The organism is Natronococcus pandeyae (assembly GCF_008122205.1).
GTDB classification, from domain to species: domain Archaea; phylum Halobacteriota; class Halobacteria; order Halobacteriales; family Natrialbaceae; genus Natronococcus; species Natronococcus pandeyae.
This window is the reverse complement of record NZ_PHNJ01000002.1, coordinates 228,886-284,815: the sequence shown is the minus strand read 5'-3', so window position 1 is coordinate 284,815 and position 55,930 is coordinate 228,886. Positions and strand designations below refer to the sequence as shown.

The 55,930-nt window shown below is 64.9% G+C and carries 55 protein-coding genes (1 of these 55 cut by a window edge); 29 read left to right on the top strand and 26 right to left on the bottom strand.

Annotated features, from left to right (window positions below; genetic code table 11):
* Positions 1 to 994: the beginning of a (Fe-S)-binding protein gene (locus CV102_RS04990; protein WP_148856793.1), read on the bottom strand. The gene continues 1,205 nt to the left of window position 1, outside the view; the window shows 994 of its 2,199 coding nt (coding positions 1–994); the start codon lies at positions 992 to 994; the stop codon falls past the left edge of the window.
* 177 nt (positions 995 to 1,171) lie between these two features.
* Here CV102_RS04990 and CV102_RS04985 point away from each other — a divergent pair, with 177 nt between their 5' ends.
* The gene (locus tag CV102_RS04985; RefSeq protein ID WP_148856792.1) at positions 1,172 to 1,762 is read left to right on the top strand and encodes a conditioned medium-induced protein 4; all 591 of its coding nucleotides are present in this window, start codon (positions 1,172 to 1,174) and stop codon (positions 1,760 to 1,762) included.
* A gap of 423 nt (positions 1,763 to 2,185) precedes the next feature.
* Positions 2,186 to 2,869, top strand: coding sequence for a CRISPR-associated protein Cas4 (locus tag CV102_RS04975; RefSeq protein WP_148856791.1), 684 nt, complete (start codon positions 2,186 to 2,188; stop codon positions 2,867 to 2,869).
* Here CV102_RS04975 and CV102_RS04970 read toward each other — a convergent pair.
* From CV102_RS04970 to CV102_RS04960, 3 genes are read right to left on the bottom strand one after another with little or no spacing between them, the layout of a single operon-like run.
* On the bottom strand, positions 2,866 to 3,450 hold the full coding sequence (locus CV102_RS04970; protein WP_148856790.1) for an L-threonylcarbamoyladenylate synthase: 585 nt from the start codon (positions 3,448 to 3,450) through the stop codon (positions 2,866 to 2,868). The genes CV102_RS04975 and CV102_RS04970 overlap by 4 nt on opposite strands.
* Before the next feature lie 39 nt (positions 3,451 to 3,489).
* Positions 3,490 to 3,996 carry a redoxin domain-containing protein gene (locus CV102_RS04965; RefSeq protein ID WP_148856789.1) on the bottom strand — a complete coding sequence of 169 codons (507 nt, stop codon included), beginning with the start codon at positions 3,994 to 3,996 and terminating at the stop codon, positions 3,490 to 3,492.
* Positions 3,996 to 4,325: a glutathione S-transferase N-terminal domain-containing protein gene (locus CV102_RS04960; protein ID WP_148856788.1), complete on the bottom strand. Its 330-nt coding sequence runs from the start codon at positions 4,323 to 4,325 to the stop codon at positions 3,996 to 3,998. The genes CV102_RS04965 and CV102_RS04960 overlap by 1 nt, the downstream gene beginning before the upstream one ends.
* Positions 4,326 to 4,425: 100 nt before the next feature.
* Here CV102_RS04960 and CV102_RS04955 point away from each other — a divergent pair, with 100 nt between their 5' ends.
* On the top strand, positions 4,426 to 5,808 hold the full coding sequence (locus CV102_RS04955; RefSeq protein ID WP_148856787.1) for a hemolysin family protein: 1,383 nt from the start codon (positions 4,426 to 4,428) through the stop codon (positions 5,806 to 5,808).
* Positions 5,809 to 5,825: 17 nt separating this feature from the next.
* Here the strand turns inward: CV102_RS04955 and CV102_RS04950 are convergent, their stop codons facing one another.
* Complete coding sequence (locus CV102_RS04950) at positions 5,826 to 6,530, bottom strand: hypothetical protein (protein WP_148856786.1); 705 nt, start codon at positions 6,528 to 6,530, stop codon at positions 5,826 to 5,828.
* A gap of 52 nt (positions 6,531 to 6,582) precedes the next feature.
* Complete coding sequence (locus tag CV102_RS04945) at positions 6,583 to 7,779, bottom strand: inorganic phosphate transporter (RefSeq protein WP_148856785.1); 1,197 nt, start codon at positions 7,777 to 7,779, stop codon at positions 6,583 to 6,585.
* Between the two features lie 129 nt (positions 7,780 to 7,908).
* Here CV102_RS04945 and CV102_RS04940 point away from each other — a divergent pair, with 129 nt between their 5' ends.
* The 4 genes from CV102_RS04940 to CV102_RS04925 are packed head-to-tail and all read left to right on the top strand — an operon-like array spanning position 7,909 to position 11,431.
* Positions 7,909 to 8,739, top strand: coding sequence for a transporter substrate-binding domain-containing protein (locus CV102_RS04940; protein ID WP_148856784.1), 831 nt, complete (start codon positions 7,909 to 7,911; stop codon positions 8,737 to 8,739).
* 11 nt (positions 8,740 to 8,750) lie between these two features.
* The gene (locus tag CV102_RS04935) at positions 8,751 to 9,584 is read left to right on the top strand and encodes an amino acid ABC transporter permease (protein WP_148856783.1); all 834 of its coding nucleotides are present in this window, start codon (positions 8,751 to 8,753) and stop codon (positions 9,582 to 9,584) included.
* Positions 9,581 to 10,396 (top strand): amino acid ABC transporter ATP-binding protein, encoded by an 816-nt coding sequence (locus tag CV102_RS04930; protein WP_148856782.1) that lies wholly within the window; start codon positions 9,581 to 9,583, stop codon positions 10,394 to 10,396. Before CV102_RS04935 ends, CV102_RS04930 begins: the two co-directional genes overlap by 4 nt.
* A 30-nt stretch (positions 10,397 to 10,426) precedes the next feature.
* Positions 10,427 to 11,431 (top strand): amino acid ABC transporter permease, encoded by a 1,005-nt coding sequence (locus tag CV102_RS04925; protein ID WP_148856781.1) that lies wholly within the window; start codon positions 10,427 to 10,429, stop codon positions 11,429 to 11,431.
* 36 nt (positions 11,432 to 11,467) lie between these two features.
* On the opposite strand, the gene CV102_RS04920 is transcribed toward CV102_RS04925, so the two are convergent.
* Positions 11,468 to 12,184, bottom strand: a complete 717-nt coding sequence (locus CV102_RS04920; RefSeq protein ID WP_148856780.1) for a DUF5828 family protein — start codon at positions 12,182 to 12,184, stop codon at positions 11,468 to 11,470.
* A 156-nt stretch (positions 12,185 to 12,340) separates the two neighbouring features.
* On the opposite strand from CV102_RS04920, the gene upp reads away from it, so the two are divergent.
* The 4 genes from upp (at position 12,341) to CV102_RS04900 (ending at position 15,948) form a co-directional block, all read left to right on the top strand.
* On the top strand, positions 12,341 to 13,018 hold the full coding sequence (upp, locus tag CV102_RS04915) for a uracil phosphoribosyltransferase (RefSeq protein ID WP_148856779.1): 678 nt from the start codon (positions 12,341 to 12,343) through the stop codon (positions 13,016 to 13,018).
* 125 nt (positions 13,019 to 13,143) lie between these two features.
* Positions 13,144 to 13,464, top strand: coding sequence for a hypothetical protein (locus tag CV102_RS04910; protein ID WP_148856778.1), 321 nt, complete (start codon positions 13,144 to 13,146; stop codon positions 13,462 to 13,464).
* A 110-nt stretch (positions 13,465 to 13,574) separates the two neighbouring features.
* A complete protein-coding gene (locus CV102_RS04905) occupies positions 13,575 to 13,889 on the top strand; it encodes a hypothetical protein (RefSeq protein WP_394349477.1) in 315 nt (104 codons plus the stop codon).
* A 214-nt stretch (positions 13,890 to 14,103) separates the two neighbouring features.
* Complete coding sequence (locus CV102_RS04900; protein WP_148856777.1) at positions 14,104 to 15,948, top strand: carbon starvation CstA family protein; 1,845 nt, start codon at positions 14,104 to 14,106, stop codon at positions 15,946 to 15,948.
* Positions 15,949 to 15,966: 18 nt separating this feature from the next.
* On the opposite strand, the gene CV102_RS04895 is transcribed toward CV102_RS04900, so the two are convergent.
* Positions 15,967 to 16,665, bottom strand: a complete 699-nt coding sequence (locus tag CV102_RS04895) for a hypothetical protein (protein WP_233710633.1) — start codon at positions 16,663 to 16,665, stop codon at positions 15,967 to 15,969.
* A 106-nt stretch (positions 16,666 to 16,771) separates the two neighbouring features.
* Between CV102_RS04895 and CV102_RS04890 the strand changes: the two genes are divergently transcribed.
* The gene (locus tag CV102_RS04890) at positions 16,772 to 17,002 is read left to right on the top strand and encodes a hypothetical protein (protein WP_148856776.1); all 231 of its coding nucleotides are present in this window, start codon (positions 16,772 to 16,774) and stop codon (positions 17,000 to 17,002) included.
* A gap of 108 nt (positions 17,003 to 17,110) precedes the next feature.
* On the opposite strand, the gene CV102_RS04885 is transcribed toward CV102_RS04890, so the two are convergent.
* Together CV102_RS04885 and CV102_RS04880 are read right to left on the bottom strand one after the other, a co-directional pair.
* Complete coding sequence (locus CV102_RS04885; protein WP_148856775.1) at positions 17,111 to 17,305, bottom strand: YgaP family membrane protein; 195 nt, start codon at positions 17,303 to 17,305, stop codon at positions 17,111 to 17,113.
* Between the two features lie 123 nt (positions 17,306 to 17,428).
* On the bottom strand, positions 17,429 to 19,543 hold the full coding sequence (locus tag CV102_RS04880) for a S9 family peptidase (protein WP_148856774.1): 2,115 nt from the start codon (positions 19,541 to 19,543) through the stop codon (positions 17,429 to 17,431).
* A 270-nt stretch (positions 19,544 to 19,813) separates the two neighbouring features.
* Here CV102_RS04880 and CV102_RS04875 point away from each other — a divergent pair, with 270 nt between their 5' ends.
* From CV102_RS04875 to CV102_RS04860, 4 genes are all read left to right on the top strand, one after another.
* A complete protein-coding gene (locus tag CV102_RS04875; protein ID WP_148856773.1) occupies positions 19,814 to 20,836 on the top strand; it encodes a TAXI family TRAP transporter solute-binding subunit in 1,023 nt (340 codons plus the stop codon).
* Between the two features lie 63 nt (positions 20,837 to 20,899).
* Positions 20,900 to 21,418 carry a DUF1850 domain-containing protein gene (locus CV102_RS04870; protein WP_233710632.1) on the top strand — a complete coding sequence of 173 codons (519 nt, stop codon included), beginning with the start codon at positions 20,900 to 20,902 and terminating at the stop codon, positions 21,416 to 21,418.
* Positions 21,415 to 24,132: a TRAP transporter permease gene (locus CV102_RS04865; RefSeq protein ID WP_148856771.1), complete on the top strand. Its 2,718-nt coding sequence runs from the start codon at positions 21,415 to 21,417 to the stop codon at positions 24,130 to 24,132. Before CV102_RS04870 ends, CV102_RS04865 begins: the two co-directional genes overlap by 4 nt.
* Before the next feature lie 51 nt (positions 24,133 to 24,183).
* Positions 24,184 to 25,047, top strand: coding sequence for a hypothetical protein (locus CV102_RS04860; protein ID WP_148856770.1), 864 nt, complete (start codon positions 24,184 to 24,186; stop codon positions 25,045 to 25,047).
* 18 nt (positions 25,048 to 25,065) lie between these two features.
* Here CV102_RS04860 and CV102_RS04855 read toward each other — a convergent pair whose 3' ends face one another.
* Positions 25,066 to 25,674, bottom strand: a complete 609-nt coding sequence (locus CV102_RS04855) for an IMPACT family protein (protein ID WP_148856769.1) — start codon at positions 25,672 to 25,674, stop codon at positions 25,066 to 25,068.
* Positions 25,675 to 25,843: 169 nt separating this feature from the next.
* Between CV102_RS04855 and CV102_RS04850 the strand changes: the two genes are divergently transcribed.
* A complete protein-coding gene (locus tag CV102_RS04850) occupies positions 25,844 to 26,236 on the top strand; it encodes a DUF7522 family protein (protein ID WP_148856768.1) in 393 nt (130 codons plus the stop codon).
* Positions 26,237 to 26,263: 27 nt separating this feature from the next.
* Here CV102_RS04850 and CV102_RS04845 read toward each other — a convergent pair whose 3' ends face one another.
* Entirely contained in the window at positions 26,264 to 26,767 is a 504-nt protein-coding gene (locus CV102_RS04845) for an amino acid-binding protein (protein ID WP_148856767.1), read from the bottom strand.
* Between the two features lie 118 nt (positions 26,768 to 26,885).
* Here CV102_RS04845 and CV102_RS04840 point away from each other — a divergent pair, with 118 nt between their 5' ends.
* Positions 26,886 to 27,575, top strand: a complete 690-nt coding sequence (locus CV102_RS04840; protein WP_148856766.1) for a hypothetical protein — start codon at positions 26,886 to 26,888, stop codon at positions 27,573 to 27,575.
* 5 nt (positions 27,576 to 27,580) lie between these two features.
* Here CV102_RS04840 and hisB read toward each other — a convergent pair whose 3' ends face one another.
* On the bottom strand, positions 27,581 to 28,168 hold the full coding sequence (gene hisB, locus CV102_RS04835) for an imidazoleglycerol-phosphate dehydratase HisB (RefSeq protein WP_148856765.1): 588 nt from the start codon (positions 28,166 to 28,168) through the stop codon (positions 27,581 to 27,583).
* Between the two features lie 278 nt (positions 28,169 to 28,446).
* On the opposite strand from hisB, the gene CV102_RS04830 reads away from it, so the two are divergent.
* Positions 28,447 to 28,719 (top strand): hypothetical protein, encoded by a 273-nt coding sequence (locus CV102_RS04830; RefSeq protein ID WP_148856764.1) that lies wholly within the window; start codon positions 28,447 to 28,449, stop codon positions 28,717 to 28,719.
* 128 nt (positions 28,720 to 28,847) lie between these two features.
* On the opposite strand, the gene CV102_RS04825 is transcribed toward CV102_RS04830, so the two are convergent.
* Both CV102_RS04825 and hisA read right to left on the bottom strand, forming a co-directional pair.
* Positions 28,848 to 29,177 carry a hypothetical protein gene (locus CV102_RS04825; RefSeq protein WP_233710631.1) on the bottom strand — a complete coding sequence of 110 codons (330 nt, stop codon included), beginning with the start codon at positions 29,175 to 29,177 and terminating at the stop codon, positions 28,848 to 28,850.
* Positions 29,178 to 29,197: 20 nt separating this feature from the next.
* Entirely contained in the window at positions 29,198 to 29,998 is an 801-nt protein-coding gene (gene hisA, locus CV102_RS04820) for a 1-(5-phosphoribosyl)-5-[(5-phosphoribosylamino)methylideneamino]imidazole-4-carboxamide isomerase (protein ID WP_148856763.1), read from the bottom strand.
* 64 nt (positions 29,999 to 30,062) lie between these two features.
* Between hisA and CV102_RS04815 the strand changes: the two genes are divergently transcribed.
* The 3 genes from CV102_RS04815 (at position 30,063) to CV102_RS04805 (ending at position 33,698) form a co-directional block, all read left to right on the top strand.
* On the top strand, positions 30,063 to 31,919 hold the full coding sequence (locus CV102_RS04815) for an SLC13 family permease (protein ID WP_148856762.1): 1,857 nt from the start codon (positions 30,063 to 30,065) through the stop codon (positions 31,917 to 31,919).
* Positions 31,920 to 32,067: 148 nt separating this feature from the next.
* A complete protein-coding gene (locus CV102_RS04810) occupies positions 32,068 to 33,231 on the top strand; it encodes an inorganic phosphate transporter (RefSeq protein WP_148856761.1) in 1,164 nt (387 codons plus the stop codon).
* Between the two features lie 41 nt (positions 33,232 to 33,272).
* Positions 33,273 to 33,698, top strand: coding sequence for a universal stress protein (locus CV102_RS04805; protein WP_148856760.1), 426 nt, complete (start codon positions 33,273 to 33,275; stop codon positions 33,696 to 33,698).
* Between the two features lie 99 nt (positions 33,699 to 33,797).
* On the opposite strand, the gene CV102_RS04800 is transcribed toward CV102_RS04805, so the two are convergent.
* A complete protein-coding gene (locus CV102_RS04800) occupies positions 33,798 to 34,565 on the bottom strand; it encodes a hypothetical protein (RefSeq protein WP_233710630.1) in 768 nt (255 codons plus the stop codon).
* 539 nt (positions 34,566 to 35,104) lie between these two features.
* On the opposite strand from CV102_RS04800, the gene CV102_RS04795 reads away from it, so the two are divergent.
* From CV102_RS04795 to CV102_RS04785, 3 genes are all read left to right on the top strand, one after another.
* The gene (locus CV102_RS04795; RefSeq protein ID WP_148856759.1) at positions 35,105 to 36,286 is read left to right on the top strand and encodes an inorganic phosphate transporter; all 1,182 of its coding nucleotides are present in this window, start codon (positions 35,105 to 35,107) and stop codon (positions 36,284 to 36,286) included.
* A 174-nt stretch (positions 36,287 to 36,460) separates the two neighbouring features.
* The gene (gene fer / locus CV102_RS04790) at positions 36,461 to 36,850 is read left to right on the top strand and encodes a ferredoxin Fer (protein WP_148856758.1); all 390 of its coding nucleotides are present in this window, start codon (positions 36,461 to 36,463) and stop codon (positions 36,848 to 36,850) included.
* Between the two features lie 153 nt (positions 36,851 to 37,003).
* Positions 37,004 to 38,014: an A24 family peptidase C-terminal domain-containing protein gene (locus CV102_RS04785; RefSeq protein WP_148856757.1), complete on the top strand. Its 1,011-nt coding sequence runs from the start codon at positions 37,004 to 37,006 to the stop codon at positions 38,012 to 38,014.
* Here CV102_RS04785 and CV102_RS04780 read toward each other — a convergent pair.
* Together CV102_RS04780 and CV102_RS04775 are read right to left on the bottom strand one after the other, a co-directional pair.
* Positions 38,009 to 38,242 carry a hypothetical protein gene (locus CV102_RS04780; protein ID WP_148856756.1) on the bottom strand — a complete coding sequence of 78 codons (234 nt, stop codon included), beginning with the start codon at positions 38,240 to 38,242 and terminating at the stop codon, positions 38,009 to 38,011. The genes CV102_RS04785 and CV102_RS04780 overlap by 6 nt on opposite strands.
* Before the next feature lie 67 nt (positions 38,243 to 38,309).
* Complete coding sequence (locus tag CV102_RS04775) at positions 38,310 to 38,729, bottom strand: HIT family protein (RefSeq protein ID WP_148856755.1); 420 nt, start codon at positions 38,727 to 38,729, stop codon at positions 38,310 to 38,312.
* A 438-nt stretch (positions 38,730 to 39,167) separates the two neighbouring features.
* On the opposite strand from CV102_RS04775, the gene CV102_RS04770 reads away from it, so the two are divergent.
* Complete coding sequence (locus CV102_RS04770; protein WP_148856754.1) at positions 39,168 to 41,591, top strand: MEDS domain-containing protein; 2,424 nt, start codon at positions 39,168 to 39,170, stop codon at positions 41,589 to 41,591.
* Positions 41,592 to 41,704: 113 nt separating this feature from the next.
* Here the strand turns inward: CV102_RS04770 and CV102_RS04765 are convergent, their stop codons facing one another.
* Entirely contained in the window at positions 41,705 to 42,139 is a 435-nt protein-coding gene (locus CV102_RS04765) for a Rieske (2Fe-2S) protein (protein WP_148856753.1), read from the bottom strand.
* A gap of 24 nt (positions 42,140 to 42,163) precedes the next feature.
* Positions 42,164 to 42,853, bottom strand: a complete 690-nt coding sequence (locus tag CV102_RS04760) for a uracil-DNA glycosylase (protein ID WP_148856752.1) — start codon at positions 42,851 to 42,853, stop codon at positions 42,164 to 42,166.
* Between the two features lie 104 nt (positions 42,854 to 42,957).
* Between CV102_RS04760 and CV102_RS04755 the strand changes: the two genes are divergently transcribed.
* Positions 42,958 to 43,185, top strand: a complete 228-nt coding sequence (locus CV102_RS04755; RefSeq protein WP_148856751.1) for a hypothetical protein — start codon at positions 42,958 to 42,960, stop codon at positions 43,183 to 43,185.
* On the opposite strand, the gene CV102_RS04750 is transcribed toward CV102_RS04755, so the two are convergent.
* Positions 43,182 to 43,445: a hypothetical protein gene (locus CV102_RS04750; RefSeq protein WP_148856750.1), complete on the bottom strand. Its 264-nt coding sequence runs from the start codon at positions 43,443 to 43,445 to the stop codon at positions 43,182 to 43,184. The genes CV102_RS04755 and CV102_RS04750 overlap by 4 nt on opposite strands.
* A 161-nt stretch (positions 43,446 to 43,606) precedes the next feature.
* On the opposite strand from CV102_RS04750, the gene ileS reads away from it, so the two are divergent.
* Positions 43,607 to 46,807: an isoleucine--tRNA ligase gene (gene ileS / locus CV102_RS04745; RefSeq protein WP_148856749.1), complete on the top strand. Its 3,201-nt coding sequence runs from the start codon at positions 43,607 to 43,609 to the stop codon at positions 46,805 to 46,807.
* A gap of 49 nt (positions 46,808 to 46,856) precedes the next feature.
* Here the strand turns inward: ileS and CV102_RS04740 are convergent, their stop codons facing one another.
* The 3 genes from CV102_RS04740 to CV102_RS04730 form a co-directional block, all read right to left on the bottom strand.
* Positions 46,857 to 47,186: a DUF7344 domain-containing protein gene (locus CV102_RS04740; RefSeq protein WP_148856748.1), complete on the bottom strand. Its 330-nt coding sequence runs from the start codon at positions 47,184 to 47,186 to the stop codon at positions 46,857 to 46,859.
* A gap of 312 nt (positions 47,187 to 47,498) precedes the next feature.
* A complete protein-coding gene (locus CV102_RS04735) occupies positions 47,499 to 47,966 on the bottom strand; it encodes an Lrp/AsnC family transcriptional regulator (RefSeq protein WP_148856747.1) in 468 nt (155 codons plus the stop codon).
* A 129-nt stretch (positions 47,967 to 48,095) separates the two neighbouring features.
* A complete protein-coding gene (locus tag CV102_RS04730) occupies positions 48,096 to 52,106 on the bottom strand; it encodes a glucodextranase DOMON-like domain-containing protein (RefSeq protein ID WP_148856746.1) in 4,011 nt (1,336 codons plus the stop codon).
* Between the two features lie 212 nt (positions 52,107 to 52,318).
* On the opposite strand from CV102_RS04730, the gene CV102_RS04725 reads away from it, so the two are divergent.
* A complete protein-coding gene (locus CV102_RS04725) occupies positions 52,319 to 54,400 on the top strand; it encodes a CARDB domain-containing protein (protein WP_187432859.1) in 2,082 nt (693 codons plus the stop codon).
* Between the two features lie 24 nt (positions 54,401 to 54,424).
* Here the strand turns inward: CV102_RS04725 and CV102_RS04720 are convergent, their stop codons facing one another.
* Positions 54,425 to 54,961 carry a heme NO-binding domain-containing protein gene (locus CV102_RS04720; protein WP_148856745.1) on the bottom strand — a complete coding sequence of 179 codons (537 nt, stop codon included), beginning with the start codon at positions 54,959 to 54,961 and terminating at the stop codon, positions 54,425 to 54,427.
* 22 nt (positions 54,962 to 54,983) lie between these two features.
* Entirely contained in the window at positions 54,984 to 55,847 is an 864-nt protein-coding gene (locus CV102_RS04715) for a ribose-phosphate diphosphokinase (protein WP_148856744.1), read from the bottom strand.
* Between the last annotated feature and the right edge of the window lie 83 nt (positions 55,848 to 55,930).

Genomic DNA, 55,930 nt, shown 5'->3' with positions numbered 1-55,930 from the left:
CGGAGGCCTTCGCGGGACAGACCGACGAACAGCGCCCGCACTTGGTACAGGCGTCCTGGTCGAGCATCTCTTTCCAGGTGAAGTCGTCGATGGATTCGGCGTTGGTCGCGTCCAGGTCCGAGGGGACGTTCGGCAGCCGTTTGCCGGCCTTCTGGTCGCGCGTGACGACGTTCGCGAACGAGGAGAGCATGTGGAACGGCTTCGCGTAGGGGATCCACGCGATGAAGAAGAACGCGATCAGCGAGTGCGACCACCACGCCAGCCAGTGGAACGTCTCGGCGTTGAAGCCGAAGACGCCCAGTGTGACGTGGTTCGGATCGGTCGCCGTCCCCTCGACGACGGGGATGCCGATCGCCTGGAAGATCAGCGCGAGCCCCCAGCCGACGAAGCTGACGATCTCGTGGTCCGGCATCCCGGTCGCGTAGATCCGCAGTCCCTCGAGCAGGAAGCCGCCGACGCCCAGCGCGAACAGCGTCCAGATGAAGATGTCGTCCTCGTTGCTGGTGTGGCGGTCCCAGAGACGCTCGTTGCGGACCCAGTACCGGCGGTACATCGCCATCCCGATGCCGACGACGAACAGCAGCCCCATCGCGTCGACCATGAACTGGTAGGCGAGGTAGAAGTCGCCGACCCAGAACGAGCCCTGGAACGGTTCCCAGAAGTAGCCGTCGATGAAGAGGATCGTCGTCGCGATCAGCAGGGTCAGAAAGCCCCACATGATAAACGAGTGCATCAGTCCGCCGTAGAGATCCCTGTTGAACTGCTTCTCGTTCGAGAGCACGATCTTGGCCCCGCCGACGATTCGACTCGAGAGGTCGTCGAGTCGGTCGAACGGGTCGTCGTCGCCCGCGGCGTAGCGGGCGAACCGCTGGTACACACCGTAGAGGAAGACGAGGATCGTAACGGTCGCGAGGAGATAGAACAGCGCGTACTCCGTGCTGCTGAGTCCCCAGTACGTCTCTCTCGTCACCTCCGTCTGCGCTACAACGTTCATATACAATCAGGTGCGGGGCTGTAACTTAATTCTTGTCACGTCACAAGGTGACGTAACGTGACGCCTTCTTGCGTAAATTGACAAACTATTTTTAGTTCATCATAATTATCGACACGCGATCCGTTCAAGATTATCTGGCAACAGGCTTAAATAGCCACCTGTCGGGAGTGTCTACCCATGAACGACAAAACCGAAGAACTCCGAGACATTTTCACCGACGTCACCGACGGCGAGGAAACCGTTACCGAAGCACAGGAAAACACCCGCGGATCGCTCGAGAAGGACGAGCGAACCGACCGGGAACGTCTCGAGAGCGTCGTCACGCAGATGCAGGAGCGATACGAGTTCGAGGGGCCGCTCTCGACTGACGAGTACATTATCGTCGCGAGAGGGTTCTACGACGATGTACCCGACGAGGAACTCGCAGACGAACTCGACGTCGACGAGGCCGATATCTTCGAGGCGCGGATGTCGCTCCACCTGGTCAGCGACGACGACGCCGACGAGGTCGACCTCGTCGCGATCCGCGACCGCGAGGAGGACGATGCGACGCTCGCCACGGAGTACGACGTCACCGAGGCCCAGATCAGCCGCTACCGACGGATCGCGGCAGCCCAGGACGAGTCTCGAGCGGCGAACGACCGCTACCGCGACGAGTTCGACAGCATCCTCGCCGACGCGGCGCTCTCTGAGCGCATGGCGACGGACGTCCGCGAGGACGGTCTCGAGGACGCGACCGAAGGGATGGAGACGGACGTGGAGTTTTAACGACGAACTTTTTTAACCGGGTCCTCGCTCGCTGCGCTCGCTCGAACCCGGTCAAAGAACTTCGATGAAAAAAGGCCGAGCGCTCGCTGCGCTCGCGCTCGGTACAATCGCTTACTTCCCGCGTACAGCTGCGACCACTACAGTAGCCACTGAACGTCAGTGCGCATCCGAGCGCACGACAGGAGCGCGGTTCGGAGTGAGCGCGGTTCGGAACGTGCGCGGTTCGGAACGAACGAAGTGAGTGAGAACCGCGGAACGCGAACGGGGAGCGAACGCGACCCGTGAGCGACGCGAGCGAGAACCGCGGACAGTGCGATTGGTGTGCAGACAGTTTCAGTTGTTACTATAGCTCCCACACAGTCACAGCCACCTTCGTCCGGCTCCGGACGAGACTTTTTATAGGAAGGGTCGGCCAGACGAGTCGTGTCTCGAGCCCACGTCCCCTTCAGCGACCTGCGAACGGCCACCTACTGTCCGCGGAAGTGCTACTACCAGCGCCGGCGCGATTCGGACGAGCGCGAACCGCCACCTGAGGTCGAGTCGATTCGAGCGCTCGCGACCCGCTACGAGGCGCTGCTCGAGCCCGACGCCGGCCTCGAGGCCGAACCGATCGCCGTCCCGTCGGCTGCGTACCGCGACCGGCTCGCCAACACGCGGGAGCGACTCGCCGAGGACGGCCACTGGGATCGTCTCCGTGACCCTGCCGAACTGAACGTCCTCGCGACCGGGCGCCACTGTCGCGGGATCGTTCACAAGGTGCTGGCAGAGCCGCTCGAGCCAGCGCTCGTCTCCGCGGGGAAGCCCCCGGAGAACGGCGTCTGGGAGCCCCAGTCGGTCCACGCCGTCGCGGCCGCGAAAGCCCTCGCCTGGGAGCACGAGCAGTCGATCGAGCACGCCTGGCTCGAGTACCCCGCCCACGGCGTGATCCGCCGCGTTCGGCTCACGACGCGTCGCAAGGCCCGGTACCGTCGCGCGCTCCGGACGGTTCGGGAACTCGACGGCCCGCCCGCGAGAATCGACGATCGGTCGAAGTGTGAGGCCTGCGAGTTCGCCGACGAGTGCGGCGTCCGGACGCGGACGCTGCGGTCGCTGCTCGGACTGGGTTAGTGGGCCTTGAGCCAGCGCTCGATCTCGTCGGCTCGCGCGCCGCGGCGGTGGATCGTCCCGCTCGAGACGTCGACGACCGTGCTCTCGGTGCCGGGCGCTTCGCCGTCGTCGAGGGCCACCGCGGCTGCCTCGCGGATCGCCGGCTGGAGCTCCTCGAGTCGCCGGACGCTCCCACGTCCGCTGACGTTCGCGCTCGTCGCGGTGATCGGTGTCCCGGCGCGCTCGCAGAGCCGAAGCGCGAGGGGGTGATCCGGGATCCTGACGCCGACGCGGTCCTGCCCCGCCGTGAGTTCGTCCGGGACGGAATCGCAGCGGCGACAGAGCACTGTCACCGGACCTGGGAGGAACGTCGCCATGAACTCGCGTTCGCGCGTGCTCGTACGGACGTACTCGAGTGCTGCTGGCACCGACGGAACCGCCATCGAGACCGGCTTGGATCGATCGCGCCCCTTCGCCTCGAAGACGCGCTCGACGGCGGCGGGGTCGAGTGCGTCCGCACCGAGGCCGTAGACGGTTTCCGTGGGATAGACGACTAGCTCGCCGCCCCGAATTGCGGTCGCGGCACGCTCGAGTTCGCTCATGTTCAACTGTCGGCCCGGAGTCGGCAAAAACGCACCGCGTTACGCGAGTCCGAATTGCTCCTCGAGCGCGTCGTAGTCGGGAAAGTCGGGCCACTCGCTGGCGACCCAGACGGCGTCGACGGTCAGATCGGCGTCGACGGCGACGAACGCGGGCCGGGGCTCGCTGATGCCCGCCATTCCGTCGAGGTCGTGGGCGAGGCCGTAGGACTCGGCCACGTCGTTTGCGGGGTCCGCGAAGATTTCGAAGGGGAGGTCGTTGTCGTCGAGGAACGTCGAGACAGCGTACGGCGTCGAGGCCGTGACCCCGACGACGCGCTCCTCGCGATCGTCCCAGCCGCGTTCGGCCAGTTCGTCCCAGACGTACTTCCCGACGAACGAGCCGATCATCGGCGTGAAGACGAGGATCGTTCGGCCGTCGACGAGGTCGGCGAGCGTGCGGTCCTCCCAGAACTCGTCGGTGACCAGCGGCCGCGTGAAGTCGGGTGCCTCCTCGCCCGACTCGACGTGGTCGGTCGGCTCGAGTTCGACGACGTCGAACTCGGGCATCAGTCGTCCCCTCCGGTCTCGGCCGCGGCTTCGGCGGCCGCTGGCTCGCTCGCCGGTCCGTCGCCGTAGGTCGACTCGAGGTAGTCGACGATGTTCGCGCTCTCGGCCATCGTCACGCCGGTCCGTTCGTCGACGATCACCGGGACGGTCCGGACGCCGGCGACGCGCTTGACGACGTCGCGTCGAGAGTGAAGCGGTTCGACGAACCGCGAGCGATAGTCGCGATCCTGGTCCTCGAGGACGCGGGCGACGCGCTCGCAGTACGGACACGCCTGGAGCCGGTAGAACGTGATCGCCTGCACTCCGTCGTGGCTGGTGGCCTCGGACATGTGCACTCGTTGGGGAAACGAGCGGGTAAGCGTGTCGTCGCCGGCGAGGGGCACAAGAATGGTAAACGGTTAACCGATCCGGTGTTAAGTCAGTACATCAATGGCGTTGTCTCCGCTGCTCGAGGTCGTGCTCGCCGCCTACGAGGTCCCGTTTCTGGGGCTCGAGATCGACGAGTCGACCGTATCAATTCTGGGCGTCCTCGCCGTCGCCGTCCTCATCGCGCTTTCGGGATTCTTCTCTTCTTCCGAGATCGCGATGTTCAACCTTCCGAAACACCGCCTCGAGGGGATGGTGGAGGAGGGTATCGAGGGTGCCGAGCTGGTAAAAGCCCTCAAGGACGACCCACACCGGCTGCTCGTAACGATTCTGGTCGGCAACAACATCGTCAACATCGCGATGTCCTCGATCGCAACGGCCGTGCTCTCGCTCCACTTCGGCGGCCTGCTCGGCGTCATCCTCGCGACGTTCGGGATCACCGCGATCGTCCTCCTGTTCGGTGAGAGCGTGCCGAAGTCCTACGCGGTCGAGAACACGGAGTCGTGGTCGATCCGGATCTCGAAACCGCTGAAGGCCACCGAGTACCTGCTGTATCCGCTGATCGTCCTCTTCGATTACCTCACGCGGCAGGTGAACAAGCTCACCGGCTCGACGGGGGCGATCGAGTCGCCCTACGTCACCCGTGACGAGATCCAGGAGATGATCGAGTCCGGCGAGCGCGAGGGTGTCCTGGAGGAGGAAGAACACGAGATGCTCACCCGGATCTTCCGATTCAACAAGACGATCGTCAAGGAGGTGATGACGCCGCGACTGGACATGACGGCGGTGCCGAAAGACGCCAGCATCGACGAGGCGATCGAGACCTGTATCCAGAGCGGACACGCCAGAGTGCCGGTCTACGAGGGCAGCCTCGACAACGTCCAGGGCGTCGTCCACATCCGTGACCTCGTGCGCGACCTCAACTACGGCGAAGCCGAGACGGAGGACCTGGAACTCGCTGACCTGATCCAGCCGACGCTGCACGTGCCGGAGTCGAAGAACGTCGACGAACTGCTCACCGAGATGCGCGAAAACCGGATGCACATGGCGCTCGTCATCGACGAGTTCGGGACGACCGAGGGGCTGGTGACGATGGAGGACATGGTCGAGGAGATCATCGGCGAGATCCTCGAGGGCGGCGAGGAACAGCCGATCGAGGAGATCGACGAGAACACCGTCCTCGTCCGCGGCGAGGTCAACATCGAGGACGTCAACGAGTCTCTCGATATCGACCTTCCGGAGGGCGAGGAGTTCGAGACCATCGCCGGCTTCATCTTCAACCGGGCCGGCCGCCTGGTCGAGGAGGGAGAGGAGATCACCTACGACGGCGTCCGTATCACGGTCGAAGACGTCGAGAACACCCGGATCATGATGGCGCGACTGCGAAAGCTCGAACAAGCCGACGAGGGCGAAGAAGTGAGCGAACTCGAGGAGACCGACGCCTGAGTTGTGGTTCCTGCTGTTCAGTGGCTACTGGCCTCGACGGCCGCCGTGATCTCGCGAGCGACGTGGGGCGGAACGACGATTCTTCGCGGTCCCTTGACGTACTGGCCGTCAGGCTGTGCGTACCCGAGTTTGACGATCGCCGCATCGCCGAGTTTCCGGACAGAGACCTCCTCGATCACGTCGAGATCGATCGACTGGTCCGGATCGTAGAGGTAGATAACTCGGTCCTCGGGATCGAACGCGCCGACGGAGCGGAGAAACGATGCGAGGACGAGCGCGACGAGTGCGAGCGGGATCGTCAGTGCCGCCAGACCGGTAAACGGACCGGCACCGACGCCACCCAGCAGCTCGTTCTGGGAGACGAACCGTCCGGTTATCATCAACGCGGCGATGAGGAGTCCCATCGTGATCGCGCCCAGAGCCGCATCCGCCAGCCGGTCGACGCTGGCTGGTGTGGAGACCGGCAGCCGCTCGGTGAGTCGCTCGAGGTGCTGTTCGGCGCTGTCGGAGACGGCGACCGCCACGGTCGTGACGATGAGAGCGGCCAGGGCGGCGACCAGGAACGACCGGCCGCCGGTCTGTCCGGCCAGATCGAACAGTCGCCAGAAGACGATGATGGAGATCGCGGCGAAGAAGGTCCCGACGCCGAGTGACCACAGGATGCGCACGGTTCGAGAGGTGTCGGCATCCCGTCGCCAGTGGATCGGTTCGGTCTCGTCCATACCCGACTCTCGCCACCGATCGTGTAAAGACCGTTCGATGTTTTCCGACCGGTCAGAAGAGGAGGGCGTCGATAGCGATGAAGCCACCGAACGAGACGACGATCGAACCGGCGAGCGAGAGCACCCACGCGAGCACCGTGTATCCCATCTTGCGCGCGCTGACGCCGCCGCCGGCGCCGGTCGCGGCGTACCCGCTGCCGATGATCGAACTGACGATAATCTCGTTGAACGAGACCGGAATGCCGAACAGCACCGCCGTCTGGGCGATGATGAACGAAGGGATGAGCGCGGCGATCGACCGTCGCGGGCCGAGCGAGGAGTAGTCCTGTGCGATCGCCTTGATCATCCGCGGAGCGCCGGTCCAGGAGCCGATCAGGAGTCCGAACCCACCCCCGACGAGCAGCGCGATCAGCGGCAACCCGACGTCGCCCGACAGCGGGATCAGCGGCCCGATCGCCAGTCCGACCTGGCTCCCGCCGGCCGAGAACGCGACGAGACCCCCGAGCAGGAGCAGGAAGTGCCGTTCGCCGCGTTCGGTTCCGTTCCGGAGATCGAATCCGACGACGAGCGCCCAGATGGCCGCGATGAACGCCGACATGACGGCGACCCCGACCAGCTCCGGACCGGGGATCCAGCGACTCGAGGCCTGTGCGATCGACGCACCGCCAGCGCCGGGCGAACCGAGCACGGCGAACTCGATGTTGGCGACGATCAGGCCGACGAGCGCCGCTAGCGCGACGATGAGGTACTCCTCGGCGACCGGTTCGGACCGCAGCGTTCGAGCGATCCCGTAGGCGAGGCCGCCGCCGACGAACGGCGTCAGGATCCACAGCGTGGCGATCTCGATGTACTTGGGCCAGGCCGGATCGCCACCCATGGCGAGACCGACGCCGATGACGGCCCCGGTGACGGTAAACGCCGTCGCGATCGGATACCCCGCGAAGACGCCGATCGCGACGAGGCCGGCCGCGATCACCAGCGCGATCGTCGCAGCCATCGGCGACAGCGTCACGCCGCCGCCGATCAGCTCCGTACCGACGGCTTCCGAGACGTTCGCTCCCTGTAACACCGCGCCGGCGAAGCCGAGGATACCGACGAAGAAGCCGGCACGCATCACCGAGATCGCGTTGGCCCCGACCGCCGGTGCGAACGGCGTCGAGCCACTCGAGCCCGCGCCGATTGCCCAGGCCATAAACAGACTGGCGGTTGCGGCGACCAGAAACGTCGCAATCGTCACGATCTCGACCATCTATCGGGTGTTAATCGAAGCCCGTACAAGTGTGTGCCGACCTGTAACCGTGTGTGTGAGGTGTACGCGCTGTGCGTTCCGAAATAGACGGGTCTTAAGTACCCTGGATTCACTACCGTTTACGTAATTATGGGTTACCAGAAGCGGACGCTCGACAGGCGGGGTTACTTGCAGTGGACCGGTGCGGCTGGAGTCGCCGCGACAGCGGGCCTGGCGGGCTGTCTCGAGGACGCCGAAAACGGCGACGACGATTCGAGCGCCGATGACGACGCGGGTGCCGGCGACGAGGACGACAACGTGATCGTCCCCGGTACGGCGCCGGGCTTCGAGCCGTTCCAGATGAACGTCGACGGCGAACTCGTCGGTTTCGACATCGATCTGCTCGAGGCGGTCGTCGCCGAGACCGACTACGAACTCGGCGACTGGGAGGAACTCGAGTTCGACTCGCTACAGCCCGCCCTCGAGAACGGGAACATCGACGTCATCGCCGCGGCGATGACGATCACCGAGGAGCGCCAGGAGTCGATCGCCTTCTCGGAGCCGTACTACAGCGCCGACCAGTCGGTTCTCGTCCAGACGGGCGGCGACGTCCAGGCCGAGGAACTCGAGGATCTCGAGGGACTGGAGGTCGGCGCGCAGTCGGGGACGACCGGGGAGGGCATCGTCGACGAGGAACTGGGCGACGCCGTCGACTACACGTCGTACGACAACTACGTCCTCGCCGTCGAGGAACTGGAGCGGGGGACGCTCGACGCGATCGTCATCGACGAACCGGTCGGCGACTCCTTCGCGGGCGACCGAGACGTCGAAGTGGCCTTCACCTTCGAGACCGGCGAGGAGTACGGCTTCGCCATCCGGCAGGGCGAGGAGGAGATTCAGGACGCGCTCAGCGAGGGGATCGAGGCGGTCGAGGAGTCCGGCGAGTACGACGAGATTACCCAGGAGTGGTTCGGGGAGTAGTCTGACCGGCTATGGATTCCGTTGTACCGGTAACCGAGCTGTTAACTGCGATTTTGGCCGAGCAACTGCTGTTCGTCGGCGAGGAAACGGTCGGCCACTACTTCGGGGAGGACTGGGAGTTCGTCTACCGGAACCGGGAGTACCTGCTGTGGGGAACGGTGATTACGATCGTCCTCACGCTGACCAGCATTCTGGTGGGCTTTCTCGCGGGCTTCCCGGCCGGCGCGATCGAAGCGTACGGAAGCGGCTACTCGCAAGCGTTCGTCCGCAAGTTCGGCGTCCTGTTACGGGGGACCCCGATCCTCGTCATCATGATCTTCACGTACTTTGTGTTGCCCATCGAGATCGTCCTCGGCGCGGCCGAGTTCGCGCTCCGGTCGATCGAGTTCCTCCTCGGACCGACGCCGTTTACCGTGCCGACCGACGTCCCGGAGGCCTTCCTCGCAGCGACGATCGCGCTCGGGCTTCGGAGCGCGGCCTACCAGTCCCAGATCTTCCGGGGTGCGCTCGGAAGCATCGACGAGGGACAGATGGAGGCCGCTCGCTCGATCGGAATGAGCCGTCTCGAGACGATCCGACACGTGATGGTCCCCCAGGCGCTGCGCCGCAGCGTTCCTGGCTTCCAGAACGAGTTTACGATCGTCCTGAAGGACACTTCGATCGCCTTCGCGATCGGGCTCGGTGAGCTGCTCAAGCGCAGCCACGACCTCTTTACGCAGCAGACGACGGCCGTGCTCGAGGTCATCCTCTTCATCAGCCTGCTCTACTTCGTGTTGACGTTCGGAACTAACCGAACGCTCGACTACGTGAGCAATCGCTTCGCAATTCCAGGTGAATCGTCGTGAGCGACAATCGAACCGAGACGACCGAACGCACTGACCGGGAGCGCAGCGCCGATTCGTCGGCGAGCGCAACCGAAACGGACCCCCTGTTACGGATCGAGGACGTCTGGAAGTCCTACGGCGACGAGGAGGTGCTTCGCGGCATCGACCTCGAGGTCGACCGCGGTGACGTCGAGGTGCTCGTCGGTCCGAGCGGGAGCGGCAAGTCGACGATGCTGCGGTGTATCAACCGCCTGACCGAGGTCGACAGCGGGCACATCTACCTGGACGACCTGGACGTGACCGCCGCGGACACGAACCCGGACGCCGTTCGCCAGCAGATCGGGATGGTGTTCCAGGACATCAACCTGTTCGCCCACCTCACCGCGCGCAAGAACGTTACGCTCGGGCTTCGAAAGGTGCGCGGGTTCAGCAAGGAGCAAGCCCGCCAGCGCGCCGACAGCGAACTCGAGCGCGTCGGGCTTGCCGACCAGGCCGACTCCTACCCGGCGCAGCTGTCGGGCGGGCAGAAACAGCGCGTCGGGATCGCCCGCGCGCTGGCGATGGATCCCGAGGTGATGCTGTTCGACGAGCCGACGAGTGCGCTCGACCCCGAACTCAGCAACGAGGTGCTCGAAGTGATGCAGGGGCTGGTCGCCGAGGGGATGACGATGGTCGTCGTCACCCACGAGATGCGCTTCGCCCGCGGCGGCGCCAGTCGGATCACCTTCCTTGCAGAGGGCGAAATCGTCGAGCGCGGTCCACCGGAACAGCTGTTCGAGAACCCGACGCACGAGCGCACGGCCCAGTTCTTCGAGAGTATCCGCCATGACTAGCGGAACCGACGTGGAGGGCAACGAGCGAGTATGAGCGTGACCGATGCGCTGGGTATCGACGCCAGTTGGCTCCGCGAGTCGACCGACGACCTCGGACAGGGGCTGGCGGTGATCGCCGGCGTCGCCTTCTGGGGGTGGCTCCTCACGCGCTGGCTCTACGACTGGACGCTCGGCCGCTGGGGAATCGGCCCCGGGGCGGGCGAGAACTTCCTCTCGTCGGCGCCGTTCGAACGGATCGCCGACGCGCTCGAGGGCTCCGTCGCCGCTCTGGGTCCGATCAGGATACCGGTCGGCTGGCTCGGTTCCCTCGCCGACGGCGCCGCGCTGGCGATCGACATCGCGCCCGCGCTGGCGACCGGCGCGTGGTACACCATCGTGCTGACAGCGGTCAGCATCGCGATCGGTTTCTGCATCGCAGTCCCGGTAGCCGTGCTGCGGGTGTACGGCGGCCCGTTCCGGTGGCTCGCGCTGTCCTACACCGAACTGATCCGCGGGACGCCGCTGCTGGCGCAGCTGTTCGTCCTCTACTACGGACTGCCGCTCGCGGTCTGGCTTAACGACGTCGACGTCGTTGGCCGCGGGTTCGTCCCCGAGTACGCGTTCTGGATCGCTATCATCGGCTTCACGATCAACGGCTCGGCCTACCAGGCGGAGTACATCCGCGGCGCGCTCGAGAGCGTCGACGAGGGGCAGCTGACCGCCGCTCGCGCCGTCGGCCTCTCGAAGATCGAGGGAATCCGCCACGTCGTGCTCCCGCAGACGCTCCGGTACGCGATTCCGGCCTGGACGAACGAACTCGTCTACCTGATCAAGTACTCCTCGCTGGCCGGCTTCATCACCGTGCCCGAACTCTACTACCGGGCTAGCCGGATCGCGTCCTCGACGTTCGAGTACACGCCGATCTTCACGCTGCTGGCGCTCGTCTATCTCGGACTGGTGCTTTCGGCCACGAACCTGATGACCCACGTCGAACGTCGCGTGGCCGTCCCCGGGATCGGTCAGGTCGAGGGTCGACAGCAGGGGACGGGCGACTGAACGCCGCCGGGCGTTCGACACGCCTTTTTTCGTGTATCAGTTCGTCGTCGACTTCGAGTTGTCCTCGGGCTCCGGCGGCGGTTCGACGCCCTCGATCGCTTCGGCGGCCTCGGTGTCCTTCTCGACCTCGACGTGCCAGCGATCGATCTCGTCCTCGTACTCAGTGAGACGTTCGGAGACGCTGTCTTTGAGCACGTCGTCGTTGACGTTGACCTCGAAAATGAACTGCTCGCCCTCGCCGCGGGTCGACTGCTGGATGTTCGCGCTGATGAGTTCGTTGTCGAAGTAGTACGGCGCGAGCTGGGTCATCACGTTCTGGTAGACCGTGTCCTCGACGCGGCGCAGCGCCTTGCGGCTCGCAGAGTCGGCCGCTCGCGCGACGTAGTCGATCGACTCCTTCCAGTTGTCGACCGCGGCGTCGGCGTCGTCCCTCTCGAGTCGCTCGTACGACTCCGAGAGCTTTTCGCCGGCGGTCTTCAGGTCCTCGTCGGGCTCCTTGCCGGCTTGCTCGCCCTTTCCTTCCTCGACGCTCGCCTGGTCGGAGGTTTTCTCACTGACGTCCGCGTCGAGCGTCTCGTGGGCCTTGGGTCGCCACTCGTCCCACTCCTCGAATGCGCGGGCGAAGCGGGCGCCGTAGTCGTGGTCGGGATCGTGCACACCGGCGCTCCGCAGCGCGCGCGTGATGCGTTCGCCGTGTTCGACGACGTCGCCCCAATCACCGCGTACCTTGAATCCCGAAATGCTCTCTTCCATTCGGCTGGGCGACTGCTATGAGATGGACGCCTATAAACTTCGCCGCTGCGTGGCAACAGCACTGTTATGCCACCCGGTCACACGCGAATAAGGCCACCACGCAGTGCTCGAGACGGACCGACACCGTGAAATTCCCGGCGCGTGCGCATTCGAGTAATGACGATCGAAGATCGGGAGGACGCGTACCTCGTCACGCACGCGCTCGCGAAACACACGCTCTCACAGCTCCGAGACGTCGAAACCGAGCAGGTCAGCTTCCGGAAGGGACTGGTCAAACTCGGCCGCATCTGTGGCTACGAGATCATCGACGGTCGGATGGAGACCGAGTACGTCGAGATCGAGACGCCCCTCGAGGCGACGATGGGCGAGCAGGTCAGGGGACTCGACGATATCGTGATCATCAACGTCCTGCGCGCGGCGACGCCGTTCGTCGAGGGGCTGCTGAAGGCGTTCCCGCGCGCCCGCCAGGGCGTCATCAGCGCGAGCCGTGACGAGGAGGCTGGCCGGGACGAGGACGGCTCGTTCCCGATCACGGTCGACTACGTCAAACTGCCCGAGATCCACGAGGAGGACACGGTGATCATCGCCGACCCGATGCTCGCGACCGGGAGCACGATATGTACCGTCCTCGAACACGTCGTCGAGAACTCGCCCGACCCGGAGAACCTGATCGTGCTCTCCGCGGTCTCCGCGCCGGAGGGGCTGCTCCGGGTGGACGAGGCGTTCCCCGAAGCAGACCTGTTGACGGTGTCAATCGACGACCGCCTCGACGACGACGGCTTCATCGTGCCCGGTCTCGGCGACGCGGGCGACCGGGCGTTCCGGACGACGTAGTCGGCAGACCGGCACGGCCCCGGTATCTTTGCCGCTTCGGCACGTGAGGGCCGAACGAACCACAATGGGTCGAATCGCTATCGCCGTCGAGTGCTCGCCCGATCCGGGACGCGGCTCGTAGCGCCGTGCGGTTGCGAAACCGGGACGGGACGCCGATCGATCCGGTTCCGTTTTTCGTCGTCGTCTGTATCGCGTTCCTGGTGAGCTACGCCTGGGTCCCGATCTACCTCGGCGGACTCGGCGTCTCGATCGCTGCTGCACTCGTCGTCGCCTCGGTGACGTTTTTCCTGGCGACCGTCGCGGCCTACCACCAGCTCGTCTGGACGAGCGATCCGGACCGTCTGGAACGGATTCCCGTCGAGCGTCGCTTGCAGCGGCTGTTTTACGCGGTCCTGATCGGCGTCGCGCTGCTGGGGCTGCTCGTGATCCTCGCGTCGATCCTCTAGCGATCCCGACGGACAACACCCTTATTCGACGCAGAGTGGTAACAGACACCATGGATCTGGCAACGCGGATCGACGCGTACCGCCAGCGCGTACTGGCGTTCGTTCGCCGCATGTACGAAGGGCCGATACTGGGGGCCGCCTCGCTGCTCGTCGATCGCGAGGTCGCGGACACGTGGATCCGGGGGCTGTATCACGGGATGGTCTCGCATCCGACCTACGAGATCATCGAGGCCGAGGCCGAGGACCTCGAGGACGCCTTCTTGCTGGCGTGTTTCCCCGACGCGTTCGGCGTTCCGAGCCCGGTCTCGTACTACACTGCTGAACTCCTGCCGTACATAGAAGACGAGTACGAGGCCTGGCAGCGCCGAACGTGGGATCGCTGGTCGCTGGTCGAACGCAAGGGCGAGCAGTTCCACCCGGTTTGATCTGCGGATTTCGGCGGCGAAGCCGACGCAGAGCGCTCGTCACTCGAAGGTCCAGTATAGTCCGCGTCCGTCTTCGACTGCCGTGCTCGGGTAAGAATCACCCGGATTGATTCAAAAACCACGACCGACGAGTGCCGAAGCATATAATTTCCACATTCTCAACTAAATAATTTATTGTATCTGACCTCGTGCGTGTGATAGGGGTAGACATACCATGCAAGTCATCTGGATGGTGCTGTTCATACTGGTGGCGTTCACGATCGGGTACATCGGCTACTCGAGATATCTCACGTCGTTGACCGAGCTCGACGACGATCGGGAGACGCCAGCGCACAAGTATAGGGACGGTCAGGAGTACGTTCCCTCGGAGAAGCCCGTCCTGCTCGGGCACCACTACTCCTCGATCGCCGGGGGTGGACCGATCGCCGGCCCGATCACGGCCGTCGCGGCCTTCGGCTGGCTCCCCGCACTGTTGTGGATCGCGATCGGGAACCCGATCTTCGGCGCGGTCCACGACTTCATGGCGCTGGTCTCGAGCGCCCGCCACGAGGGGAAGTCGATCGGCTACATCATCGGCGAGTACGTCGGCGAGCAGGGGAAGAACATGCTGCTGTGGTTCGCGTTCCTGCTGGTCATCCTGGTGATCGCCGCGTTCATCTTCCTGGTGGCGACGGTGTTCAACGCCTACCCGGCGGCGGCGACGGCGAGCATGATCTACATCGGGCTGGCGCTGCTGTTCGGGGTTTACCTGTATCAGCTCCAGTTGCCGTTCTGGCCCGGCGCGATCGCGTTCACCGCGGGCGTGTTCGCGGGCGTCTGGGTCGGTCTCCAGTACCCGATCGCGATGGCCGACACCGGACTGCTCCCGGAGGGGACGATCGTGCTCCTCGGCGACGCCGCGGCCTGGGAGTGGCTCCCGCTGGCTGCCGAGACGAACCCGAACGCCGCGCTGTGGGCGATCGTGGTCATGCTCTACTGTTTCGCCGCCGCGGTGTTGCCGGTGTGGGTGTTGCTCCAGCCGCGTGACTTCCTCACGTCGACGCTCCTGTACGTCGGGATCGGCGCGATGTTGCTCGGGGCGATCGTCGGGAGCATCATCGGCTTCGAATCAGTCGAGATCTCGATCGCGGCCGCCGGGATCGAGTCGGTGCAGGTCGACCGGCTGGTCGCCGAGGTGCCGGCGTACACCGGGTTCGTCCACCCGGAACTGGGCTGGCTGTTCCCCTTCCTGTTCGTGACTATCGCCTGTGGCGCCATCAGCGGCTTCCACTCGCTGGTCTCGTCGGGGACGACGGCGAAACAACTCGACAAGGAGTCCGACGCGCGACTCATCGGTTACGGCGGCATGCTCGGCGAGGGACTGCTCGCCGTAACCGCGATCCTCGCAGTGGTGATCATCGCCGCCACGACCGAAGGGCTCATGGAGGCGATCGCGACGTTCCCGGCGGGCGGGGGCGCGCTCATCTCCGCGCTGGGGATCAGCGCCATGGTCGGCGTGATCTTCGTCGCCCTCGTCTTCGTCAGCTTCCTGCTGACCAGCACCGACACGGCGGCCCGGCTGGGACGGTACATGATCGAGGAACTCGTCGGGACGCCCGAGTCGACGACGCAGGAACTCGCGGCGAACCGGTACGTCAACTCCGCGGTCTGTGCGTTCGGCGGCTACCTGCTCGTCGCCTCCGGGACGTGGGGCGACATCTGGCCGCTGTTCGGCGGCGCGAACCAGTTGCTAGCGTCGCTCGCGCTGCTCGTCGCGACTGTCTGGCTCGCCAACGTGGACGACTCGAAGCAGTTGCTCACGACCGGTGCACCGATGGTGTTCATGGTCAGCGTCACCGTCATCGCGCTGGCCGTGATCGGTCTCTGGCGGAACCCGCAGGCGATCCTCGCGGATCCGACGCTCACCTACGCCAACGTCGCCCGGGCGCTCCAGAGCATCATTGCGGTCGTCCTCCTCGTGCTCGCAGTTGCCTTGCTGTACCTGGGCTTGCACAATATTCGCGACGCACGTGCCGGACTCGGAACCGACGCCATCACTCCGGGTTCGGACGACGACTGAGAGCCGTCTCTCCGCTTTTTAACGGGTGATCCAGTCGAGAAATCGCCCTAGCCTGCCGGGTTCGCTGTGCTCGATCGGCTGCCAGGTCCGGAACGCCTCCGCGACGCCGGCGGAATCGCTCGAGACCAGTTGCTTGCGGTCGGGCGCGACGACGACCAGGTTGATCTCGTAGTGGCCGTAGTAGCCGAACTTGAGGAGCGTTCGGTTCCGATACTGTTCGACGAACTCGCCGACGTCGTTGGGAATTTCCCGCGCCACGACGACGAACGTGAAGTCGGTGCTGAAGTGGCGTTCGTCGGCGTCGATCCAGTCGTCGGCGATCGTCTCGCCCAGGGACTCGAGCGCCTTGAGCGTCTCGACGCGCGGCCGTGGCTCCCGGCGGACGAACAGGTACTCGTTCGAGTGATGCCGGGCGAACCGGACCGTGGGGTGGAAGGCGTGGCGCTCGGTTTCGATCCGGAGATTCCCGTAGAGGTCGAACGACTCGCCGGCGACGCGGAACTCCCGTTCGAGGTCGTAGTGACTCCACAGTCGTCGCGCGACGGCGTCGAGATAGTCGTCGTCCCAGCGCGGGACGTCCGGCGGTCGGGCGACGCGTTCCGTCACAGCAACGGCCGTCTCGCCGTTTCGATCGAGTCCCTCGATGTCGTCCTCGAGTCGCGGTTCACCGATCGCATCCGGGTTTTGCGCGTCGGTTGGGTGTCGATCCTCGCTCATGGCCGGTGTCGATCGAACGATCGTATGACCTTCGGTACCATATATCTGTCCGGTGTGGGACCGAGTGACACAAGATATAACGCGGTCGCGGCCATACTGTCGACCGATGACCGATTCCGACGACCGCGCGGAAGCCTGCGGACGCTGTTCGATGACTACCGTCCTCGACGCGACCGAGGACGCGCGAAGCGACCGCGACATCATCGACGGCGACCGCATCGAACTCGAGGACGCGGAACTCCGCCGCGTCTCGCCACACGTCGTCCTCCTGGGCCGATTCAAAACGTGGCTCGACGACGTCGGGAGTCGCCTCGCCTACGGCTCCCGGTCGGAGTAAGCGGTACCGGCCGTCGCTGCGCGCCGGGTAGCCGAACGGCTGCGAGTGCGTCGTTTTTCGCGGTCACCGATTCATCGTGAGGCGATCGATTCGTCGACGCCGAGAGCGTTACTGGCAGGTGTCGATCCCCAGGAGTGCGTTTGCGGGACAGCGCTGGATGATCGCCGTCGCGGTGATGTCGCTCCCGGCGACGAACGCCAGGGTCCCGGCCGTCTTTTTGCGGTTCTGGTAGCCAACGATCAACAGGGCGACGCCGAGTACGACTCGCAGCACGCGGTCGAAGCCGCCAACGTTTCGATCCATACCGAGTCGTACGACTGTCGGTCCCGTAGGTCTGTTCCCTGAACCCCTTCGTTTCCGGTCGAACCACGACTCAGTCGGGCGGTTTCGATCGTCGATCTCGAGTCGAAACGCTCCTTGTCAGCGTTACTCGTCCGTGCTGTTTTCGCTCGCTCCGGCCGAGAGGTCGGCGTCTCGCTCACGCTCGAGTGCGGGCGCGGACTCGTGGTAGTCGGAGTAGCCGTCGAACCAGCGGGCGATCCGCTCGAGGCGGTCGACGACGTGACCGGGTTCGCCGCTGCGGGAGAGTTCGTGCCCCTCACGGGGGTATCGGACGAGTCGGGTGTCGACACCGTGTTTCTGCAGGCCGAGGTAGAACAGTTCGGCGGTGTTCGCGGGCGTCCGGTAGTCCCGGTCGGAGTGCATCACGAGCGTCGGCGTCTCGACGTTCGGCACGTGGGCGACGGGCGAGCGCTCCCAGAGGAACTCGGGTTCCTCCCACGGCGTCGTCCCGAAGTCGCCCTCGACGAGCTTGAACGCGTCCGTCGAGCCGTAGAATCCGGTGAGATCGTAGACGCCGCGCTGGGAGACGGCGGCTTCGAAGCGGTCGGTCTGCGTGACCGTCCACGCGGTCATGAAGCCGCCGAAGCTGCCGCCAGTGACGAATAGTTCCTCGGAGTCGACGTAGTCGCGCTCGCAGACTGTATCGACACCCGCGAGCACGTCGGTTAGGGTGACGTCGCCCCAGTCGCGCTCGATGGCGCTCGCGTGGGCCTCGCCGTAGCCCGTCGAACCGCGGGGGTTCGACCAGAAGACGACGTACCCCCGCGCGGCGAGCGTCTGGAACTCGTGCCACATCGTCCCCGCGGTCGTCCACTGAGAGTGAGGCCCGCCGTGAATCTCGACGACCAGCGGGTACGTTTCGTCGGGGTCGAAATCCGGCGGTGTGAGGATCCAGCCCTGAATATCGTTTCCGTCGCTCTCGAACCACACCTCTTCGGGCTGTGAAACCGCCCGATCCGTGAGGTACGTGTCGTTGATACGAGTCAGCCGCGTCGTTTCGTTCCCGCCACGGGTCGTGACGAAGACGTCGCCCGGATGGTCCCACTCGCTCTGGGCGTAGGCGACGACGTCGGAACCGACCGAGAACGCCTCGACGGTGACGTCGTCGCCGTAAATTTTGGTGGGGTCGTCGCTCCCGTCTCCAGGAACCGACCAGAGCACTCGTGAGCCCTCGTTGGGTGTGGTGAAGTAGAGCCGTTCGCCGTCGGGCTCCCACTCGAAGGTCGATTTGTGACTGATCGTTCGGTCGAGCGATTCGGTGGGCGTCGTTTCGGTCCCGCCGTCGCGGTCGTGAACCCGAAGTTCGGTCTGGCCCAGCGTCAGCTTCTCTTCGGGCGTGTACTCGAACGCGACCCGTCCGTCTTCGGTCGCGTCGAGTCCGCTGATCCAGCCCGTCGTCTGCGTGAAGGCCTCGGCCTCGCCGTTCTCGCGGTTCGTTTCACTGTCCGAGACGCGTCGCGCCTCGCTCAGATCGTGCTCGAACAGGTCGTACGTGATCGAGTCGTCGGGCTGCTCGCCCGTCTTGGCGGCGTAGTAGACCGTCTCGCCGTCGCCCCACGTCGGCTCGACGTAGTCGGTATCTCCATCCGTCAGTCGAGTAATAGCGCCGCCCGCACTGTCGTCTTCCTCCGTGGGATCGACGTCCCCCTCGAGTGCCGCTTCGACGTCGAGCACGTAGACGTGGCTCCGCCGGCCGTCGACGTACTCCGTCCCGGCGCGGTAGATCATTCGGTCGATCACCCGCGGGTCCGGCGTCTCCGGTTCGTACTCCGCGTCGACCGCGCGGTCGCGTCCCTCCTCGCGGTCGGATTCGCTCACCCGCTGGGTGAAGAGCAGTTGGGAGCCGTCGGGACTCCACTCGAGGCCGCTGACGCCGCCGACGACGCTGGTGACCCGCCGCGCCTCGCCGCCGGTCGTCGGGAGGATCCATAGCTGCTGTCGGTCGCCCTCGCCGCGCGTGCTGGTGAACGCGAGCCGGGTACCGTCGGGACTCCATCGGGGTTCGCCGTCGACGCCGTCGGCGGCGGTGAACTGTCTGGGTTCGCCGCCACCGACGGGGACGACGTAGATCGTCGCCTCGTTCGTCTCGTCGTCTTCGGGTGTTCGTCGCACGAACGCGACCCGCTCACCGCTCGGTGAGGGCTGCGGATCCGCGACGTGAACCACGTCGTAGTAATCGCCTGCTTCGATTCGGTTCATGCCAACACCCGTCGTGACAGATGGGAAAGTATTTCGATTCGAACCAATCTCGGAACACAACCGACGTCTGTTGACACGGATCTCTCCAGTTTCGTGTCGACGTCCAAACGGACGTTCGTTTCTTCTAACTGCAGATTACCCGCCACGAGTATCGGCGAACGCAGCACCGAGTACGCCCCTGTGTATTATTTATTATGCAATTCATTACAATATTAACGAACAGACAAAATCCGAAGCAGCTATTAACGAATTCCACATTATATATTCCGTATGGTTAGACATATCAAGCGGCGCGAGTTCGTCGCGATTGGTGGGGCTGCAGGAATCGCTGGATTCGCGGGTTGTATCGGTGAAGACGCCGTCGACGAAGAGAACGGAGAGAACGGGGACGACGAAGAGAACGGAGACGACGAAGATCTCGAAGATGCTGATCCGGATGGTGGAGAGGTCATCTCGTGGCTCGCCGGCGGGACCGGTGGAACGTACTACCCGCTATCGGGCGACTTCAAGAGCATCGTCGAGGAACACACGCCGCACGGGCTTCAGGTGCAGTCGACCGGTGCCAGTACGGAGAACGTCGGCAGCCTCCACCGCGAGGAGGCCGAGTTCGGACTGATCCAGAACGACATCGCGTACTTCGCGTACCACGGGACGGGCCTCGAGGAACTCGAGGGGGAAGCGATGGAGAACATCCGTGGCGTCGCGACGTTGTACCCGGAGACGATCCACGTCATCACCCAGGCCGACTCCGGCATCGAGACCGTCGAAGACCTCGAGGGTGCGACGATCAACACCGGTGACTCCGGCAGCGGGACCCAAGTCAACGCGCTCCAGATTCTCGAGAGCGCGGGTATCGACGATTTCGACGAAATGAACTCGGACTTCGACTCGGCGGCCGATCAGATCCGCGACGGCGACGTCGACGCCGCGTTCGTCGTCGGCGGCTGGCCGGTCGGTTCCATCGAGGAACTCGCGACGACGGACGACATCTCGCTGGTCGAAATTTCGGGCGACATCCGTGACAGCGCGATGGACGAGGCGGAGTGGTTCGCCGAGGACACAATCCCGGAAGGAACGTACGAGGACGTCGACGAGGACGTCGAGACCATCTCCGTGCAGGCGATGATCGCCACGCACGAGGCCGTCGACGAGGGGATTGTCGAGGAGATCACCGAGGCGATCTTCGAGAACACCGACGGCGTCACGCAGAAAGAGGAGTTCATCGACGTCGAGTCCGCACAGGACGGGATGCCGATCGACCTTCATCCGGGCGCCGAAGCGTACTTCGGCTAAGGATCGAACCAAACTACAGTTCCGTTATCGACCGTGGATCGATCCGTTCCCCGACGTCTCGTCGTGATCTCGGTAGTACTAGCCGTCGCTGTCGCCGGGGCCACGGCTGCAGGGTCGGCCGCGACGGCGGACCGAACTGTCGTGGTCGCCGACGCGGAATCGGGAACCCACCTTCTCGAAGTGCCGGCGGACGACGGGGACGAAGTGACGCTTTCGTACACACACAGCGTCGAAAAGACACCGATCGAGGACATCTACGTCGTTGACGGAACGGCGCTTCGGATGGACCGGATGGTGTTCCACTCCCACGGGGCGGGGCTCCCGACCGACAGCCAGATCGAACAGACCGACGAGGGGTTCGTCCTCGAACTTGACGACACCTACGAGGAACTCGGTGTCGTTCCCGGCTCGATCGCCGGACACGAACTCGTCGTCGACGGCGAGCGGTACGATCTGGTCGCGCTCTCGGACGGTCCGGTCACGATTTCGGTCGCCGATCGATCGCTGGGGGACGCGATCGCCGACCACGTTCTCCGACCGACACTAGAGATGACTGATATACGTATGATGGACTCGCTATGAGCGTAGACAACCGCGATACCAACGCACTTTCGGAAGAGGAACAGGAGGAACTCCTACAGGAGGTCGAACGACGGCGGTCGCTCCAGGGGGCGGCGCTCGTTCTCGTCGCCCTGATCGGGATCAGTTTCTCGGCGTTTCAGATGTGGATCGCCGCCCGAACCTACCGTTTCGGCGGCACGCTTCCGGGCATCGGCGAGTTCACCCTCCTCTCCTTTCAACCGCTGCAGGTGTATACGGTCCACGTCACGTTCGCGCTGATACTCGCCTTCCTGCTGTTTCCCGCGAGCCGTGGCGACGGGTTCGTCGCCCGTCGACTCGGAGCGATCGAACCCGCCGCTCGCGACCGGTTTGGAACCGAGAGCGCGCTGACTCGAGGCATCGAGCGACTCGGCGACGGCGTCCGCTGGGCGGCCCTCGACCCCTCGCTCCGGCGAATCACGCCGCTCGACGCCGCGCTCATCTTCCTCTCGCTCCTTCCCGCGTACTACACCGCAACCAGCTACAGCGAGATCGACCGCTCGGCGCTCCGCGGTATCCACGGAATTCCGGCGCTCCACGAGACCTATCCCGTCCTCGAGCCGCTGGTCATGGCGATCGCCTCGCTGGGCATCCCACTCGACGAGGTCTCCTACGCCTACCTGATGGGTGTTCTGGGGCTCCTGCTGGTGCTCGAGGCGACCCGGCGGACGCTCGGGTTCCTGCTCATGTCACTCGTCGCGTCGTTCATCGTCTACGCGCGGTGGGGCTACCTCATTCCACGAGACTCCGCGCTCGGCACCCTGGCGATCCAGCCCGAATCCTGGGGGAACATCGTCCGGAACCTCTGGTACACGACCGAGGCCGGGGTCATGAGCACGCCCGTCGAGGTCAGCGTCCGGTTCATCTACATCTTCATCCTCTTCGGCGCCTTCCTCGAGATGAGCGGTGCCGGGAAGTGGTTCATCGACATGGCGTACTCCCTGACCGGCACCAGGGAAGGCGGTCCGGCGAAAGCCAGCGTCGTCTCGAGCGGCTTCATGGGGATGCTCTCGGGATCGTCGATCGCCAACACGGTGACGACGGGCGCGTTCACGATCCCGCTGATGAAGCGGTCGGGCTACTCGCCGGAGTTCTCCGGCGCCGTCGAATCGTCCTCGTCCTCCGGCGGACAGATGCTGCCGCCCGTGATGGGCGCGGCGGCGTTCCTCATCGTCGAACTCACGGGGACGCCGTATCCGGACGTGATCATCGCCGCGACGCTGCCCGCGATCGCCTTCTTCTTCGGAATGTGGGTCATGGTCCACTTCGAGGCGATCCGGGCCGGAATCGGCGGTCTGCCGCGAGCCGAACTGCCCGACCCGCGTTCGAACCTTCGGGCGGGCTGGTTCTACCTGGTCCCGATTATCTTGCTGCTGTACTTCCTGATGATCGCCCGCTTCTCGATCAACCGGGCCGGCTGGCTGACGATCGTGTCCGTCATCGCCCTGCTCGCACTCGTGGCGGCGTACAACGAGCGCACCCGCGTCCCGCTGCTGGGAGCGATCACCGCGGTCTATCTCGCACAGGCTGCGGCGTTCGTCACGTTCGGAACCGGTCTCCTCGGCACTGTTCAGGCCGTCACCGGGGCCGACGTTGCTACGGAAGCCTACTCGCTGGGCGGTGCGGCGATGGCGGCGGCGGGCGACCTCGGGACGATTACGATCCTCGTCAGTGCGGCGTTCCTGGTCGCTCGACCGAACATCCACGCCCCGCTGCTCGAACTGGACGACGAGGTCGACTCCGCGGCGAAACGGAGCGCGACGGCGATCGGACGACCGCAGCTGGCGACCAACACGGCCTACCGCCTCGGGACGTTCGTCCTCAAGTCGATGGACTCGGGTGCCAGAACCGCGACGACGGTCGTCGTCGCCGTCGCCGCCGCCGGCGTCGTGCCGGGGGTCATCAGCATCTCCGGCCTCGGTCCGAACCTCGCGGCCCTCATCGGGTCGGTCAGCGGCGGGTCGATGCTCGTGTTGCTCACCCTGACGGGTATCGCCTCCATCCTCTTCGGGATGGGCATGCCGACGACCGCGATGTACATCATCCTGGTCGCGATGCTCGAGACGCCGCTCCTCGAGGCGGGCGTCTTCGTTCTCGCGGCCCACCTGTTCATCCTCTACTGGGGACTGATGGCCGACGTCACGCCGCCGGTCGCGGTCGCGGCCTTCGCCGGCGCCGGCGTCGCGAAAGCCGAGGAAATGAAGACGGCGGTGACCGCGTTCCTGCTCTCGCTGAACAAGGTGCTCGTCCCGTTCGCGTTCGTCTTCTCGCCGGGCATCCTCCTGATCCGCGTCGAGTCGCTCGAGAACTGGTGGATTATCGGCTGGGCCGATATCACCGACGTCGGCTTCTTCGTCCCGGATGTCGTGATTCCCGTGATCGGGATGTTCCTCGGCGTCTACGCCCTCGGGGCGACGATCATCGGCTACCAGTACTCGAAGATCACGCCGACCGGACGGGGACTCTATTCGATCGCTTCGATCCTGCTGATGGTACCGGAGATCCCGATCCTCATCGCCGAAGGGATTCTCGCGCTCGTCGGCGTTCCATCGGCGTTGACGGTCTTCGAGATCACCGTCTCGCTGCGTGCCGTCGGTCTGGCGATGCTCGTGGCGTTGACCTACCGAAACCGTTCGCGGGCCGACCTCGAGGAAACCGACGCGGAGACGACCGCGCCGGCCGCCGGCGACGCGTAACCGGATCGGCGATCCCGTCACTATTTTAACTCGTTCGGCATACGGCGTCGTATGACTCCCTTGAACTCCCTCGCCAGTGGTTCTACTCGCTTAAGCGCGGGGTTTCGCGCCGTCGTCGCGCTCTACGCCGGCGTTCTCCTCGGCGGTGTCGCGGCGTCGGTGGCCGCGGCCCAGTCCGCCTCGAGCACCGCCCTCGCCGCGGTCTTCCTGGGCGGTCTCGCAACCGGGGCGGTCGCCGGCGTCGTCGTCGCGCGAGCCGACGAGCGCCTCCCGATCCGCCTCGGTCGGAACCGACGTCGTCGCGCCCTCCTGGTCGTTCCGGGGATTCCGGGACTGGTCGGCGCAGCGACCGTCGCCTCGTCGTGGTCGCCGATCGCGTCCCCCTTCGTCGCGACCGGGTCGTCGCTCTCGCTTCTCGTGCTGGGATACGTCCTCGGCGAACTGGCCCGGACCGAGTACGTGGAGGCGGTTACCGCGGACGAACCGGCCGACTCGTGGCGGTGGACCCCGCCGGGCGGTGGAATGGCCTACACGCTCGTCGCCCTCGGCTGGCTGGTCCTGGCGCTGATCAACGCCGCCGGCGGGAACTGGACCGCCACCGTCGTCTGGGTTCTGATCACGATGGGCTGGATCGTCGGTGGCCTCGTCGAGGGGCGGTGGCAGACCCGCTGGGGCGCTACACCGGAGATCCGGATCCACGAGAACGGGCTCGTCAAGCAACGACCGTTTACGAAGACGTTCGTCCCCTGGGAGGATGTCTCGCACGTCCGACTGCACGAGGACGAACTCGTCCTCGACCGCGGGCTGTTCGACGTTCGCCTCGAGCGCTCGGAACTCGCCGACCTCGAGGCCGTCCGCGAGACGATCGAACGGCGGCTCGAGACCGCCGGTGCGGACGCGCGGCTCGTGCCGTGATCCGTCGACGGCACTGACTCACTCGAGGTCGGCCCGGCCGCTCGTCGCGCTTCGAATCCGGTCGCGCAGCGCCTCGGCCTCGGCGAGCGGCACTCGAACCCTAAACGAGACGTCAGCCTCGTAGTCGGCGTCGAACTCGAGGCCCTCGCTCTCTAAAATACCGCGCACCGTGCCCGAGTCGTCGTACTCGACAGTGATCTCCACCTGCTCGTGGGGACGCTCCTCGACGATGCCGGCCTCCTCGACGGCGTCTTTCACTGCGCGGGAGTAGGCCCGGACGAGGCCGCCGACACCGAGGTTCGTTCCGCCGTAGTAACGGGTGACGACGACCGCACAGTTCTCGATGTCCTGTTGGTCGAGGACGTTCAACGCCGGCTTACCCGCCGATCCGGACGGCTCGCCGTCGTCGCTCGAGTACTCCCGCAGAAACTCCCCCCCGGAATCGGCTCGCACCCGATAGGCGGGGACGTTGTGGGTCGCGTCGGCGTACTCCCTCTCGACGGTGTCGACGAACGCCTCCGCGGCGTCGACGGATTCGACTGGCCGAACGTGCCCGAGGAACTCCGACCCCTGGACGACGAAGCTGGCGGTCGCGGGTTCGGTGACGGTTCGGTACGTCTCGCTCACGCCCGCACACCCCGATCGCGCCCCGGATCGATCATGGTGGCGCTATTCTCGCCACGGAAAAGAGCCCACCGGTCCCCGCGGTCAACCGCCGAATTAGTGGCCCGCACCGACTCGATGTGTTGTTCAAGCCGACGTATTATATATTACTCCTGCTGTGGTATGAACACACATGTCGGATGGGTCCATCGATTCACAGTTTACTGATGAATTGCGCAGTGCCTGTCGCACCGCCGTCGGTGACGAACTTCGAAGTATCACGTACTTTACCGAGGATGACGTCGAACAGGTGTATCTCCGGTCAGATCTCGATCAAACCGCAGATCTCGTCGGCTTTGCCGAGCACGAGCGGATGGGATTTCGCTCCCAGTCTGCGTACCGCAACACGCAACTCGGGGAGTACGAAGCGACGATTCGGATGTTCGAGAACGGCTACCTGACACGAATCATCCACGGATCACACGGTGTCTGGGTGACGACTGACAACATGTCGATGGAACGGTTCGAGGAGCTCACGTCCACGCTCCGGACGCTTCTCGAGGAAGATGCGCCCGCTGTCGAGTGAGACCTCCGCTCCCGCCGACCGGCGAATTTACTGCAGTTCGATCTTCCGGACGAACTCGAGGTCACGGATTTCGGTAATGACCTCGCCCGGCAGATCCTGATCGGTCACCAGATAGAGTCGCGGTTCGTCGGTGAACTCCGGATCCTCGCTGATCGTCTGCCGGATCGTGATGCCGTGGTCGGCGAGCGTTCCCGTAATCTGGGCGACGATCCCCTCCTGTTCGGCGTCGTCGACCGCGATCGATAGCACCGTCAGATCCAGAACGGGTGCGAGATCCATCAGACTCGGCACCTGCGAAATGTTCTGGAAGATCCGGCGCAGCTCCGGATCCTCGAGGATGGCGTCGGTCGTCGAATCCACGACCCGCCGGTCGACGTCGATCTCGCGCGCGATTCCCGTGTTCGGTATCTCGATGCCACCGGAGACGACCCGACCGTCGTCGTTGACGGAGAAGCCTCGCTCGAGCAACAGCCGAATAACCGCCTGCTGGCTCGGCGACCCCTCGAACTTCTCCATGATCTCGTCGAACATTCAGTACCAGGTGTACGCGGGCCGTCGTATAATGATCAGTGGTTGGGCCGCGCGATCGATCGCCCTCTCACCCGCACCTCTCGGAGGTTTTTTGACGCCCGGATGACACCACGTCGCCATGCGTGCGCTTCAGAACTGTGACTTCTGTGCTGCCGAGGCCGTCGGAACGTTCGAAATCGTCCCGCCCGAACTCGAACCGACCGAGGCCGAGCAACGACGCGTCGTCCTCTGTGGCGACTGCAAAACGCAGCTTTCGACGCTGATCGAACCGCTGCTCGCCCGTGCCGGCGCGGATCGTCCCGACGAAGACGCGACCGAGGGACCGGACTCGAGACCCACTCCGAGCGAGTCGATCCAGGGTGAGTCGACCCAGAACGATCGGACTCGCGACTCGGACGCGACCAGTTCCGACGTTGCCGCCACCGATGCTACCGGCGGTATCACGTTCGAGCACGAGCGAACGGCGTCGACGACCGACGACGACTCGCCGACCGAATCACCGACTGACGAGCCGAGAAACGCTGCCTCGAGGACTGACGAGCCGAAGACTGACGAATCGGCGGCCGACGAAGACGCCGTCGAGAACCGCTCGAGTGCCGATCGGACCGGATCGAACCCCGTTCCGCCGGCGTACGGCAAGGTCGTTCGACTGCTTCGCAACCGCACGTTCCCGATGGAGCGACGGGCCGTCGCATCGCTGGCTGCGGGTGCGTACGATCTCGAGTCCCACGAGGTCGAAGCGATTATCGACTATGCGCTCGAAGACGGCGAGTTCACCGAGTCTGAGGGCGAACTCCGCCGTCCCTGACGCTTCTAAAGGGTCCCCTTCGTGCTCGGTGTCCCTTCTCGCCGCTCGTCGCTCCGGGTCGCGTCGTCGAGGCTGCGTGCGAGCGCCTTGAACAGCGCCTCGACCTCGTGGTGGGCGTTCTCGCCGTCGACCTCGAGGTGGAGGGTGAGCCCGGCGTTCATCGCGAGCGACTCGCCGAAGTGGCGGGCCATGTCGCTCGTAAAGTCGCCGACTCCCGCCTGAGAGAACGTCCCGTCGAAGTAAAAGCGCGGTCGACCGCTGACGTCGACCACGGCGCCTGCGACGGCCTCGTCGAGCGGAACGCGCCGGTCCGCGTAGCGGACGATTCCTGACCGATCACCGAGCGCCTCGTCGATGGCCGTCCCGAGGACGATCGCGACGTCTTCGACGGTGTGGTGGTCGTCGATCTCGAGGTCGCCGTCGCACTCGACCTCGAGGTCGAACAGGCCGTGTTTGGCGAACGACGTCAGCATGTGATCGAAGAAGCCGATTCCGGTCTCGACGTCGGCGTCGCCGCTGCCGTCGATCGCGATAGCACACTCGATCGACGTCTCGCTCGTTTCACGCGTCACCGTTGCTGTCCGATCGCTCATGCCGCATCGATACCGCTGCCAGTACAAGGGGGTTCCGCTCGTCTCGACTGCAGCGACCGTAGATCTGACAGAATACGGACCAGTACTATCAGTACACTCTCGGGAAGAGAAACAGGCTCACAAGCGGTTATAAAATATCTAACTAATTTTGAGCGAGTTACGAAACGTCGGTAGCAGCCGATTGCAAGATAAAACTATCCGAAACCAGTTCAATATTCGACCGCTTATATGATGGTTCCAGTGAAGGTCGTGAATACACAGAGGTAGGATCCGGTCCCATGTCGAACCACTCCCCGCTCTCGAACGAATCGATCACGCCCTCCGGCGCCGAAGCCAAGCCCAAATCCGAGGGCCGTTGCCACCGACTCGTCCGCTCGCTCAAGAAACCGGCAGAGTTCCTCGCGTTCTGGGTCGCCATCACGCTCCCGTTCGTCCACCTGCCGTTGCTCGCGCGTGGACTGGGCGATCCGAACGTCTCGCTCGCGTTCCTCCTGTTGCTGGTGATCAACGTCTCCGCCCTCTACGTTGGTCACGGCTACAACCAGGAATGAACACGCTCGAGCCGTCTGGACCGCCTCTCGTCCTCGATACCGCCCGAAACCGTTCGTGACCGAGCGACCGCCCTCTCGTCGCCGTTCCACGTAACTCGACTTGCCACCTTTTCGGGACCGAATCTGTTCTAAGCCTGCTCGCTCCGCCCGTAGGTCATCCGGACCAGGCCCTCGGTACCGCCCTCAGGAATCTCCATTTCGCCGTCGAACAGTTCGAAGCCGACCGTCTCGTAGTACGGCACTGGACCACGACGGCAGAGCAACGAGAGGCCGACGACGACTTCCGTCTCGGCGAGCGCCCGCCGAACGCCGTCGACGTCGCGGTCGGCCCACCACTCGTAGTCCTCGTCGGGGTCGGTCAGCGCGCGGGCGTCGTCGACTGTCGGATCCCGAACTCGAGCATCTCCTGTTGCCGTCTCCGCCACCCAACTTGCTTTTAGCGGTGTGCTATCACCCACCGAGCTTCGTGGCAGCAGCCTCAGTCTTCCTCGACAGCGGTCTTCGCCTCCTCGAGCGTAAACTGCCCTTCGTACAGCGCGCTGCCGACGACCACCGCAGCAGCACCGGTCTCCCGGAGGTCTCGGACGTCCTCGAGCGTCGCGACGCCGCCGCTCGCGATCACGGGTATCTCGGTTGCCTCGACCAGTTCCCGGACGGGTTCGGTCGCGACGCCCTCGAGTTGCCCTTCGACGTCGACGTTCGTAAAGAGGATCGCGGCGGCACCGAGTTCCTCGTACCGTTCGGCGGCCTCGACCGGTGTGATGCCGGCACCTTCGGTCCAGCCCTCGACGACGACCTCGCCGTCTTTCGCGTCGAGACTGACGACCACGCTGTTCGGGTGTTCGTCGCTGATCTCGGCGACGATGTCGGGATTGTCGACCGCTGCCGTCCCGAGGATGACGCGGTCGACGCCGCGCTCGAGCAGGTCGGTCGCGCCCTCGGCGGTCCGGATGCCGCCCCCGAGCTGGGTCGGCACGTCGACGGCGTCGATCACGGCGTCGATGGCAGCGGCGTTCTCGCGTTCGCCCTCGAAGGCACCGTCCAGATCGACCAGGTGAAGCGTCTCCGCGCCGGCGTCGATCCACCGCCGGGCGGCCCCGACGGGATCGCCGTAGGTCTTCTCCGTCCCGCGTTCGCCCTGTACGAGCTGGACGACCTCGCCGTCCTGGACGTCGACCGCCGGGATCACCTCGAACGCCGTGTCGCCCGCATCGTCAGTATCCATACTCGAGTGCCCGTGACCGACGCGAGTAAAGCCGACGGTTTCGACGAATACCATCAACCGGACACAGTCTACACGTCATGCGAAATTATTACCTGTCGGGTCAGTGTCCGGGTGAACAATGTCGACGGGGCTGGTGCTCGCCCAGGAGCCCTTGGCGCAGCCTGAACTGACGACGGACGTTCTCGTCGTTCTCGGCGTCGTCCTCCTCGCACTCGTGTTGTTCGTTACCGAGCGCCTCCCGATCGACGTCACCGCACTTCTGCTGATCGTCGTGCTGGTCGTCCTCGAGCCCTGGACGGGGATCGACCCGGCGACCGGCATCTCGGGTTTTGCCAACGAGGCGACGATAACGGTACTGGCGATGCTGATCCTGAGCGGCGGGATCAGTCGAACCGGGCTCGTCCAGGAACTGGGGCGACGGATGGCCGCGTTCGCGGGGGGCAACATCAGGAAACAGCTCGTCGCGATCGTCGCCGCCACGAGTCCCACCTCGGGTTTTCTGAACAACACGCCGATCGTCGCCCTGCTCGTGCCGGTCGTCACCGACGTTGCCAACCGCGGCAACACGTCCCCTTCGAAGCTCCTCATCCCGCTTTCGTACGCCTCGCAAGTCGGCGGAATGCTCACCCTCATCGGCACCTCGACGAACATCCTCGCGAGCGACATCAGCGCCCGGCTCGGCGAGGAGTACGCCGAACTCCACCGGTTCTCGATGTTCGAGTTCACGCAGCTCGGGATCGTGGTCGTCCTCGTCGGCGGCCTCTACCTCGTCTTCGTCAGCCACTACCTGCTTCCCGAACGGGTTCCGCCGCGAGCGGACTACCTCGAGGAGTACGAGGTCGGCGACTACATCGCCGACGTGGCGATCGTCCCGGGTTCGCCGCTCGTGGGGGCGACCGTCGGCGACGCGTCGGACTCCCTCGGCCCCGAGATCGACGTCGTTCAGGTCGTCCACCACAGAGATCGATCCGTCGCACCGCGACGCGAGACGCACCTCGAGGAGGGTGACGTCCTCGTCGTCCGGACGGATCGCGACGCGATCAGGACGCTCGAGGACGCGGCCGGCGTCGAACCGGTCGGCCGCCCGGAGTCCGACGCAGAGCTCTCGCCGGAGTCGTCGGAGGGCGTGCTTACGGAACTGATCGTCTCGCTGGACTCGCAACTGGTCGGCGAACGGCTCGACCCCGAGCGGTTCCGCGAGGAGTTCGGCGCCGCAGTGCTCGGACTCCGGAGCCACGGCGAACTCGTCGCCGATCGGATCGTCGGCAAGCGACTCGACGTCGGCGACACGCTCCTCGTACAGGCCCCACCGGACACGCTCGATCGACTCTCCCGGAGCGACGACGTGATCGTCGCTCGAGAGCCGCCCCGTCCCGAGTACCGCGCGGACAAGGCGCCGATTGCCGTCGCCATCATGATCGGCGTCGTCGCAGTCGCGGCCCTCGAGATCTATCCGATCCTGATCTCGGCGATCGCGGGCGTGGTCGCGATGGTCGTCACCGGCGTGCTCGATCCAAACGAACTGTACGACGCCGTCGAGTGGGACATCATCTTCCTGCTCGCGGGCGTGATCCCGCTCGGCATCGCGCTCGAGCAAACGGGCGCCGCGGCCTATCTCGCCTTTCTGGTCGTCCAGACCGCGGGGTTCCTGCCGACGCTGCTCGTGCTGTGGCTGTTCTACGTCGCGACGGGATTGATCACGGAGGTCATCAGCAACAACGCCAGCGTCGTGCTGCTGATCCCCGTCGCGGCGGCCGCGGCGGTTGGAATCGGCGCGAACCCGTTCGCGTTCGTGATGGCGGTCACCTTCGCGGCGAGCACCGCCTTCCTCGGCCCGATCGGCTACCAGACGAACCTCTTCGTCTACGGACCGGGCGGCTACCGCTTCAGCGACTACTTCCGGGTCGGCGCGCCGCTGCAGTTGCTGCTGTCGATCGTGACCGTCCTCGGGATCGCGTTCTTTTGGGGCGTTTGACTGAATTGCTGTACTGACTGTTACGTACCGACCCCATCGCCACGTGGTCGCCGACGGCGTCGTCGGTGCTAGCGAACGGTATCTCGTTCGAATAACGCATTCACTTGCTACAATACTTATTTCTCGAGGACATCTGTATCATCCATCGATGGTCGAAACCGTGCTGTTGGTCGGTATCGTCGCCTCGGTTTTCGTCGGCTTCAATATCGGTGGCTCGTCGACGGGGATCGCGTGGGGTCCGGCTGTGGGAGCCGGCCTCCTCAAAAAGACCTCGGCGGCCGCGCTGATGACGTTTTTCGTCTTCCTCGGTGGTGCAACCGTCGGTCGAAACGTGATGGAGACGTTGAGTGGAGACATCATCACGATCGAGATTTCGCTTGCAGCGGGCGTCGCAGTCCTCTTTTTTATCGGCCTGGGGATCCTCATCGCGAACGTCTTCGGCGTCCCCGTTCCGACGTCGATGGTCACCGTCGGTGCGATCGTCGGCCTCGGACTGGCGACCGGGACAACCAACTTCGAGACGATCGGCTGGATCGTCTCGTGGTGGATCGTCACGCCAGTCCTCGGCCTCTGGATCGGCGCCTTCATCGGTCGTTACATCTATCCGGAACTCAACCGTCGGTTCGAGATCAGGGCGTCCGATGGCTCGCTGCTCACTCTCGATCGCACCGGTTCGGTTCCGCGGCCAGCGCTCGGCCCGAACACCACGTTTCAGGAACTGGGCGGGACGATCGTCGTCTTCGTCATCGGCTGTTACATGGCGTTCAGCGCCGGTGCGAGCAACGTCCCGAACGCCGTCGCCCCACTGGTCAGCAGCGGGGCACTCGAGGCAAACCCCGCCATTATCATCGCGACGGTCGCGATCGGATTGGGTGGGTTCACCATCGCCCGTCGGACGATGGAGTCCGTCGGCAGCGAACTCAGCGACATTCCGCTGCTCGCAGCACTGATCGTCATGATCACCGCCGCGACGATCACGACCCTCCTCTCGTGGGCCGGCATTCCGATCAGCCTCGTTATGGCCTCGGTGATGACGATCGTCGGCCTGGGCTGGGGACGGGCCACTCGTCCCATCACGGCTCGAGAGGCCATTCGGGGAGAGACGGACGCGGAGCTGTCGATGGGAGCACTAACCGCAGAGCCAGAGGCCCCGGTCACCAAGATCGGTGAAGACGAGTCCGAAGAAGCGCTGGATGCGGGTGATCTCTTCAACCCTCGAGCCATCGTGAAGTACGTCTCGATGTGGATCATCGGCCCGTCGATGTCGACGCTGCTGGCCTACGGGTTCTTCGTCGTGGTTCCGTTCGTCTAACGTCCCGCCGTGTTTATTCACGTCGGTGTCGTAGCTGGCGTATGACTTCGCGCGTTCTCGTTCCGATGGACGGCTCCGAGATGAGCGAACACGCACTCGAGTACGCGCTCGAGGCGTTTCCGGACGGCGAGATAACCGTCCTGACCGTCGTGGGCGAACCGTCGTCGATGTGGGGAGCAGCGACGGGTCTTGCGCTCGCCGACGATCTCGAGGAAGCCGCACAGGAACAGACACAGCCGATATTCGATCGGGCACGCGAGATCGTCGCGGAGGCCGACGGTGACACGGAACTCGAGACCGTATACGCTCTGGGCCACCCTGTTCGCGCAATAATCAATCGTGCTGGCGACTACGACACGGTCGTCGTCGGCAGTCACGGGGGGTCGCTCGCGGATAACCTCTACGTTGGCAACGTCGCCAAGAAGGTCGTTCATCAGTCGCCGGTGCCCGTCGTCGTCGTTCGGTAAGCGATTGCGTGGTGGAGCGGCCGTGGTGAAACGGTAGACGACCGAAAAGCTGTGGAGACGGTAGTGTTGTGTCTGTGCGACTACCAGTCTCGGCGTCGATCAGCCGTCGTCGTTGCGCTCTGGCTGATCATCGTCGTTGCGCTCTGTCTGATCGTCGTCGTTGCGCTCTGTCTGATCGTCGTCGTTGCGCTCTGGCTGATCGTCGTCGGCAGATCTGTCGATCAACTCCTCGACTTCGTCCTCGCGGGGACGGCGGTCGATTCGCTCGTCGACAGCTTCGACCTCCGCTTGCACCTCGTCGAGCTGTTCGCCAACGGTTCGTTCGATGGCCTCTTCGACGGTTTCGCCGACCTTCTTTTCGACGGTTTCGCCGACTCGTTCCTCGACGGTTTCCCCGACAGTCTCTTCGACAGTTTCTTCGACAGTTTCCCCAACAGTCTCTTCGACAGTTTCCCCGACAGTCTCTTCGACGGTCTCACCCACTCGTTCCTCGACGGTTTCGCCCACACTCTTTTCGACAGTCTCGCCAACCTTCTTCTCGACAGTCTCGCCTACACTCTTTTCGACGGTTTCGCCAACCTTCTTCTCGACAGTCTCGCCCACGCTCTTTTCGACAGTCTCGCCGACTCGTTCCTCGACGGTTTCGCCCATGCTTTCCTCGACCGATTCCTGGACGGCTCTGGTCATCCAGTCGGGATCGAAGCGTGCCATCTTCCAGACGACGTGGACGATGTACGAGGCGAACACACCCACTCCGAACGCGATCCCGACGTTCGTGCCGAGTACCATGATCAACACGATCGAGAGTGCGATCAGTGCCCCGTAGGTGAGGTCGACGGCCGCGTCGACCCGGACTGGGCTCAGCATGACCGATCGCCACCTGACCAGCCGCGGTGGGCGACTCCCAGACGTTCGTCGGCAGGATCGATTCTGACACGCTGGGGAGACGATCCCGTTCGATCCTGACACTCTCTCGAGACGAGTTTCCAGTCGGAGTACATGATACTGTATTCCACGGCGTGACTGGTTGAAGTTCTTTAGGATCGGATCGCCTCGCCGCATGTCGTTCGGAGTACACTGTTCCGGGATGGACCCGATGTATCGACGACTGGATCGAGCCGACGCCACAGTTGGCCGGCTCTCGAGTGACTCGGCCTTGAGAGTGACGCAGACTGTCGGCTCGAGGAGCCCTCCGGACGAGTCGTCCGCCGATCGGCAGCAGGTCTTCACCGAGGCGAAGCAGTTGCACACCGGGAGTCGGCTCCGAGCGGATCGCAGCGGCGAACCGCCGCCAGTGGTCACTCGCGCAATCAGCGACTCCCGACTGTGACGACCGAATCGAGCCTGGCCGGCGGCTGCGGCCGCAAATAGGCGTGTTTTTACGGACGGGTGATGTGGGTAGTAATGTGACAGAAGTACTGCTTATCGTGGGGCTTCTCGTTGCGGTGTTCGTTGGCTACAACATCGGCGGCGCGACAACGGGTCCTGCGTTCGGTCCGGCCGTCGGTGCGAACGTCATCACGAAATTAATGGCAGCGGCTCTCATGTCGGTGTTCTTCTTTCTCGGTGCCATCACGATCGGTCCGCAGGTCGTGGACACGCTTGGCGAGGAACTCGTTACCGACACCTCGATCTTCACGCTTCGCTCGAACGTCGCCGTCCTCTTTTTCATCGGCGGCGCGCTGTTCGTCGGCAACTACGTCGGTGTTCCCGCTTCGACCTCGATGACCGCCGTCGGCGCCATCGCCGCACTCGGACTCGCGACCGGCGAACTCAACCTCGCGGTGTTAGGCGAGATCGTCATCTGGTGGATCGTCGCGCCGATCATCGGCTTCTGGGTTGCCGGAGTCATCGGACGGTACTTCTATCCACGGATCAACGCGTGGATCGCTATCGAAGGCAATCGAGAGGGACGGCAGATGATCACCGTCGATCGATCCGGCGCTCTCCCGCGGTTACAGTTCGGCGAGAACGCCGATCGTCGCGAGATCACGGGCGCGTTCGTCGTCGTCGTGATCGGCTGTCTGATGGGCTTTTCCTCCGGGACGAGCAACATCGCGAACGCGATCGCACCGATCTACGGCACCGGGGACGTCGACATGATACCGCTGATCCTCATCGGTTCGGCGGCGGTCGCGGTCGGCTGTTTCACGATCGCCCGCAGAACGCTGGATACGCTCGGAAACGACATCACGAACCTCCCGCTGACGGCAGCGATCGTCGTCGCCGTCATCAGTTCGACCATCGTCATCGCTCTCTCCTGGATCGGAATTCCCGCCAGTTTCGTCGTCATCGCGACGATGTGCATCATCGGTCTCGGCTGGGGGCGCGCGACTCGTACGACCAAAATCTCCGATGCCGCTCGCGGTAAGGAGACCCGGGTCTCCGTCGGTGCGCTCACCGCCGAGGAGGAGGGCGAACGACCGCCAGAGATCGGCGAAGAGGAGCCCGAGGACATCCCGCAGGCGTCGGACCTGTTCAATCCCTCGACGACGGCCCGCGTGATCCTCATGCAGAACGTCGTACCGGTCATCTCGACCGTCGGTGCGTTCCTCACGTTCCGGTTCGTGCCGATCTTCGGACTGTGATCGCGCTTCGGCGCTCGTCCGCGCACTGATTCCCGTCTGTTTGCTCCTCGAGCCTTTTTGCCCAGCCTGATTTAGCCGTAAATCCCCCGTTTGAGAGATAGAGGCCTGCAGTAGCCGGCAGCGGTTCGGATCGAACAGCAAGCTATACCAATGCGGGCCTCGAACCGGCGAGTGATGCCCACGGTAGAATACCTCAACTACGAAGTACTGGACGACCAGGGCTGGGAAATGGATGACGACGACCTCTTCGATCAGGCTGCCGACGCCGGCCTCGACGAGGAGGACTACGGTACGCTCGACGTTGCCGAGGGCGAGTACATCCTCGAGGCCGCCGAGGCCCAGGGCTACGACTGGCCCTTCTCGTGTCGCGCAGGCGCCTGTGCGAACTGTGCAGCGATCGTCTACGAGGGCGAGATCGACATGGACATGCAGCAGATCCTCTCGGACGAGGAAGTCGAGGACAAGAACGTCCGTCTGACCTGCATCGGCTCCGCCGAGACCGACGAGGTTCAGATCGTGTACAACGCAAAGCACCTCGACTACCTGCAGAACCGCGTCATTTAAACTCGCCCCTCCGTTTTCCGCTTTGCTGTGCGCGACACAGCGGTAGTGCTACCGTTTCTCGGCTACAGGCGTTCTCCGGTCGTCGTCTCCGGTTTCCCATCCAGTAGTCGGAAGGCCGAAACAATGACACTGCCGCACTCGAGAGAGTGAGACGTGTCACTGGCCGGCCTCTCGGCGACGGGTCCGGATCTCCTTCGACTCGTCGCGCTTCCGGTGTTCGCCTGGACGGCCGTCCGCGACGTCCGGACTCGGCGCGTCTCGAGTACGGTCTGGATCCCGCTCGCGCTCCTCGGCGCCGTCCTGCTCGCGTGGGACGGCTGGGCCGCCTGGAACGCCGGCGCGCACGCCTGGAGCTACGAGTTTCTCGTCCCGGCGGCGATCAGCCTGGGGTTCGTGGTTCCGCTCGCCTACTGCTTCTGGTGGTTCGGCGGCTTCGGCGGCGCGGACGCGAAAGCCCTGCTCGTCCTCGCGTTGCTGTTCCCGACGGTGCCCCAGTACGCGGTCGGCCCGGTGACGGTCCCCGTCGTGTCGATGCCGCTCGGTGCGTTTTCGTTCACGATCCTGACGAACGCCGTCCTCGTCGGGGTCACGATACCGCTCGCGCTCGCGCTCCGTAACGCCGCTGCCGGTCGGCTCACACCCGTGATGTTCGTCGGCTGGCCCGTCCCGTGGGAGCGGGCCACGACCGCGCACGGCAAACTGCTCTCGGCACCCGACGGCCGGTCACGTGGGGGACTCGACCTCGACGCACTGCGGATGTACCTTCGCTGGCGCGGTCTGTCCCTCGCTGCCGTTCGCGATCATCCCGACCGGTTCCGTGATCCGGCGACGTTGCCGGACGAGCCGAATCCGCCGACAGACGGCGCGGTCACCGCGGACGTCGCCGGCGACGGTGAGGCGCCGCTCGAGCAGGCGACACCCGAACCCCCCCGCGATACGGACGGTGGCGCGTCCGACGACCCCTGGGGCGCCGAAGCCTTCCTCGCCGATATCGAGGGAACGGCCTACGGAACGACGGCGGACGAGTTACGGGACGGACTCGAGGCGCTCACGACCGAGGAACGGATCTGGATCTCGCCGGGGATGCCGTTTCTCGTGCCGGTGTTCGTCGGCCTGGTGATCGCGCTGGTGTACGGCGATCTGCTCGTCGGGACGCTCCTATAGGGTTCGCTCGTACAGCGGAACGAGGACCGTCCAGAACACCACGAAGGCGGCGCCGACACCGACGATCAGGAGCCACGGCCCTCCGGAACCGGTCGGCGCTCCGCTCGCGAGCAACGAGACGGTGCCGACGAACAGCAGACAACAGACGAGGAGGCTCCCGAGTTCGATCGTCGCGGCGATCGGCCGGGCCCGCAACCGGGCGGCGAGGTCGGCGAGAGACGAAGACATATCTGGCGACTCGCGCGCGGCCGATAAAAGTCCGTGCGTCTTCGGGTCCGTGTGTCTTCGGCGCGGTTCAGGCCCGAGACTCGATCTCTGCGGCGATGTCGTCGAGTTCGTCGTCTTCGAGATCGGGTCGGTCGCCTGCGACGGCGTGGATGGGACCGCCGCCGTCGCCCTCGAAGCGGGGGACGATGTGACAGTGGACGTGTGGCACCTCCTGGCCGGCGGCCTCGCCGTTGTTGAACGCAACGGTGGTGGCGTCGGCGTCGACGCTCTCTTCGACGGCCGGAACCAGTCGGTGGATCGTCGCGTAGAGGTCCGTCGCGACGTCGTCGGGGACGTCGTCGAGCCGTTCGTACTCGTCTTTCGGGATCACGAGCGTGTGGCCCGGCGCCAGCGGGTTGGCGTCGAGAAAGGCGTACGTCGTCTCGTCCTCGTACACGACTCGAGCGGGGATATCGCCCGCCACGATCTGGCTGAAGATCGTACTCATACGCGAGTGTGTGTCGCCTCACCGTAAGAAGGTTACCCGGCGAACGAGTCCAGAAGCGTTCACGGCACACCTCGGTCGAGCCTATAGTAACAACTGAAATGGTTTCCACACCGATCGCACGATGGCTGTGCGATCGGGTGTGCACTGATTTTCAGTGGCTACTATACCGGACTCGAACGCCGGTCAGTGTCGAAGTTCCATACCAGGTGCGTATCGCAGCGTGACTGTTCTTTTCGGTCGAGTCTACCGGTATATAACCCGCGTACTTATCCCTTTAAACCTGCTTTTTCTGATACTGAACTGCAGACGTTCCCTACGGTCAGTGGTGATAGACGTCCCCTACAATTTCGAACGGAGACCCGCTGCAGCGGTGCGGACGGCCACTGTCCGACTCTCGAGAGGCGCTGCCGGACGACCGACAACCGCTCGATACACACTATGAGCCAGCAAATACAACGCACCGACGACCTTCTCGGACTCGAGGCCGGACTCGAGGCGCTCCAGGAGACGCCCGAGTTCACTGGACCCGTCGAACCGGTAGCCCAACACGACTCGTACGATCATCTCGCCCTCATCTACGAGTCGCAGGCGGAACAGTTTGCGACGGTGATTCCGTACATCAAACACGGCCTCGAGCGCGGTGAGCGATGTGTCTACATCGCGGACGAGAACGACACCGAGGAGATCTGCTCGGCGCTCCGGGACGCGGGTGTCGACGTCGAGGGAGCGCTCGAGTCGGGCGCGCTCACGATGCACACCGCACAGGACTCGTATCTCCGGGACGGGTCGTTCGATCCCGACGACATGATCGCCTTCCTCGAGGAGGCCATCGAGGAGGCCACCGAGGAGTACGAGGGCCTTCGAATCGCGGGCGAGATGACGTGGGTGTTCGGCGACGATCCGCCGATCGAGGAACTCGTCGAGTACGAGGGGAAACTCAACAGGCTCCTTCCCGATACGAACGGCATCGCGATCTGTCAGTACAACCGCGAACGGTTCTCTGCGGATATCCTTCGGGACATCATCAAGACCCACCCGCACCTGATCTACGACAACACGGTCTGTCAGAACTTCTACTACACGCCGCCGGAGGAGTTCTTCGGTCCGGACAAACCCGAGCGGGAGATCGATCGGATGATGGGAACGCTGCTCGACCGGACGGAGGCGCGAGTCGAACTGCAACGGCGCCACCAGCACCTCCAGCACCAGAACGAGATCACGGCCGATCCGGACACCTCCTTCGAGCAGAAGCTCCAGGAGATGTTCGAACTGGGCTGTGAGCGGTTCGATCTCGAACTCGGTGCGATGGCTCGCGTCGATCCCGAACGGGACTGGTTCGAAATCGAGTACGTCAGCGACGACCACGAACACTTCGAACCCGGCGTCGAACTGCCGCTGTCGGAAACGTACTGCATGGGCGCTGCCGGGATCGAGACGGGCGAGTGCGTCTCGGATCCGGAGCGAGACGGCTACGACGGCACCGTCGTCTACGAGGAGTTCGGACTCCAAGCGTATCTCGGCACCTACATCGAAATCGACGGCAGCGACGACCGGACGTTCTTCTTCGTCTCCTCGGAGGCTCGAGACGGGGGGTTCACCGACGAGGAACAGACGTTCAACCGGCTGATGGGACAGTGGGTAAAGTACAAACTCGAGCAGAACCAGCGCGAGTCCCACAAGCGCACGCTGTACGAGATCGCGTCGGACCCGGACAGCACGTTCGAGGAAAAGCTCCGAGAGATGCTCGAACTGGGTCGCGAGCGGTTCGATCTCGAACTCGGCGGCCTGGCCCGGATCGACCTGGCGAGCGACACGTTCGAGGTCGAAGCGGTGAGCGACGAGAACGAGCACTTCGAGGCCGGCGATCGGATGCAGCTTTCGGACACCTACTGTCGGCTGACCCTCGGCAGCGAGCGGACGGCCACCGTTACCGATCCCGAGCGATCCGGTATGGACGACTGTCTCGCCTACGAGGAGTTCGGCATCGAAACCTACCTCGGAACGCGGATCGAGCTCGACAACGGAGCCGACCGGACGTTCTTTTTCGTCTCGTCGGAGCGCCGCGAACAGCCGTTTTCCGACGCCGAACGGACGTTCCACCACCTGATGTCGCAGTGGATCGAGTACGAACTCGAGCAGAAACAGCGCGAGCGAGCCCTCGAGGAGTCGAACGAGCGCTTAGAGCAGTTCGCCTACGCCGCCAGCCACGACCTCCAGGAGCCCCTGCGGATGGTCACGAGCTACCTGCAACTGCTCGAGAGCCGGTACGGCGACGCACTCGACGAGGATGGCGAGGAGTTTCTGGAGTTCGCCGTCGACGGCGCCGACCGGATGCGAAAGATGATCGACGGCCTGCTCGAGTACTCCCGGGTCGAGACGAGGGGCAATCCGTTCGAACCGATGGACCTCGATGCGGTCCTCGACGACGTCCTCGAGGATCTTCAGCTCTGTATCCAGGAGGCCGACGCGGAAGTGACCGTCGGCGAACTCCCTCGCGTGGAGGGTGACACGAGCCAGGTTCGTCAGGTGTTCCAGAACCTGCTGGACAATGCGATCACCTACTCTGGAGAGGAACCGGCACACGTCAACGTGGATGCGAAGCGTCGGGGCCAGGAGTGGGTGATCTCGATTCGAGACGACGGGATCGGCATCGACCCGGAGGACCAGGAACGGGTGTTTACCGTCTTCGACCGACTCCACAGCCGCGAGGAGTACGAGGGGACGGGGATCGGCCTCGCGCTCAGTCAGCGGATTATCGAACGCCACGGCGGCGAGATCTGGGTCGACTCCGAACCCGGCGAGGGGGCGACGTTCTCGTTTACGCTTCCCGCGCTCGAGGAATCGGTGGACCGATCCCAGTGATCGACCCCTGCGCCGCGCTCGCGGAGCGCGGCTGACTCGGTTTCCGGCCGACGACTCCGTCGACTGTCGAGGACTCCGTCTACTGCCGGGGACTCCGTCAGCGGCGGCGGTCGCTAGAACTGGATGTGGGAGGTCGAACCCGGTGTATCGTCGTCTTCGTCGTCACCGCTCGATCCCGCCGAGAGGAAGGTGACGTCGTCGTCGGTTAGATACACCGAGCCGTCCTCGACATCGATGTCGACGGAGACCAGCGTCGTGTCCGCCGCCTCGCCGTTGTCACAGTAGCCCGAGCAGGTTTCGAACATCGAGCCGTGTTTCGGACAGACGAGCTGTCCGTCTCGGATCACGGCCCCAACGCCCTCGCGGTGGAGGCGCTGGTCCTCGTGGGTACACCGGTTGATCCACGCCTCGACGGGCTCTCCTTCGTCTTCGGTGCAGGGAACGAGGATCACCTCCTCGTTCGCGCCGTGTCGGTCGCGAACCGTAAACAGCCACGATCCCTCTTCGTGAACCGCCTCGACGCTCGTCAGTCGGTGGCGAACCGCCATACCTTCGTCTCGAGCGCGATCGGCTTAGGTTCCGCGGCCGTCCGGCGAACACAGGTCGTCGAGCGTTGCGCGAATCTCCGCGACGTACTCCTCGGGCTCGAACCCGAGCCGGCCGATCCAGACGTCCTGATACGACGGGTGAAGGATCGGCACGAGCCAGGTGTCGAGGCGCTCACAGCGGACGGGCTCGAGGACGGTGTCGAGAAACCCCTCGAGGTCTCGCTGCTCGGCGGCCAGCACGGATGCGGTCGCGTGCTTGCCCGTCGCGAGGACGACGTTCGGCTCGAGCGTCTCGACTTCGGTCACCAGATGGCTGCGGCAGTTCGCTCGCTCCTCGTCGGTGGGTTCGCGGTTGCTCGTCGGATCCTCCTCGCTCGCGGGAAAACACTTCACCGCGTTCGTGTAGTAGGCGTCGTCGCCGTAGCCGACCCGCTCGACTATGCGGCGGATCCGCCGGCCCGAGTGGCGCGAGGTGTACGCCTGGCCGGTCCAGTTACCGCCCCGCCAGGGATCGGCGTCCGGGTTGCCGTAGCCGGGAGCTTCGCCGACGACGAGGACGTCGGCGTCGAGCGGTCCGGTTCCCCACGAGATGCAGTTGCGGTTCTCGGCCAGGGCGGGACAGCGCCGGCAGCCGGCTTCGAGGACGTTCCTCGAGTCCGGAAACGGCGGCTCTGTGGCGGTGTCAGTATCGGTGTCGTCGTTCGACGCGGGCACAGCTTCGTTCGGGGCTCGAGGCGTATAGACCGGTCGGATCGGTAATTCGACAGGTCCGCACTCGGGGGATAAGTTTACCTTTCCCGGGTGGTTTACGGACGACAATGGCTTCCGAACTCCTCGCAGAATCGCTCTCGTTACTGCTCTATACCATCGTCGCCGCCGTCCTCACGGCGGGTGGGCTCGCTGCCGAGTACGCGAGCGTCCAGCATCTCGGCTCGGGCGAAGCGGCCGTCGCGCTGTGGCTCGCCGTCCTCGGCGGCGTCATGCTCTACGCGGGCGTCTACGGCATCGGCTACCAGAAGGTGTTCGCGTCCGTTCGCTCGAGCTAGCTCGAGTCGGCCAGCGCCACCGCTTCGTAGACGATTTTGACCAGCAGGGAGAGTACGCCACCGTAGTAGAGTACGTACCCGGTGAGCGTCGCGAGCGTACCTATCCCTTCGGAGAGTGCGTGCAGGATTCCCGGTGAGGCGACGACCGTCGTCGGTACGTCTCCCGTCTCGATCATCCACCAGCCGAGCAGAGTTACGAAAACGAGTTTCAGAACCGCTCGATCGAACAGCACGTGTACGGCGTCGCGCGCCTCGAGCATTATATTCCAACAGGTTATATCTCTGATCAATAAGGCTACCGATGGGTTAGCGTCGTCTCGACGGCCCGAGCGACGAGCGTCGCGAATCCGCTCTCGGCCTCGTTGCCGGCGGAACCTGCAATATCGATTCCTCTTTACCGTCCCAGGCAATTACGTCAGGTATGAGCAGGTTCGGCGAGGTCGACGACCAGTACGACCCCCACGCGCTCGAGCAGCGGGTGTTCGAGTACTGGGACGAGGTCGACGCCTACGAACAGACGGTCGAGCATCGGTCCGACGGTGAGTCTTTCTTTTTCGTCGACGGCCCACCGTACACGTCCGGGTCGGCACACATGGGGACGACCTGGAACAAGTCCCTGAAAGACGTCTACATCCGGTTCCTGCGGATGCAGGGGTACGACGTGACCGACCGGCCGGGCTACGACATGCACGGGCTCCCGATCGAGACGAAAGTCGAGGAGCGACTCGGCTTCGAGAACAAGAAGGATATCGAGGAGTTCGGCGAGGAGAACTTCATCCAGGAGTGCAAGGACTACGCCGACGAGCAACTCGAGGGCCTCCAGGACGACTTCAAGTCGTTCGGCGTCTGGATGGACTGGGATAACCCCTATCGTACCGTGAGCCCCGAGTACATGGAAGCGGCCTGGTGGGGCTTCTCGAAGGCTGCCGAGCGCGGCCTCGTCGAGAAGGGCCACCGCTCGATCTCGCAGTGTCCGCGCTGTGAGACCGCGATCGCGAACAACGAGGTCGAGTACGAGGACGTCGAGGATCCCTCCATTTACGTCAAGTTCGACCTCGAAGAGCGCGAGGGCTCGGTCGTTATCTGGACGACCACGCCGTGGACCATCCCGGCGAACACGTTCGTCGCCGTCGATCCGGACCTCACTTACCAGGGAGTTCGTGCGGAGCGCGACGGCGAGGAAGAAGTGCTGTACGTCGCCGAGGAGTGCGTCGAAGGCGTTCTGAAAGAGGGCCGATACGACGACTACGAGATCGTCGAAGAGCTCACCGGCGAGGAGATGATCGGTTGGGAGTACGAGCACCCGCTGGCCGAAGAGGTTCCCGACCACGTCGACGTCGACGACGCCCTCCAGATCTACGACGCTGAGTACGTCGAGGCCGACCGCACCGGACTCGTCCACTCCGCGCCCGGTCACGGTGAGGAGGACTTCCGGCGCGGCCGCGAACTCGGCCTGCCGATCTTCTGTCCCGTCGCCGGCGACGGCGTCTACACCGACGAGGCCGGCAAGTACGAGGATCAGTTCGTCAAGGAAGCCGACGAGGAGATCACCGCCGACCTCGAGGATAACGGCGCCATGCTCTCCTCGGGGACGGTCCACCACAACTACGGCCACTGCTGGCGCTGTGATACGGGCATCATCCAGATCGTCACCGACCAGTGGTTCATCACGATCACGGACGTCAAAGAGGAACTCCTCGACAACATCGAGGATAGCGAGTGGCACCCGCAGTGGGCCCGCGACAACCGGTTCCGCGACTTCGTCCAGGAGGCGCCCGACTGGAACGTCTCCCGGCAGCGCTACTGGGGGATCCCACTGCCCGTCTGGACGCCCGAGGATCGCGACGACGACGAGGACATGATCGTCGTCAGCGAACGCGAGGAACTCGCCGAACGGGTCGACCAGGACATCGACCCCGAGGCTGTCGACCTCCACAAGGACACGGTGGACGACCTCACGATCACCGAGGGGGATACCACCTACACCCGCGTTCCGGACGTGTTCGACGTCTGGCTCGACTCCTCCGTGGCGTCGTGGGGGACGCTCGACTTCCCCTCGGACGACAGTCAGTTCGACGAACTCTGGCCCGCCGACCTCATCCTCGAGGCCCACGACCAGACTCGCGGCTGGTTCTGGTCCCAGCTCGGGATGGGCACCGCCGCACTCGGCGAGATCCCCTACGAACAGGTGTTGATGCACGGCCACGCGCTGGACGAGGACGGCCGCAAGATGTCCAAATCCGTCGGCAACGTCGTCGAACCCGACACGGCCATCGAACGCCACGGGTCGGACGCGATGCGCATGTTCCTCCTGTCGGCGAACCCGCAGGGTGACGACATGCGCTTCTCCTGGGACGAGATGGGAACGATGGAGAACCACCTCCGGACGCTGTGGAACGTCTTCCGGTTCCCGCTGCCGTACATGCGATTAGACGACTTCGATCCGCAGCAGACGACGCTCGAGGAGGTGGACGACGACCTCGAACTCGTCGACGAGTGGATCCTCGCCCGCCTCCAGTCGACGAAGTCCGAAATGACCGAACAGTTCGAGGCGTTCCGCCAGGACCGCGCGCTCGAGGCGCTCGTCGACTTCGTCGTCGAGGACGTCTCCCGGTTCTACGTCCAGGCGGTCCGGGAGCGGATGTGGGACGAGGAGGACAGCGCATCCAAGCAGGCGGCCTACGCGACGATCTACCGCGTCCTTCGAGAGAGCGTCGCCCTGCTCGCTCCCTACGCGCCGTTCGTCAGCGAGGAGATCTACGGCACCCTCACCGGCGACGCCGAGCACGACACGGTTCACATGTGCGATTGGCCCGCCGTCGAGGAGTACTGGGTCGACGACCAGCTCGAGGACGACGTCGCCTTCCTGCGCGCCATCGAGGAGGCCGGCGCGAACGCCCGCCAGCAGGCCGGCCGCAAGCTCCGCTGGCCGGTCCAGCGGGTCGTCGTCGCGGCAGACGACGAGCGCGTCGTCGAAGCGGTCGAGCGCCACACCGATTTGCTCGAGGATCGGCTCAACGCCCGCAGTATCGAACTCGTCGCACCTGACGAACGCTGGGGCGAACTCGAGTACAGCGCCCAGGCGGACATGAGCGAACTCGGCCCGGCCTTCGGGGATCGTGCCGGTCAGGTCATGAACGCGCTCAACGAGGCTCGGATCGAGGAGCCGAACCTCGAGAGCCTCGAGGCGGCCGTCGCGGACGTCCTCGAGGACGACGAAGCCGTCACCGAGGAGATGGTCTCGTTCGTCACCGAAACGCCCGAGGGCATCGCAGGAACCGCGTTCGGCCTGAACGGTGACGACCGAGGCGTCGTCTACGTCGACGCCTCGCTAACCGACGACATCGAGAGCGAGGGCTACGCCCGCGAGGTCATCCGGCGCGTCCAGGAGATGCGCAAGGAACTCGACCTCGACGTCGAGGAGCGGATCACGCTCGAACTCGAAATCGCCGACGACCGCGTGGCCGACCTCGTCGAGGAACACGAGGGCCTGATCCGCGAGGAGGTCCGTGCCGACGAATTCCGCGCCGTCGAGGACGGTCACCGCAAGGAGTGGGACGTCGAGGACGTCTCGATGACGATCGCGATCGAGCCGGTGGCGGCCGCGGAAGCGTCGGACTAGTCCCGTCGCGGCTCGGTGGCCCATCGACTCGAGACGCGTGCTGTTGGGACTACTCAACCGGTAGAAACGAGTCGATCTCGTCGACTCGATCCGTGGGCTCGACGCGGTCTCGATCGGCACTGTAGCGGACGAGATCCGATTCGGCCAGAAGCGGGAGCTGTTTGTGATAGAGTTCGATTCGCACGCGTCCGAGCTCGCCCGCTGGAGGAGCCGTCTCTCGTGTCTCGTCTTCGCGAACGATAATCTCGTTCGCTAGCTCGGTTATCGTGAGCGCGCGCTCGGATTCCAGCAGGCAGGCGAGGGCGATCCGACGCTGCCGGTCCGCGAGCGCCCTGAACACCTCGTCGAACTGCTCTCTGGGCGTCTCTTCTCGGTCCATCTGATCAGGACGGCAGTCGGAACCCGTTTTTTCTACACTGACACCCGTCCGTTTCGACGAGCCGAACGGTGTCCTCGTTCCCCGTTCGCGCCGTGTAGATCATCGAACAGGTACCACGTTGTACAGCTTCTTTCGTACGCTTGTGTCTCCGTATCATAGGCGTGTGATAACGCAGTTGTGGAATCCGCAGTCGTACTGCGTACTACGCACCATTTGAGATTATACATTGCTGTCCCCCGCAACTCTCTGGAGTGCAGTTTCAACAGCATCCGACCAGAACCGATCCGGTTTTCGCAACAGTCGATCGACTACTCAGTCAGTAACTTCGCTCTCTCCGAAATGATTGAACGGCTGAACGTGCATCTCTTTCACGAGATTCACGGATTCGATCTCGAGTCCCAGATCGGTAATGCTGCTGGTGATCTGGTCGACGGTGCTGGAGTTCGTTCCGATGGCTTCGACGTGAATATTCGCGTCGCCAGTAAGCATTTCGCGGACGGTAACGACGCCCTCGAGTTCCATCACGGTGTCGACGAGTTCCGCTCGCTCGCTGACGGGTGCGTGGCAGATAATCACCATGTGAAGCTGGTACTCCGCCTGTTCGTAGTCGATCTCCGGATGGTAGCCGCAGATTACGCCCTCGTCCTCGAGCGCCTCGATCCGGTTGCGAACGGTACTGGCCGAGACGCCGACCTGTTCCGCCATCTCGGCGGCGGTCTTGTTTCGGGCATCCTCCTGCAGGAGGTGAAGAATGCCGCGGTCCACGTCGTCGAGTTTCATGAAGACGTGACCAACGTACAGTTACCGAGCCCGAAAGGATTGGCCGCTCATACGCAAGAGACGCCGGTAGTCCGGAGAGACGGCCGGCGGTTTGGAAAGACGGCCGGCGGTTCGGAGGCGCGTCCTGCCTCAGTCGTCGTCAGCGCCGTCGCGACCTCCGTGGCCGCGGACGTCGCGAGCGATCTCGCGGTACGCCTCCTGGTCGACGGTCGCGCCGCCGGTGCCGGGGACGGGGTCGCCGCTGTCTCTGTACTCGCGCGCTTCCTCGAGGTGGTCCGGCGAGGGCGGGTCGTCGCGGCCGACGATGGCCTCGCGGACGGTCGCGACGACCGGGCGGAACGGGATTTCGGCTCGCTCCTCGGCGGAGTACGCGAGCGCTTCCTCGCGAGAGACGCCCGTCGGCGTCGCCATATCGATCACGGCGGGTGCGTTCTCGTTCTCGGCGCCGCCGAACTGCCACTCGGCCGGTTCGCCTTCCACGACGCCGCGGACGCCGCCCTCTCCCCAGCCGTCGAAGCCGAGCACGAGCGGTGCGAACTTCATCTCTGTGAGGTCGCCCTCGATCGCCGATTTCGAGAACCGCATGGCGATCGCGCGATCGCCGAGCGTCTCGACGTGAAGATCGCCGAGGTCCGTTCCGTCCGCGGCTTCCAGGGTCGCCCAGTCCATCGTCCCGGCCAGCCAGTAGTGGTAGCCGTCCTCGAAGGTCGCGTTGACGCCAGGTCTGGCCTCGGTCGATCCCGTACCGCCGTCGGGATCGCGGACGTACACCTGCAGGTGCTGGAGCGAGAAGCCGCCGTCGCCGTCCCACGGGTTCGTCAGCTCCTCGGCCATCCGATAGACGAACGTGTAGGAGTCGTCGCTCTCGTAGAGGTCGACGGCCTCGGCGTCGAACGCCCCGTCGGGAATCTCGTCGACCAGTGGGTACTCGTACGTTCCCGGTCCGTGGTCGGTTCCGCTTCCGATCTCGACGCGGACGGCGCGCTCACCGGGCGCGACGATCCCCCGTTCGCCTTCCGCGACGTCGACGAACGGGACGGTCGCGCGTTCGTCTTCGTCGTAGACCAGGGCCTCCGCGTTGTCCTCCTCGCCGGACGTGACCGCGTCGATGACGTTGTGACGGGTGCCGTCGGCTTCCTCGTCGAACTCGGTATCCTCGAACGTCCACTCGCCGCCGTCGCTCGTGACGGGCCGGACGCCACCCGACCCCTCGCCGTCGAAGCCGAGCAGCAGCGGCGCGAACTCGAGGTCCTCGAACGCCGCCTCGAACGCCGTGGCGGGGACGTCGAAGACGATCTCGTTCTCGCCCGGGTCGGCGGAGACGTCGATCGCCGTTCCCTCGCCGCCGTCGGCGGGGTCGATCCAGCCGCCCCACTCGCCGGTGCCCATGATCTCGTGGTGGTAGGGCTGCTCGAAGGTGACACCGACGCCGTCGCGGTTCGGTTCGGTCCTCCCCTGCTCGTCGGGTGCGCCGGGGTCGTGGATGTAGATCTGCGGGAACTGCACGGAGAAGCCGCCTGAAAGGTTCCAGACGTTCTCGAGTTCGCCGACCTCGAGGGCGAACTCGTAGCTGTCGCCGGTGTCGCGGACCTCGAAACTGTGGAGGTCGAACGCGCCGTCGGCGAAGTCGTCGGCGGTCGGGTACTCGTACCAGCCCGGGCCGTGGTCGTCCCCGGTTTCGTCGAACCAGCGGGCGATCGGTTCGGCGACGGGGTCGAACTCCTCGGTCTCGAGGACGGCGACGGTGTCGACCTCGACGGTTACGGTTTCGTCGTCCTGATCGACGTCGATCTCTTCGCCCGTGAACAGGTCGTGGCTATCGACGCTCTCGCGGAGGTCGACCGCGACCGGTTCGTCCTCGTAGTTGATGACGACCAGCACCCTCTCGGGACCGTCGACGCCCTCCAGGTCGCTCGCATCACGACCGAAGACCAGCACGTGCTCGCCGCCGGCGTCGTACCAGTCCTTGCGGAGGGCGGCCTCGTTCTGGAGTACCTCGTGTTCGTGGTAGAACGCGATCAGGTCCTCGTAGAACTCGAGGTGCGCGTCGTCGAACTCGTCGCCCCAGTTCATGAACGCCCGGCGCATGTCGTCCGGTTGGACGTCGCCGTCGTCGCGGGGGTCGTCCTCGCCGCGGTGGCGCTGTGTCCCGTACTTACTGATCTCGCGCTCCTGGCCGTAGTAGATCGCCGGCACGCCGGGCAGCGTAACGGTCGCCGCCCAGCAGGCGCGCTGGAGCTTCGAGGCGTACGCCTCGTCGTCGTAGGCGTCCAGTGCGGCGTCCAAGACTCGTTCCTCGTCGTGGTTCTCGATGCAGTTGTAGAACAGCGCCTTGTCCGGAAAGCCGTCGTTGGCCCGTCCCTCGACAGCGTCGAGGAAGCCGCTCGCGTCGCCGTACCCCTGGCCGATGGCGAGGGCCGTGTCGGTGAACGCTTCCTTGTCGTAGTGCATGTCGAACTCGTTCTCGGCGAACGCGGAGTCGTTCGGGATCGACTCGTCGAACAGCAACACCTCGCTGTTGTGTTCGTGAACGACCTCGCGAACCTCCTTCCAGAAGCTGTGGGGGACGCCCCACGCGATGTCACAGCGGAGGCCGTCGACGCCGACCTCGCCCGTCCAGAACTCCGCGAACGCGAGCATGTACTCCCGGACGGCAAGGTTCTCGTAGTTCCAGTTGGGCATCACCATCAGATCCCAGAAGCCGGTCGGGCGCGGCGAGGGCTCGAGAACCGTTCCATCGTCGAAGTAGCCATGGTTTTCGGCGATCCGGTCTTCCTCGACGCGGTCGAACCAGTCGAAGTGGGGCGACTCCTCGTCCCACTCCGCGACCCGGGGGAAGTCCCACCAGGTGTCCTCGAGATCGCCCTCTTTCTCGGCGATCGTGTCCTGGAACAGGCCGTTGAACCGGCCGGCGTGGTTGATGACGGTGTCGAAGACGACCTTGATGTCCCGTTCGTGACAGGCCGCGACGAACTCCCGGTAGGCCTCGAGCGGCTCTTTGCCGTCGGGTGCGAGATCCGGCGCGACGTTGAAGTAGTCGATCGTATCGTAGCCGTGGGGGCCGCCGCCGACGATGAAGCCCTCGTTCTGCATCTTCGAACTCACCGAGGGAACGACCGGCGTCAGCCAGATCGCGTCGATACCCAGGTCGGCGAGGTAGTCCAGCCCCGCCGCGCCGAGGTCCTCGTCGCCGCGGATGAGAGCGTCGAAGTCCGTCGCGAACCGTTCGCCGGCCCACGACCGGGTGAAGATCTGGTAGATGACGGCGTCGTTGGCCCACTCGGGCGGCCGGTTCGGCAGGTCGACCGAGCCGTCGGGACGGAGTTCGACCGTATCGAGGACGCTGTAGGCGTCGCCGTCCCACGCGGCCGCGTGGACGCGGGCAGACTCGCCCTCGAGTGCCGTCGCGTCGATCGTCGCCGCCGTCCCGTCGACGTCGATCTCGTCGGTCGACAGCGCGTCGCGGTCGTCGGCGAGGAAGACGACCTCGAGGTCGCCCTCGGTTGCGCTCGAGTCGGGCGCTGGCTCGGGATTCGACTCGAGGACGAACTGCTCGTCGTCGGCGTCGTAGTCGCCCTCGAGTTCGACCTGCGGTTTCGGGCCGTCGCCCTCGGGGAAGGCGTGGATCGTGAGTTCGTGGACCTCGCCGGCGTCGTCCTCGAGTTCGAGGACGTAGGTTCCGGAAACGTCGGCCTCGAACTCGGCGACGTTGTCTCGGCCCTCGTCGTAGCGGTCCTCCTCGTTCTCCTCGCTCGGGGAGGCGAACGTCAACTCGGCGTCGCTGTCGGCGGGTCGCTCGGCGATCGACCACTCGAAGTCGGCCGCGTCGTAGTTGTCGGACTCGAGCGACGGACTCGCGCCGGGTGCAAGGTTGTCGCGGTCACCGTAAACGCCCTGGGTGTGCCCGTCGACCTCGCCGATGAAAACGGGGTTGGTCAGCTTCTCGCCGACCGAGACGACCCGTGGGTGGCCCGGGTGGCGCGAGCGCTCGACGGTCGGCGTGTATCCGTCGCGAGCGAGCGCCGCCGCGCTGCCGAGTGCGGGCTGCGTTCCAGCGGCCGAGAGTAGCCCCAGGCCGGCGAGGCCACCGAGGCCGCCGAGAACCGTTCGCCGCGGAAATCCGTTCCCGCCCGAACTCATCTCCGTCCTCCCGTCCGCGCGTTCGTTCGTGCCCGCTGCCCTGTGGGAGCGGTTGCCGTGCGTGTCGTCTTCTTTCGTGATACGACCTGTCGCATACAAAGAATGATTACATATTACAACACATATAGTTTGTCCTGATCGTTGTACATAGATGACACTCACGACGGCTACTGATCGCGAACTTCTTGACGGTCAGCTTCCAGTATCTGTTCGTGAACTACCGGGTCGTCCTCATCGTCCTCCTCCTGATCGGCTCGTTGCCTGCAGGGGTCGCGGGCCTCGAGACGGGGGGTGCGACCGAGCGGCCGGTCACCGAGCACGCCTCCGGCGTTCCCGACGGCACGCCGGCTGTCGCCGATGCTAACGTCGCCGATTCGCCCTCGCCGGCGGCCGACGTCCTCCATCGAACGATCGTTCTTCGCCACCTCCCGGAACGGGACGACGCGTTCGAAACCGAGATGACGTTTCGCGTTCCCGACTCGGTGACCGAGTTCGAGATCGACCTCGAGCCGGAGGCGTCCGTCGTCGAAACGGATGGCTTCGAGTCGACCGACGACGGAACGTACCGCTGGACCGGCGACGACGAACCGACGATCCGGTTTACGATGCCGACCGATCGGACGGGCTACGAGGGCCACCACGAGGGGTCGGTCGTCACGGCCGACGCGGAGCGGTCGATCGACTCGACTGCGAGCGGCTACACGTTCGTCGACACGGGCGAGTGGGGCGTCGTCCAGGTGCCGACGATCGGGATCTCCCTCCAGCGGACCGATCCCGTCGGTCACGAGGAGACGGTCACCGTCGACGGTCCCGGCGCGACCGGCGGCGACGTCGCCTTCTTCGGCGAAGTCGAGGAGTACGAACGGACGGTCGACGGCGAGACGATTCGATTGGTCGTCCCCGCGGCCGCCGACCTCCGGGAGGATCCGGCGGATATCCTCGAGCGTCTCGCCGCCGCGAGCGCGAGCCTCGACGTCGGTGCCAGCCACGACGAGGTCTTCATTGTCGCGGTACCCGACGACGTCGACTGGGCCGCCCGCGGCCTCCAGTACGGACAGGCCGACGCCTGGGTCGTCGCCGACGCGGCTCTCGAGGGCGCCCCGAGCGTCTGGCTCCACGAGTTCGTCCACACGCGACAGCCGTACGCCAATCCGGACGTCGGAACCGCGAGCGAGACCGGCTGGCTCGTCGAGGCCCAGGCCGAGTACTACGCGGCCACGCTCGCCCTCGAGCAGGGACTGATCGAGTTCCCTGAGTTCCGAACCTTCCTCGAGCGCGGCGAGCGATCGCCGTACACCGACGGGGTACTCGCCGATCCCGGAACCTGGAGCGACGAGCGGACCGACTACGTGAAGGGGCCGCTCGTCTACGGCGAACTCGACCGACAGCTTCGGCTGGAAACCGACGGCGACCGCACGCTCGAGGACGTCTTCAGGGCGCTGAACGCGCGGGACGACCGCGTCACCGAGCGGGCGTTCCTCGAGGCCGTCGAGGACGCGGGCGGGTCGGACGTACGGTCGGCCGCCGAACGATACACGCGAACCGCCCAGACGCCCTCGACCTGGGACCGATCGGACCACGCGGCCGCGTTCGATCCGGAGGGTCCCGCCGTCACGTCCGGGGTGGGCGACGACGGCCTCGAGGTCGCCGGCGAGTCCTGGGACGGGCAGGTCGGAACCGACGGCTCGACCGTCACGGTTCCCGTCGACGAACCCCTCACGGTTCCGGTCGCGCTCGAAAACGCCGACGACCGGGACGGCACCGCCGACGCCACGCTGACGGTCGACGGCAGGATCGTCGACTCCGATCCGATCTCCCTCGCGAGCGGCGAGAGAACGACGACGTCGCTCACCTGGACGCCGCCCGAACCGGGCGAGTACGACGTTCGCGTCGGCGAGGATCGGTTCACGGTGCTCGTCCGGTCGTCCTCGAGCGTGGCGGTGACCGATCTCTCGGTCGAACCCGACCGGGTCGATCCGGGTGATTCGGTGACGGCGACCGCGACGGTGACGGCCGCCGACTCCCGGCCCGGTGCGGCCGTCCTCGAGTTCCGGACCAGCGACGGGACCGTCGAGCGCCCGGTGTCAGTCGCCCCCGGCGAGCGAACGACCGTCGAGGCGACGCTGACCTTCGCGGACGACGGCCGCTACGAGGTCGCCGTCGACGACCAGTCGGCGACGGTCACGGTCGGCGGCGGTGTGCTGACGCGACTCGAAGAGATTCCTGGGTTCGGCGCTGGGGCAGCACTCGCGGCGCTCGCGCTCGTGGCTCTTCTGCTGGCGCGACGCGAATGAGGAGGTCGTCCCGTGTCGATCCCGCTACTCGAGTTCGACCCGAAACGCACAGTCGTCGGCTCCGTTTCGGGTGCACGCTCGTTCCGTCACCGTCGCTTCGGCGTCGAACTCGGCGACGAGTCCCTCGAGCACGCCGTGGGCCAGGTCGCAGTAGTCGCGGTGGGAGTCGTAGCGGACGACGACCACTCGGTCGCGTTCTCGCGTGCAGGTCACGTCCGGAAGCGTCGTCTCCTCGGTCGTTCGCTCGACGTTCGCGGTGATCGATTCGATCGAGGTGAGTAGCTCTAGCAGTCCCGCCTCGCCATCGAGGTGGGCGTCGAACGTCGAGTACAGTTCCGGCGCGAGCGTTCGTCCGAAGTCGCGTTCGATCGCGGGCCGGTCCTGGACGGCCATCGACGCGAGTTCCTCGAGGATACTGTCGATCTCTACGTCGTCGTAGTGGCTGACCGGCAGGTACAGCGTCGATTCGACGCCCGCTCGTTCGACGATCGCGTTCCACGTCTCGTCGTCGGTCTTCGCGCCGACGTACGACTTCAGGGTGTTGTGGACGATTCCGTGCATCTGACAATACCGGTCGAGAACGTTATAGCTTCTCGGCGATCGTCGACGCGACCGAGACGGCGCTGTGCTGGCGTTCGATGGTGTCCGTCCCGTAGATCGTCTCGACGCCGGCCTTCGAGAGCTTCGTCACGGCGTCGCGCGCGAGCAGCGGGTGGACGCAGGTGACGAAGACGCGTCCGACGTCGCGTTCCTGGAGGACTTCGACGGCCTCGCTCATCGTGGACCCCGTCGCGATGATGTCGTCGGTGACGACGACGTCCCGGTCGGCGACGGCGACGTCGCTCGGCGAGATCTCGACCTCCGTCCCGGAGTGGCGCGTCTTCTCGAAGTAGTCGGTCTCGCCCGTCCCGTAGGCGTCGCGGACCGTCTCGGCGAGTTCGATCGCCCCTTCGTCGGGCGAGAGGAAGACGGGGTCCTCGAGCCCATCCGGGAGGGGTTCGGCGAGTCGATCGGCGGCGTCGACGGCGGTCGCCGAGGGGTCGAAAAAGTCGCAGATGGCCTCCTCGTGGGGGTTGACGGTGAGCACGCGGTCCGCACCGGTCGAGATGGCCCGTGCGACCGCCCGTGCCGAGATCGGGTGCCCCGGCTCGAAGGCCTTATCCTGGCGGCCGTAGCCCATGTACGGCAGAACGGTGACGACCTCGTTCGCGCCCGCCTCTCGAGCGGCGTCCTGTAGCTGGAGTACCTCGAGGTGTGCGTCGCTCGAGACAGTCGAGGCGACGACGACGGCCCGGTCGACGTTGGCCTCGGCCTCGGCGACCTCCGGAACGGCCGCGAGCAGTTCGCCGTCGGGAAAGCGGTCGTACTCGACGGCCGCGAGCGGTTCCTCGAGTTCGCGTGCGAGCGTCGCAGCGAGCGACTGCGACGCGGATCCGCTAATGATCATAGTCGTTGCCACAGTCCGGTGGGTAAACCAGTTTTCGTTCTCGCTCCCGCGGCCCCGGTTTCGCCCGTAGCCAAAGGGCTACG

What these genes read in the sequence shown, in the direction of transcription:
- CV102_RS04985 (WP_148856792.1), top strand. Translation starts at nt 1,172, where the DNA reads ATGAACGACAAAACCGAAGAACTCCGAGACATTTTCACCGACGTCACC.
- CV102_RS04970 (WP_148856790.1), bottom strand. Translation starts at nt 3,450, where the DNA reads ATGAGCGAACTCGAGCGTGCCGCGACCGCAATTCGGGGCGGCGAGCTA.
- CV102_RS04965 (WP_148856789.1), bottom strand. Translation starts at nt 3,996, where the DNA reads ATGCCCGAGTTCGACGTCGTCGAACTCGAGCCGACCGACCACGTCGAG.
- CV102_RS04960 (WP_148856788.1), bottom strand. Translation starts at nt 4,325, where the DNA reads ATGTCCGAGGCCACCAGCCACGACGGAGTGCAGGCGATCACGTTCTAC.
- CV102_RS04955 (WP_148856787.1), top strand. Translation starts at nt 4,426, where the DNA reads ATGGCGTTGTCTCCGCTGCTCGAGGTCGTGCTCGCCGCCTACGAGGTC.
- CV102_RS04950 (WP_148856786.1), bottom strand. Translation starts at nt 6,530, where the DNA reads ATGGACGAGACCGAACCGATCCACTGGCGACGGGATGCCGACACCTCT.
- CV102_RS04945 (WP_148856785.1), bottom strand. Translation starts at nt 7,779, where the DNA reads ATGGTCGAGATCGTGACGATTGCGACGTTTCTGGTCGCCGCAACCGCC.
- CV102_RS04940 (WP_148856784.1), top strand. Translation starts at nt 7,909, where the DNA reads ATGGGTTACCAGAAGCGGACGCTCGACAGGCGGGGTTACTTGCAGTGG.
- CV102_RS04935 (WP_148856783.1), top strand. Translation starts at nt 8,751, where the DNA reads ATGGATTCCGTTGTACCGGTAACCGAGCTGTTAACTGCGATTTTGGCC.
- CV102_RS04925 (WP_148856781.1), top strand. Translation starts at nt 10,427, where the DNA reads ATGAGCGTGACCGATGCGCTGGGTATCGACGCCAGTTGGCTCCGCGAG.
- CV102_RS04920 (WP_148856780.1), bottom strand. Translation starts at nt 12,184, where the DNA reads ATGGAAGAGAGCATTTCGGGATTCAAGGTACGCGGTGATTGGGGCGAC.
- upp (WP_148856779.1), top strand. Translation starts at nt 12,341, where the DNA reads ATGACGATCGAAGATCGGGAGGACGCGTACCTCGTCACGCACGCGCTC.
- CV102_RS04905 (WP_394349477.1), top strand. Translation starts at nt 13,575, where the DNA reads ATGTACGAAGGGCCGATACTGGGGGCCGCCTCGCTGCTCGTCGATCGC.
- CV102_RS04900 (WP_148856777.1), top strand. Translation starts at nt 14,104, where the DNA reads ATGCAAGTCATCTGGATGGTGCTGTTCATACTGGTGGCGTTCACGATC.
- CV102_RS04895 (WP_233710633.1), bottom strand. Translation starts at nt 16,665, where the DNA reads ATGAGCGAGGATCGACACCCAACCGACGCGCAAAACCCGGATGCGATC.
- CV102_RS04890 (WP_148856776.1), top strand. Translation starts at nt 16,772, where the DNA reads ATGACCGATTCCGACGACCGCGCGGAAGCCTGCGGACGCTGTTCGATG.
- CV102_RS04885 (WP_148856775.1), bottom strand. Translation starts at nt 17,305, where the DNA reads ATGGATCGAAACGTTGGCGGCTTCGACCGCGTGCTGCGAGTCGTACTC.
- CV102_RS04880 (WP_148856774.1), bottom strand. Translation starts at nt 19,543, where the DNA reads ATGAACCGAATCGAAGCAGGCGATTACTACGACGTGGTTCACGTCGCG.
- CV102_RS04875 (WP_148856773.1), top strand. Translation starts at nt 19,814, where the DNA reads ATGGTTAGACATATCAAGCGGCGCGAGTTCGTCGCGATTGGTGGGGCT.
- CV102_RS04865 (WP_148856771.1), top strand. Translation starts at nt 21,415, where the DNA reads ATGAGCGTAGACAACCGCGATACCAACGCACTTTCGGAAGAGGAACAG.
- CV102_RS04860 (WP_148856770.1), top strand. Translation starts at nt 24,184, where the DNA reads ATGACTCCCTTGAACTCCCTCGCCAGTGGTTCTACTCGCTTAAGCGCG.
- CV102_RS04850 (WP_148856768.1), top strand. Translation starts at nt 25,844, where the DNA reads ATGTCGGATGGGTCCATCGATTCACAGTTTACTGATGAATTGCGCAGT.
- CV102_RS04845 (WP_148856767.1), bottom strand. Translation starts at nt 26,767, where the DNA reads ATGTTCGACGAGATCATGGAGAAGTTCGAGGGGTCGCCGAGCCAGCAG.
- CV102_RS04840 (WP_148856766.1), top strand. Translation starts at nt 26,886, where the DNA reads ATGCGTGCGCTTCAGAACTGTGACTTCTGTGCTGCCGAGGCCGTCGGA.
- hisB (WP_148856765.1), bottom strand. Translation starts at nt 28,168, where the DNA reads ATGAGCGATCGGACAGCAACGGTGACGCGTGAAACGAGCGAGACGTCG.
- CV102_RS04830 (WP_148856764.1), top strand. Translation starts at nt 28,447, where the DNA reads ATGTCGAACCACTCCCCGCTCTCGAACGAATCGATCACGCCCTCCGGC.
- hisA (WP_148856763.1), bottom strand. Translation starts at nt 29,998, where the DNA reads ATGGTATTCGTCGAAACCGTCGGCTTTACTCGCGTCGGTCACGGGCAC.
- CV102_RS04815 (WP_148856762.1), top strand. Translation starts at nt 30,063, where the DNA reads ATGTCGACGGGGCTGGTGCTCGCCCAGGAGCCCTTGGCGCAGCCTGAA.
- CV102_RS04810 (WP_148856761.1), top strand. Translation starts at nt 32,068, where the DNA reads ATGGTCGAAACCGTGCTGTTGGTCGGTATCGTCGCCTCGGTTTTCGTC.
- CV102_RS04805 (WP_148856760.1), top strand. Translation starts at nt 33,273, where the DNA reads ATGACTTCGCGCGTTCTCGTTCCGATGGACGGCTCCGAGATGAGCGAA.
- CV102_RS04800 (WP_233710630.1), bottom strand. Translation starts at nt 34,565, where the DNA reads ATGCTGAGCCCAGTCCGGGTCGACGCGGCCGTCGACCTCACCTACGGG.
- fer (WP_148856758.1), top strand. Translation starts at nt 36,461, where the DNA reads ATGCCCACGGTAGAATACCTCAACTACGAAGTACTGGACGACCAGGGC.
- CV102_RS04780 (WP_148856756.1), bottom strand. Translation starts at nt 38,242, where the DNA reads ATGTCTTCGTCTCTCGCCGACCTCGCCGCCCGGTTGCGGGCCCGGCCG.
- CV102_RS04775 (WP_148856755.1), bottom strand. Translation starts at nt 38,729, where the DNA reads ATGAGTACGATCTTCAGCCAGATCGTGGCGGGCGATATCCCCGCTCGA.
- CV102_RS04770 (WP_148856754.1), top strand. Translation starts at nt 39,168, where the DNA reads ATGAGCCAGCAAATACAACGCACCGACGACCTTCTCGGACTCGAGGCC.
- CV102_RS04765 (WP_148856753.1), bottom strand. Translation starts at nt 42,139, where the DNA reads ATGGCGGTTCGCCACCGACTGACGAGCGTCGAGGCGGTTCACGAAGAG.
- CV102_RS04755 (WP_148856751.1), top strand. Translation starts at nt 42,958, where the DNA reads ATGGCTTCCGAACTCCTCGCAGAATCGCTCTCGTTACTGCTCTATACC.
- CV102_RS04750 (WP_148856750.1), bottom strand. Translation starts at nt 43,445, where the DNA reads ATGCTCGAGGCGCGCGACGCCGTACACGTGCTGTTCGATCGAGCGGTT.
- ileS (WP_148856749.1), top strand. Translation starts at nt 43,607, where the DNA reads ATGAGCAGGTTCGGCGAGGTCGACGACCAGTACGACCCCCACGCGCTC.
- CV102_RS04740 (WP_148856748.1), bottom strand. Translation starts at nt 47,186, where the DNA reads ATGGACCGAGAAGAGACGCCCAGAGAGCAGTTCGACGAGGTGTTCAGG.
- CV102_RS04735 (WP_148856747.1), bottom strand. Translation starts at nt 47,966, where the DNA reads ATGAAACTCGACGACGTGGACCGCGGCATTCTTCACCTCCTGCAGGAG.
- CV102_RS04730 (WP_148856746.1), bottom strand. Translation starts at nt 52,106, where the DNA reads ATGAGTTCGGGCGGGAACGGATTTCCGCGGCGAACGGTTCTCGGCGGC.
- CV102_RS04720 (WP_148856745.1), bottom strand. Translation starts at nt 54,961, where the DNA reads ATGCACGGAATCGTCCACAACACCCTGAAGTCGTACGTCGGCGCGAAG.
- CV102_RS04715 (WP_148856744.1), bottom strand. Translation starts at nt 55,847, where the DNA reads ATGATCATTAGCGGATCCGCGTCGCAGTCGCTCGCTGCGACGCTCGCA.